Source organism: Streptomyces sp. NPDC087844 (genome assembly GCF_044742785.1).
Classification (GTDB): Bacteria; Actinomycetota; Actinomycetes; order Streptomycetales; family Streptomycetaceae; genus Streptomyces.
In genome coordinates, this window is record NZ_JBIUVD010000009.1 from 229,082 (window position 1) to 284,813 (window position 55,732).

The 55,732-nt window shown below is 69.9% G+C and carries 54 protein-coding genes, 2 pseudogenes and 1 riboswitch (2 of these 57 cut by a window edge); of the genes and pseudogenes, 12 read left to right on the forward strand and 44 right to left on the reverse strand.

Annotated elements, in window-relative coordinates; all coding sequences use genetic code 11:
- From ilvC to ACIOKD_RS20035, 5 genes are all read right to left on the reverse strand, one after another.
- Positions 1-20: the 5' portion of a ketol-acid reductoisomerase gene (gene ilvC, locus ACIOKD_RS20015; RefSeq protein ID WP_402085492.1), read on the reverse strand. 979 nt of this gene lie to the left of the window's left edge; only the first 20 of its 999 coding nucleotides appear in the window; its start codon is at positions 18-20; its stop codon lies beyond the left edge, outside the window.
- A 167-nt stretch (positions 21-187) separates the two neighbouring features.
- Complete coding sequence (gene ilvN / locus ACIOKD_RS20020) at positions 188-715, reverse strand: acetolactate synthase small subunit (RefSeq protein ID WP_107021902.1); 528 nt, start codon at positions 713-715, stop codon at positions 188-190.
- A 26-nt stretch (positions 716-741) separates the two neighbouring features.
- Complete coding sequence (locus ACIOKD_RS20025; RefSeq protein WP_402085496.1) at positions 742-2,598, reverse strand: acetolactate synthase large subunit; 1,857 nt, start codon at positions 2,596-2,598, stop codon at positions 742-744.
- 239 nt (positions 2,599-2,837) lie between these two features.
- Positions 2,838-5,738, reverse strand: coding sequence for a putative bifunctional diguanylate cyclase/phosphodiesterase (locus tag ACIOKD_RS20030; protein WP_402085711.1), 2,901 nt, complete (start codon positions 5,736-5,738; stop codon positions 2,838-2,840).
- A 472-nt stretch (positions 5,739-6,210) separates the two neighbouring features.
- Entirely contained in the window at positions 6,211-7,152 is a 942-nt protein-coding gene (locus tag ACIOKD_RS20035) for a 2-hydroxyacid dehydrogenase (RefSeq protein WP_402085498.1), read from the reverse strand.
- Between the two features lie 75 nt (positions 7,153-7,227).
- On the opposite strand from ACIOKD_RS20035, the gene ACIOKD_RS20040 reads away from it, so the two are divergent.
- Both ACIOKD_RS20040 and ACIOKD_RS20045 read left to right on the forward strand, forming a co-directional pair.
- Entirely contained in the window at positions 7,228-8,241 is a 1,014-nt protein-coding gene (locus ACIOKD_RS20040; RefSeq protein WP_402085501.1) for an aldo/keto reductase, read from the forward strand.
- 164 nt (positions 8,242-8,405) lie between these two features.
- Entirely contained in the window at positions 8,406-9,557 is a 1,152-nt protein-coding gene (locus tag ACIOKD_RS20045; RefSeq protein WP_402085503.1) for a PQQ-dependent sugar dehydrogenase, read from the forward strand.
- Positions 9,558-9,597: 40 nt separating this feature from the next.
- Here the strand turns inward: ACIOKD_RS20045 and ACIOKD_RS20050 are convergent, their stop codons facing one another.
- The 15 genes from ACIOKD_RS20050 to ACIOKD_RS20120 all read right to left on the reverse strand — a co-directional run bounded on the left by ACIOKD_RS20050 (position 9,598) and on the right by ACIOKD_RS20120 (position 26,740).
- On the reverse strand, positions 9,598-9,828 hold the full coding sequence (locus ACIOKD_RS20050; protein ID WP_402085506.1) for a DUF6191 domain-containing protein: 231 nt from the start codon (positions 9,826-9,828) through the stop codon (positions 9,598-9,600).
- A 53-nt stretch (positions 9,829-9,881) separates the two neighbouring features.
- Positions 9,882-12,971 carry an AAA family ATPase gene (locus ACIOKD_RS20055; protein ID WP_402085713.1) on the reverse strand — a complete coding sequence of 1,030 codons (3,090 nt, stop codon included), beginning with the start codon at positions 12,969-12,971 and terminating at the stop codon, positions 9,882-9,884.
- Between the two features lie 545 nt (positions 12,972-13,516).
- Positions 13,517-13,711: a hypothetical protein gene (locus ACIOKD_RS20060; protein ID WP_402085509.1), complete on the reverse strand. Its 195-nt coding sequence runs from the start codon at positions 13,709-13,711 to the stop codon at positions 13,517-13,519.
- Positions 13,712-13,915: 204 nt separating this feature from the next.
- Complete coding sequence (locus ACIOKD_RS20065; RefSeq protein WP_402085511.1) at positions 13,916-14,554, reverse strand: hypothetical protein; 639 nt, start codon at positions 14,552-14,554, stop codon at positions 13,916-13,918.
- A gap of 52 nt (positions 14,555-14,606) precedes the next feature.
- On the reverse strand, positions 14,607-15,251 hold the full coding sequence (locus ACIOKD_RS20070; RefSeq protein WP_402085514.1) for a GNAT family N-acetyltransferase: 645 nt from the start codon (positions 15,249-15,251) through the stop codon (positions 14,607-14,609).
- 15 nt (positions 15,252-15,266) lie between these two features.
- Positions 15,267-15,626 (reverse strand): hypothetical protein, encoded by a 360-nt coding sequence (locus ACIOKD_RS20075; protein ID WP_402085730.1) that lies wholly within the window; start codon positions 15,624-15,626, stop codon positions 15,267-15,269.
- A 44-nt stretch (positions 15,627-15,670) separates the two neighbouring features.
- Positions 15,671-17,182 carry an Asp-tRNA(Asn)/Glu-tRNA(Gln) amidotransferase subunit GatB gene (gatB, locus tag ACIOKD_RS20080; protein ID WP_402085515.1) on the reverse strand — a complete coding sequence of 504 codons (1,512 nt, stop codon included), beginning with the start codon at positions 17,180-17,182 and terminating at the stop codon, positions 15,671-15,673.
- 15 nt (positions 17,183-17,197) lie between these two features.
- Positions 17,198-17,431: a hypothetical protein gene (locus ACIOKD_RS20085; protein WP_189776246.1), complete on the reverse strand. Its 234-nt coding sequence runs from the start codon at positions 17,429-17,431 to the stop codon at positions 17,198-17,200.
- A 5-nt stretch (positions 17,432-17,436) separates the two neighbouring features.
- Complete coding sequence (gatA, locus tag ACIOKD_RS20090) at positions 17,437-18,942, reverse strand: Asp-tRNA(Asn)/Glu-tRNA(Gln) amidotransferase subunit GatA (protein WP_402085518.1); 1,506 nt, start codon at positions 18,940-18,942, stop codon at positions 17,437-17,439.
- A 5-nt stretch (positions 18,943-18,947) separates the two neighbouring features.
- Entirely contained in the window at positions 18,948-19,244 is a 297-nt protein-coding gene (gene gatC / locus ACIOKD_RS20095) for an Asp-tRNA(Asn)/Glu-tRNA(Gln) amidotransferase subunit GatC (RefSeq protein ID WP_015036350.1), read from the reverse strand.
- A gap of 196 nt (positions 19,245-19,440) precedes the next feature.
- Positions 19,441-21,735 (reverse strand): putative bifunctional diguanylate cyclase/phosphodiesterase, encoded by a 2,295-nt coding sequence (locus tag ACIOKD_RS20100; RefSeq protein WP_402085521.1) that lies wholly within the window; start codon positions 21,733-21,735, stop codon positions 19,441-19,443.
- A gap of 262 nt (positions 21,736-21,997) precedes the next feature.
- A complete protein-coding gene (gene ligA, locus ACIOKD_RS20105) occupies positions 21,998-24,232 on the reverse strand; it encodes an NAD-dependent DNA ligase LigA (protein ID WP_402085523.1) in 2,235 nt (744 codons plus the stop codon).
- A gap of 15 nt (positions 24,233-24,247) precedes the next feature.
- A complete protein-coding gene (locus ACIOKD_RS20110) occupies positions 24,248-25,267 on the reverse strand; it encodes a methionine synthase (RefSeq protein ID WP_402085526.1) in 1,020 nt (339 codons plus the stop codon).
- A 217-nt stretch (positions 25,268-25,484) separates the two neighbouring features.
- Positions 25,485-26,183 carry an SDR family oxidoreductase gene (locus ACIOKD_RS20115; RefSeq protein WP_402085716.1) on the reverse strand — a complete coding sequence of 233 codons (699 nt, stop codon included), beginning with the start codon at positions 26,181-26,183 and terminating at the stop codon, positions 25,485-25,487.
- 17 nt (positions 26,184-26,200) lie between these two features.
- Positions 26,201-26,740 carry a TIGR00730 family Rossman fold protein gene (locus ACIOKD_RS20120; protein WP_402085528.1) on the reverse strand — a complete coding sequence of 180 codons (540 nt, stop codon included), beginning with the start codon at positions 26,738-26,740 and terminating at the stop codon, positions 26,201-26,203.
- Positions 26,741-26,888: 148 nt separating this feature from the next.
- Here ACIOKD_RS20120 and ACIOKD_RS20125 point away from each other — a divergent pair, with 148 nt between their 5' ends.
- The 3 genes from ACIOKD_RS20125 (at position 26,889) to ACIOKD_RS20135 (ending at position 27,773) form a co-directional block, all read left to right on the forward strand.
- A complete protein-coding gene (locus ACIOKD_RS20125) occupies positions 26,889-27,221 on the forward strand; it encodes a DUF427 domain-containing protein (protein ID WP_402085531.1) in 333 nt (110 codons plus the stop codon).
- 67 nt (positions 27,222-27,288) lie between these two features.
- Positions 27,289-27,480: a toxin-antitoxin system HicB family antitoxin gene (locus ACIOKD_RS20130; protein WP_402085535.1), complete on the forward strand. Its 192-nt coding sequence runs from the start codon at positions 27,289-27,291 to the stop codon at positions 27,478-27,480.
- Entirely contained in the window at positions 27,477-27,773 is a 297-nt protein-coding gene (locus tag ACIOKD_RS20135; protein ID WP_402085537.1) for a type II toxin-antitoxin system PemK/MazF family toxin, read from the forward strand. The genes ACIOKD_RS20130 and ACIOKD_RS20135 overlap by 4 nt, the downstream gene beginning before the upstream one ends.
- An 812-nt stretch (positions 27,774-28,585) precedes the next feature.
- On the opposite strand, the gene ACIOKD_RS20140 is transcribed toward ACIOKD_RS20135, so the two are convergent.
- Both ACIOKD_RS20140 and ACIOKD_RS20145 read right to left on the reverse strand, forming a co-directional pair.
- Positions 28,586-28,723, reverse strand: a complete 138-nt coding sequence (locus ACIOKD_RS20140; RefSeq protein WP_402085540.1) for a hypothetical protein — start codon at positions 28,721-28,723, stop codon at positions 28,586-28,588.
- Positions 28,724-28,861: 138 nt separating this feature from the next.
- Entirely contained in the window at positions 28,862-29,149 is a 288-nt protein-coding gene (locus ACIOKD_RS20145; RefSeq protein ID WP_402085542.1) for a hypothetical protein, read from the reverse strand.
- A gap of 42 nt (positions 29,150-29,191) precedes the next feature.
- Here ACIOKD_RS20145 and ACIOKD_RS20150 point away from each other — a divergent pair, with 42 nt between their 5' ends.
- Positions 29,192-29,524 carry a DUF427 domain-containing protein gene (locus ACIOKD_RS20150; protein ID WP_402085545.1) on the forward strand — a complete coding sequence of 111 codons (333 nt, stop codon included), beginning with the start codon at positions 29,192-29,194 and terminating at the stop codon, positions 29,522-29,524.
- A 71-nt stretch (positions 29,525-29,595) separates the two neighbouring features.
- Here ACIOKD_RS20150 and ACIOKD_RS20155 read toward each other — a convergent pair whose 3' ends face one another.
- The 4 genes and pseudogenes from ACIOKD_RS20155 to ACIOKD_RS20170 all read right to left on the reverse strand — a co-directional run bounded on the left by ACIOKD_RS20155 (position 29,596) and on the right by ACIOKD_RS20170 (position 35,420).
- Positions 29,596-29,862, reverse strand: a complete 267-nt coding sequence (locus ACIOKD_RS20155) for a hypothetical protein (protein ID WP_402085549.1) — start codon at positions 29,860-29,862, stop codon at positions 29,596-29,598.
- A gap of 60 nt (positions 29,863-29,922) precedes the next feature.
- On the reverse strand, positions 29,923-31,380 hold the full coding sequence (locus ACIOKD_RS20160) for an RHS repeat-associated core domain-containing protein (protein ID WP_402085551.1): 1,458 nt from the start codon (positions 31,378-31,380) through the stop codon (positions 29,923-29,925).
- Positions 31,381-31,404: 24 nt separating this feature from the next.
- Positions 31,405-31,623: pseudogene (locus ACIOKD_RS20165) on the reverse strand (RHS repeat domain-containing protein); the annotation flags it as partial.
- Positions 31,545-35,420, reverse strand: coding sequence for a DNRLRE domain-containing protein (locus ACIOKD_RS20170; RefSeq protein WP_402085719.1), 3,876 nt, complete (start codon positions 35,418-35,420; stop codon positions 31,545-31,547). The gene ACIOKD_RS20170 and the pseudogene ACIOKD_RS20165, both read right to left, overlap by 79 nt.
- Positions 35,421-36,263: 843 nt before the next feature.
- Between ACIOKD_RS20170 and ACIOKD_RS20175 the strand changes: the two genes are divergently transcribed.
- Positions 36,264-36,800, forward strand: coding sequence for a hypothetical protein (locus tag ACIOKD_RS20175; protein ID WP_402085553.1), 537 nt, complete (start codon positions 36,264-36,266; stop codon positions 36,798-36,800).
- Between the two features lie 65 nt (positions 36,801-36,865).
- Here the strand turns inward: ACIOKD_RS20175 and ACIOKD_RS20180 are convergent, their stop codons facing one another.
- The 3 genes from ACIOKD_RS20180 to ACIOKD_RS20190 all read right to left on the reverse strand — a co-directional run bounded on the left by ACIOKD_RS20180 (position 36,866) and on the right by ACIOKD_RS20190 (position 37,862).
- Entirely contained in the window at positions 36,866-37,306 is a 441-nt protein-coding gene (locus ACIOKD_RS20180; RefSeq protein ID WP_402085555.1) for a type II toxin-antitoxin system VapC family toxin, read from the reverse strand.
- Positions 37,303-37,581: a hypothetical protein gene (locus tag ACIOKD_RS20185; RefSeq protein ID WP_402085558.1), complete on the reverse strand. Its 279-nt coding sequence runs from the start codon at positions 37,579-37,581 to the stop codon at positions 37,303-37,305. The genes ACIOKD_RS20180 and ACIOKD_RS20185 overlap by 4 nt, the downstream gene beginning before the upstream one ends.
- A 143-nt stretch (positions 37,582-37,724) precedes the next feature.
- Positions 37,725-37,862, reverse strand: a complete 138-nt coding sequence (locus ACIOKD_RS20190) for a hypothetical protein (RefSeq protein WP_402085561.1) — start codon at positions 37,860-37,862, stop codon at positions 37,725-37,727.
- Between the two features lie 84 nt (positions 37,863-37,946).
- Here ACIOKD_RS20190 and ACIOKD_RS20195 point away from each other — a divergent pair, with 84 nt between their 5' ends.
- Positions 37,947-38,534, forward strand: a complete 588-nt coding sequence (locus tag ACIOKD_RS20195; RefSeq protein WP_402085563.1) for a DUF397 domain-containing protein — start codon at positions 37,947-37,949, stop codon at positions 38,532-38,534.
- Between the two features lie 13 nt (positions 38,535-38,547).
- Here ACIOKD_RS20195 and mnmA read toward each other — a convergent pair whose 3' ends face one another.
- Positions 38,548-39,678 carry a tRNA 2-thiouridine(34) synthase MnmA gene (mnmA, locus tag ACIOKD_RS20200; RefSeq protein WP_402085565.1) on the reverse strand — a complete coding sequence of 377 codons (1,131 nt, stop codon included), beginning with the start codon at positions 39,676-39,678 and terminating at the stop codon, positions 38,548-38,550.
- A 60-nt stretch (positions 39,679-39,738) separates the two neighbouring features.
- Here mnmA and ACIOKD_RS20205 point away from each other — a divergent pair, with 60 nt between their 5' ends.
- Positions 39,739-40,455, forward strand: coding sequence for an N-acetylmuramoyl-L-alanine amidase (locus ACIOKD_RS20205; protein ID WP_402085567.1), 717 nt, complete (start codon positions 39,739-39,741; stop codon positions 40,453-40,455).
- Between the two features lie 116 nt (positions 40,456-40,571).
- On the opposite strand, the gene ACIOKD_RS20210 is transcribed toward ACIOKD_RS20205, so the two are convergent.
- From ACIOKD_RS20210 to ACIOKD_RS20220, 3 genes are all read right to left on the reverse strand, one after another.
- Positions 40,572-41,741, reverse strand: a complete 1,170-nt coding sequence (locus ACIOKD_RS20210; protein ID WP_402085571.1) for a cysteine desulfurase family protein — start codon at positions 41,739-41,741, stop codon at positions 40,572-40,574.
- Positions 41,742-41,843: 102 nt separating this feature from the next.
- Positions 41,844-42,113 (reverse strand): DUF4190 domain-containing protein, encoded by a 270-nt coding sequence (locus tag ACIOKD_RS20215; RefSeq protein WP_402085574.1) that lies wholly within the window; start codon positions 42,111-42,113, stop codon positions 41,844-41,846.
- A gap of 82 nt (positions 42,114-42,195) precedes the next feature.
- Positions 42,196-42,360, reverse strand: a complete 165-nt coding sequence (locus tag ACIOKD_RS20220; protein WP_402085577.1) for a hypothetical protein — start codon at positions 42,358-42,360, stop codon at positions 42,196-42,198.
- A gap of 116 nt (positions 42,361-42,476) precedes the next feature.
- Here ACIOKD_RS20220 and ACIOKD_RS20225 point away from each other — a divergent pair, with 116 nt between their 5' ends.
- The gene (locus ACIOKD_RS20225; RefSeq protein WP_402085579.1) at positions 42,477-43,103 is read left to right on the forward strand and encodes a TetR family transcriptional regulator; all 627 of its coding nucleotides are present in this window, start codon (positions 42,477-42,479) and stop codon (positions 43,101-43,103) included.
- A gap of 314 nt (positions 43,104-43,417) precedes the next feature.
- Here ACIOKD_RS20225 and ACIOKD_RS20230 read toward each other — a convergent pair whose 3' ends face one another.
- Positions 43,418-43,627 carry a hypothetical protein gene (locus ACIOKD_RS20230; protein ID WP_402085581.1) on the reverse strand — a complete coding sequence of 70 codons (210 nt, stop codon included), beginning with the start codon at positions 43,625-43,627 and terminating at the stop codon, positions 43,418-43,420.
- 309 nt (positions 43,628-43,936) lie between these two features.
- Between ACIOKD_RS20230 and ACIOKD_RS20235 the strand changes: the two are divergent.
- Positions 43,937-44,056: pseudogene (locus ACIOKD_RS20235) on the forward strand (HTH domain-containing protein); the annotation flags it as partial.
- Positions 44,057-44,068: 12 nt separating this feature from the next.
- On the opposite strand, the gene ACIOKD_RS20240 reads toward ACIOKD_RS20235, so the two are convergent.
- From ACIOKD_RS20240 to ACIOKD_RS20285, 10 genes are all read right to left on the reverse strand, one after another.
- Positions 44,069-44,935: a thioesterase family protein gene (locus ACIOKD_RS20240; protein WP_402085584.1), complete on the reverse strand. Its 867-nt coding sequence runs from the start codon at positions 44,933-44,935 to the stop codon at positions 44,069-44,071.
- 96 nt (positions 44,936-45,031) lie between these two features.
- Complete coding sequence (locus ACIOKD_RS20245) at positions 45,032-45,694, reverse strand: trimeric intracellular cation channel family protein (protein WP_402085587.1); 663 nt, start codon at positions 45,692-45,694, stop codon at positions 45,032-45,034.
- Positions 45,695-45,766: 72 nt separating this feature from the next.
- Positions 45,767-46,999 (reverse strand): ABC transporter ATP-binding protein, encoded by a 1,233-nt coding sequence (locus tag ACIOKD_RS20250; RefSeq protein ID WP_402085590.1) that lies wholly within the window; start codon positions 46,997-46,999, stop codon positions 45,767-45,769.
- Positions 47,000-47,013: 14 nt separating this feature from the next.
- Complete coding sequence (locus tag ACIOKD_RS20255; protein ID WP_402085595.1) at positions 47,014-48,111, reverse strand: ABC transporter ATP-binding protein; 1,098 nt, start codon at positions 48,109-48,111, stop codon at positions 47,014-47,016.
- Positions 48,108-49,106 carry an ABC transporter permease gene (locus ACIOKD_RS20260; RefSeq protein ID WP_402085722.1) on the reverse strand — a complete coding sequence of 333 codons (999 nt, stop codon included), beginning with the start codon at positions 49,104-49,106 and terminating at the stop codon, positions 48,108-48,110. Before ACIOKD_RS20260 ends, ACIOKD_RS20255 begins: the two co-directional genes overlap by 4 nt.
- A 117-nt stretch (positions 49,107-49,223) precedes the next feature.
- Entirely contained in the window at positions 49,224-51,014 is a 1,791-nt protein-coding gene (locus ACIOKD_RS20265; protein WP_402085598.1) for an ABC transporter substrate-binding protein, read from the reverse strand.
- A gap of 62 nt (positions 51,015-51,076) precedes the next feature.
- Positions 51,077-52,090, reverse strand: coding sequence for an ABC transporter permease (locus ACIOKD_RS20270; RefSeq protein WP_402085601.1), 1,014 nt, complete (start codon positions 52,088-52,090; stop codon positions 51,077-51,079).
- Between the two features lie 383 nt (positions 52,091-52,473).
- Positions 52,474-53,265, reverse strand: coding sequence for an enhanced serine sensitivity protein SseB C-terminal domain-containing protein (locus ACIOKD_RS20275; protein WP_402085604.1), 792 nt, complete (start codon positions 53,263-53,265; stop codon positions 52,474-52,476).
- A 237-nt stretch (positions 53,266-53,502) separates the two neighbouring features.
- Positions 53,503-54,288: an enhanced serine sensitivity protein SseB gene (locus ACIOKD_RS20280; RefSeq protein WP_402085606.1), complete on the reverse strand. Its 786-nt coding sequence runs from the start codon at positions 54,286-54,288 to the stop codon at positions 53,503-53,505.
- A gap of 50 nt (positions 54,289-54,338) precedes the next feature.
- Positions 54,339-55,025 (reverse strand): AAA family ATPase, encoded by a 687-nt coding sequence (locus ACIOKD_RS20285; protein ID WP_398292865.1) that lies wholly within the window; start codon positions 55,023-55,025, stop codon positions 54,339-54,341.
- Positions 55,026-55,218: 193 nt separating this feature from the next.
- Positions 55,219-55,334: riboswitch (glycine riboswitch) on the forward strand.
- Positions 55,335-55,497: 163 nt separating this feature from the next.
- Here ACIOKD_RS20285 and gcvT point away from each other — a divergent pair.
- A protein-coding gene (gcvT, locus tag ACIOKD_RS20290) for a glycine cleavage system aminomethyltransferase GcvT (protein WP_402085611.1) crosses the window boundary here: on the forward strand, positions 55,498-55,732 show its beginning. Its footprint extends 893 nt past the window's final position; 235 of the gene's 1,128 nt are visible here — the first part of the coding sequence; the start codon lies at positions 55,498-55,500; its stop codon lies beyond the right edge, outside the window.

A 55,732-nucleotide genomic window follows, 5' to 3' on the forward strand; every position in this document is an offset into this window, starting at 1 on the left:
TCGTAGAACAGCTCGGCCACTTTGGGTTCTCTCCTTGGTGTGCAGGTGTTGCGTCCCACCGTATGCCGGAGGGATGAGGGGACGTTCCGGGGTCTCGGAATGCGGGCGGCCGACGGCCGCCGACCGCCCGTTTCCGGTCGTACTCGAATCTCTTACGGGGCTCCGCGCGGGTGACGGGGCCAGGGGTCTACGCGGACCGCTCCAGGGCCCGCAGCGACCGGTCGGTGATCGAGCGGGAGCCGCGGCCGATGGCGATCGTGCCGGACTGGACCAGCTCCTTGATGCCGAACGGCTCCAGCATCTTGAGCATGGCCTCCAGCTTGTCGGCGCCGCCGGTGGCCTCGATGGTGACGGCCTCCGGGGAGACGTCGACGGTCTTGGCGCGGAACAGCTGGACGATCTCGACGATCTGGGAACGCGTCTCGTTGTCGGCGCGCACCTTCACCAGAACGAGTTCGCGCTGAACGGCCGCGCCGGGTTCCAGCTCGACGATCTTCAGCACGTTGACGAGCTTGTTGAGCTGCTTGGTGACCTGTTCGAGCGGGAGTGCCTCGATCACGTTCACCACGATGGTGATGCGCGAGATGTCTGCGTGCTCGGTGACACCGACCGCCAGCGAGTCGATGTTGAAGCCGCGGCGGGAGAACAGGGCGGTGATCCGGGCGAGGACACCGGGCTTGTTCTCCACCAGGACGGAGAGCGTGTGCTTGGACATGGGTCTGCTTCCTTTACCTACGGCTCTCAGTCGTCTTCGTTGTCGCCGAAGTCGGGGCGGACGTCCCGGGCGGCCAGGATCTCGTCGTTCGAGGTGCCGGCGGCGACCATCGGCCACACCATGGCGTCCTCGTGGACGATGAAGTCGATCACTACGGGACGGTCGTTGATCGAGTTCGCCTCTTCGATGACCTTGTCCAGATCGTCCGCGGACTCGCAGCGGATCGCGTAGCAGCCCATGGCCTCCGACAGCTTCACGAAGTCGGGGACGCGGGTGCCGGCGCTCGGCTGCTTGCCGTCGGCGTCGGGACCGGAGTGCAGCACGGTGTTGGAGTACCGCTGGTTGTAGAAGAGGGTCTGCCACTGGCGGACCATCCCGAGGGCGCCGTTGTTGATGATGGCGACCTTGATCGGGATGTTGTTCAGGGCGCAGGTGGTGAGCTCCTGATTGGTCATCTGGAAGCAGCCGTCACCGTCGATCGCCCAGACCGTACGGTCCGGTGCGCCGGCCTTGGCACCCATCGCGGCCGGAACCGCGTAGCCCATCGTCCCGGCGCCGCCGGAGTTCAGCCAGGTCGCGGGCTGCTCGTACTGGATGTAGTGCGCGGCCCACATCTGATGCTGGCCCACACCCGCGGTGAAGATCGTTCCCTGCGGGGCGAGTTGGCCGACGCGCTCGATGACCTGCTGCGGGGAGAGCGAGCCGTTGTCGGGCTGCTCGTAACCCAGCGGGTACGTCTCGCGCCAGCGGTTGAGGTCCTTCCACCAGGCGGTGTAGTCGCCTGCGTGACCCTCACTGTGTTCCTTCTGCACGGCCTGGACCAGATCCGCGATGACCTCGCGGGCGTCTCCGACGATCGGCACGTCGGCGGCGCGGTTCTTGCCGATCTCGGCCGGGTCGATATCGGCGTGGACGATCTTCGCGTGCGGGGCGAAGCTGTCCAGCTTGCCGGTGACGCGGTCGTCGAAGCGGGCTCCGAGGGCGACGATCAGGTCGGCCTTCTGCAGCGCGGTGACGGCGGTGACCGCACCGTGCATGCCCGGCATTCCCACGTGCAGCGGGTGGCTGTCGGGGAATGCGCCGAGCGCCATCAGGGTGGTGGTGACGGGCGCTTGGGTGAGTTCCGCCAGAACCTTCAGTTCGGCGGTGGCACCGGCCTTGATGACGCCGCCGCCGACGTAGAGGACGGGCCGCTTCGCCTGGGTGATCAGCCGGGCCGCCTCGCGGATCTGCTTGGCGTGCGGCTTGGTCACCGGGCGGTAGCCGGGCAGGTCCATGACCGGCGGCCAGGAGAAGGTGGTCCTGGCCTGGAGGATGTCCTTGGGGATGTCGACCAGGACCGGCCCCGGGCGGCCGCTGGAGGCGATGTGGAACGCCTGCGCGATCGCCTGGGGGATGTCCTCCGCCCTGGTGACCAGGAAACTGTGCTTGGTGATCGGCATGGTGATGCCGACGATGTCCGCCTCCTGGAAGGCGTCCGTACCGATCGCCTTGGACACGACCTGCCCGGTGATCGCGACCAGCGGCACGGAGTCCATGTGGGCGTCCGCGATCGGGGTGACCAGGTTGGTGGCGCCCGGCCCTGACGTCGCCATGCACACCCCGACCTTGCCGGTGGCCTGCGCGTATCCGGTGGCCGCGTGGCCGGCGCCCTGCTCGTGGCGGACCAGCACGTGCCGCACCCGCTTGGAGTCCATCAGCGGGTCGTACGCCGGGAGGATGGTGCCGCCGGGAATGCCGAATACCGTGTCGGCCCCGACCTCCTCAAGAGCACGGACGAGGGACTGCGCTCCCGTCACCTGCTCGGGGGCGGACTGTTGTCCTCCGGAACGGGGCCGCGGCTGCGGGTGGTGGGCCCCGGTGGCCTGCTCGGTCATCGGCATTCTCTTCTCGATGCTGAGGGTTTTTGCGAGTTTTGAGCGATGTGCGATTACTGATCGACAGTCACTGGTGCAACAAAAAACCCCTCGTGCCGTGAGGCAAGCGAGGGGAGCGCGTCGGGTGCGTTAGCGGGGACTTCCGGGTCATCGATCCGGTGCTTCCCAGCTCAGCCGACGCGCTTTCCAAGTACGAGAATTCGGGTGCGCATGGCACAGACCCTCCCCCCGGCACGCTGTGCGTGTCAAGTGGGTGGGACGGGAGTCTCATCATGTGAGCGGAGCGCGATACCGGTTCCATACCCTCCCGAGGCGGCACCCGCCGCGTACGCACTTCTGCCCCCACCTGCGAAGACGCCGCTGCCACCACCTCCTGCGAAGACGGGCTCGACGGGGCCGTGGGGCACGGCGTAGACGCCGCCGGCGAGGGCTCGGCGCATTCGGTACTCGTCCAGCGGTCCGGAGAAGGCCGCGCCCTGTCCATGGGTGCAGCCCATCGAGCGCAGGGCGACGACCTGCTCGGGCAGATCCACGCCGTCGGCCACGGACTGCAGCCCCAGGTCGTTGGCGATGCGCAGCAGTCCGCTGGTGATCTTGTGGAGTCGGGCGGACTCGACGACCCCCTCGACCAGACCGCGGTCCAGCTTCAGTACGTCGACGGGCAGCCGGCGCAGCGCGGTGATCGTGGCGTAGCCGCTGCCGAAGCCCTCCAGGGCGATCCGGACACCGAGCCGCCTGAGCGCCTTCAGGCGGCGCTCCAGCTCGTCCAGGGAGACCTTGGGGTCCGTCTCGGCCAGTTCCACGATCAGGGCACCGGAGGGCAGTCCGTGCCGGGTGAGCAGCGCCTCCACCGAACTCAGCGGCATGGAGCGGTCGAGGAGTCTGCGGGCGGTCATCCGGACGGCGACGGGCACGGCGAGCCCGGTGGCCGCGCGCTCGGCGGCCTGTTCGACCGCCTCCTCCAGCATCCAGCGGCCGAGCTCGGCGGTGCGGTCGCTGTCCTCGGCGACGCGCAGGAACTCGGCGGGCGTGAACAGCACCCCTTGGGCCGAGCGCCAGCGCGCCTGCGCGGCCACCGCGGTGATCCGGCCGGTGTCCAGGCAGACCACGGGCTGGTGCAGCAGGGCGAACTCGCCGTCGTGCAGGGCGGCGCGCAGTCTGGTGGCCAGCTCCGCCTTGCGGACGACGTCCTGCTGCATCTGTGGCACGTACAGCTCGACTCGGCCCTTGCCTGCCGCCTTCGCGCGGTACATCGCCAGGTCGGCGTTGCGCAGCAGTTCACCGGCACCCAGGCCCGGCTCGGAGAAGGACACCCCGATGGAGGCGGCGACCCGGACATCGTTGCCGTCGATGAGGTAGGGCTGCGACAGGGTCGTACGAAGCCGGTCGGCCAGCTCGAAGATGTGGCGCTCGCGCGCGGTGCGGTCGCGGGAGCCGTCGCCGACGATCAGGGCCGCGAACTCGTCGCCGCCGAGCCGGGAGGCCGTGTCCCCCTTGCGGACCGAGTCCTGGAGCCTGCGGGCGGCCTGTACGAGGAGCTCGTCACCGGCCTGGTGGCCGATGGTGTCGTTGACCGCCTTGAAGCCGTCGAGGTCGATGAAGAGCACGGCGGTGCCGTGGTCGGAGGAGCGGCGGCCGGAGAGCGCCTGGCCGACGCGCTTGGTGAACAGGGCGCGGTTGGGCAGGTCGGTGAGCGGGTCGTGTTCGGCGTTGTGCTGCAACTGGGCCTGCAGGCGGACCCGTTCGGTCACGTCACGGCTGTTGAAGATGAGGCCGCCGTGGTGGCGGTTGACGGTCGACTCCACGTTGAGCCAGCCACCGCCACCGGACCTGAAGCGGCACTCGATGCGGGTGGTGGGTTCCTCCGCGGGGCTGGCGGCGAGGAAGCGGCGCACCTCGTGCACCACACAGCCCAGGTCCTCCGGGTGGATCAGCGTGGCGAGTTCGGAACCGACCAGTTCCTCTGCGGGCCGTCCGTAGACCCCGGCCGCGGCCGGGCTGACGTACCGGAGGATGCCGTTCGGTGCGGCGATCATGATGACGTCGCTTGAGCCCTGCACCAGGGAGCGGAAGTGGTTCTCCTTCTGGGCCAGTTCGTGTGTGAGGGTGATGTTGTCGACGAGCATGATGCCCTGGCGCACGACGAGCGCGAGCACGACCGTGCCCCCGGTGACGAGCACCACGCGGTCGACGCTGCGGCCGTTGAGCACGTTGTAGAGAATCCCCAGCGTGCAGACGGCGGCGGCCAGGTAGGGAGTGAGCGCCGCCAGTGAACTGCTGATGGGCCGGCTGAGGGGATACCGGCCGCGACCTCCTTCCTGGAGGGGTACGTGTGCCGGTTGTCCCTGCCGGGGCCCGGGCACGTAGCCGTACACCACGCGCGTGTGCCCTTCTTCTTCCGTGTGTCCGTGCCCCTGCCCCACCCAGGGGGCGTAGGCGAGCAGCAGTGAGCCGGCGAACCAGCCGGCGTCGAGCAGCTGCCCGGAGCGGTAGTCGTTGTGCAGCAGTGGCGAGGTGAACAGGGCGTCGCACATCACCGTCAGGGCCAGCGCCCCGATCGCGGTGTTCACCGCGGAGCGGTTCACCGCCGACCGCCTGAAGTGCAGTGCGAGCACCATGCTCACGAGAGCGATGTCGAGCAGCGGATACGCGAGCGACAGCGCGGTGTGGGGAACGCTCGGCTCCTCCGCCTTGGCCGCCTGGGCGAGCGCGAGACTCCAGGAGAGCGTGAGCAGCGAGCCGCCGATCAGCCAGGCGTCGAGTCCCAGGCAGACCCAGCCGGCCTTGCTCACCGGCCGTTTGGCGAGGACGAGCAGTCCCACGATGGCCGGTGGGGCGAAGCACAGGAAGAACAGGTCGGCGTAGCTCGGGCTGGGCACCTGGCTCCGCAGGACCACCTCGTACCAGCCCCAGACGAAGTTGCCCATCGCCGCCATCGTGGAGGAGAGCGAGAAGAGCAGCCATGCCGGTCGAAAGCGGCTGCGCCGGGTGCGGGCGCAGAGGAAGCAGGAGACGGCCGCGGTGGCGGCCGCCGCGCTCAGCCCGAAGTCGCCCATGATCAGGGCGAGTCGTGGTGAGCCCCAGCCGAGCGCGGAACCGACGGCGTATCCCGCGCACATCAGGGCGAGCACGAGTTGCGGGACCATGCGCGACCCGCCCCCGGCGACCTGGCCGCGGGCGAGCACCGCCCCCGGGGAGCTCACTGCGTCTCTCCCGGCCGAGCCGCCCCCGAGTCCCTCTGTTCCCGGTGCGCCGTGTGTATGTGACGCCTGCGACCGCTCGGCCGGTGGTGGTGGTGGTGGTGGTGGCCGCTGTGGCCGCATCTGCGCGCGGGTGGACACCAGGATCGCCGTCGGCGACCCCGTCGCGTCGGATCGTTGGTCCATAGGCCGTACATCGCCCGTCGCCCCCCTCGCTGTTGCTGTCTCTCAGTCCCCGGCGCCGGATGGTGCGCGGCGCAGCCCCTGTCGGGACGATACACCAGTCTCGTCACTCAGGGACATAGTCCCTCTACGCTCCGTAACGGCCGATGGGGGATTGGACACGGCGTGCGTTCGATGGAATGCGGAGGGTACCCATGAGTGCCCTTCGCACACGCCCGGACGGGAGCGAGGAGGACTACGAGCCCGTCGTAAGGACCACGTTCCGCAGTGGCTCCCGGTTCACGAAACGGTGCAACTGGTCCAGGAGGAGCCGCTGGGCCCGTGGGAGGAACGCGGAGGTGGGGCCGCCCACATGGGGACTGATGAGCACGTTCGGGGCGTGCCACAGGGGGTGCCCCGGCGGCAGCGGTTCGGGGTCGGTGACGTCCAGGGCCGCCCGGAGCCGGCCGCTCCCCAGCTCGGCGAGGAGCGCCTCGGTGTCGACGACACCGCCGCGGGCCACGTTCACGAGGAGTGCCCCGTCCTTCATTCGGGCCAGGAAATCGGCTCCGGCCAGGCCTTTCGTCTGCTCGGTGAGCGGCGTGACGAGCACCACCACATCGGCTTCCGGGAGGAGCTCGGGCAGGGCGGAAATCGGATGCACGGGGCCGCGCGCGGTCTCACGTGCGGAGCGCGCGACGCGCGCCACCCGCGCGAGCTCGAACGGTGCGAGCCGGTCCTCGACGGCCGAGCCCACCGCTCCGTAGCCGACGATCAGAACGCTCTTGTCCGCGAGCGCGGGACGGAACCCCGACCGCCATTCCTCGCTGTCCTGTCCGCGGACGAAGTCGGGGATGCCGCGCAGCGAGGCGAGGATCAGGGTGAGGGTGAGTTCGGCGGTACTCGCGTCGTGCACACCGCGCGCGTTGCACAACTGGACGCCCGTGGGCAGCAGTTGCAGGCCCGGCTGGACATGGTCGATGCCGGCCGACAGGGTCTGCACGACCCGCACGGAGGTCATGTCGGCCATGGGCCGCACCGAGATGTCGCCGCCCTTCATGTAGGGCACGACGTAGAAGGCGCAGTCGGCTGGGTCGGCGGGAAAGTCCTCCTCGCCGTTCCAGAAGCGGTAGTCGAGGCCCTCGGGAAGGCCGTCGAGTTCGTCCGGTGAGAACGGGAGCCACACTTCGTACGTCATGGTCAGGAGGCTATGCGAAGCATCCGTGGACGCAGAGGTTAGTTTGGGGTGCCAGTAAAGGGAGGGCACGGCCAGGTGGAGCGCAGGACGATCGGGGCGGCGGCGCTCGAAGTGGGGGCTGTCGGTCTCGGGTGCATGCCGATGAACTGGGCGTATTCGGGTTCGCGGCAGCGGGGTGCCGAATCGCTGCGCACCGTGCACGCGGCCCTCGACCGGGGCAGCACGCTCCTGGACACCGCCGACATGTACGGGCCGTTCACCAATGAGCTGCTGGTGGGACGCGCGCTGAAGGAGCGGCGTTCGGATGCCTTCGTGTCGACCAAGGTCGGTCTGCTGGTGGGTGATCAGCACATCGTGGCCAACGGCCGTCCCGGCTATGTGAAGCGGGCGTGCGACGCGTCGCTGCGCCGGCTGCAGACGGATGTCATAGACCTCTACCAACTGCACCGCGAGGACCCGGAGGTACCGGTCGAGGAGACCTGGGGCGCGATGGCGGAGCTCGTCTCGGCCGGGAAGGTGCGGGCTCTCGGGCTGTGCGCGGTGGGCGCCCGCGCCGGCCGCAGGCCGGGTGCGCGGCTGCACGACGGGACGGTACGGAAGCTGGAGCGGGTGCAGCAGGTCTTCCCGGTGAGCGCGGTGGAGGCCGAGCTGTCGGTGTGGTCGCCGGAGGCGCTGGAGGCCCTGCTGCCGTGGTGCGAGGCGCGCGGGGTCGGCTTCCTCGCCGCGATGCCGCTCGGCAACGGCTTCCTGACCGGCACCCTCACTCCCGGCGAGGGGTTCGAACCCGACGACCTGCGGGCCAGGCATCCCCGGTTCACCGCCGAGATGATGGCCGCGAACCAGCCGATCGTCGTCGGTCTGCGCCGCATCGCCGCCCGCCACTCGGCCGCGACCGGGGGCGCGCCCGTCACCCCCGCGCAGGTGGCTCTCGCCTGGGTGCTCTCGCGCGGGAAACAGGTGGTTCCGGTGCCCGGGACCAAGCGGGAGTGCTGGGCCGCGGAGAACGCGGCGGCGGCCGGGCTGCGGCTGACGGCGGAGGATCTCGCCGAGGTGGCGGAACTGCCTTCGGCGCTGGGGTCCTGGGACTGAGCGGGGATCCCGGGGCCGAGCCGGGGTCCGGGTCCTGAATCGCCCGGTTCGGGCAGGGGTCCGGCGATTCGGTGTCCGTGATCGGGAACCCGGGAGGCCCGGGCGGTGTATGAAAAGGAGAACCTGCCGCGTCGAAGGGATCCCGCATCGTGCAACGTCGAGCTGTGACGGCCGTGTTGGCCGCAGCCACGCTCCTGCTGACGGCCGGATGCTCCTCGGACGGCGGGGGGAGTCCGGACGGTGGCGGGAGCACGCCCTGGGTCTCTCCGAAACCCGGCACCTCGCCCCCGGCCTCCGGGCGGGCGGCCGAGGAGGCACCGCCCGCCAAGGGCTCCGTGCAGGTCGTGCGGACCGTCACCGAGGGCCTCAGGACACCCTGGGGCCTGGCGCCCCTGCCCGAGGGCGGCCTGCTGGTGTCCTCGCGCGACGAGGGGACGATCACGCTGGTCGACGAGAAGACCGGCAAGAAGACCGAGGTGGGCTCGGTACCCGGAGTCGCCCCCGGCGGCGAGGGCGGCCTGATGGGCCTGGCCCTGTCCCCCACGTACGCGTCGGACCACATGGTCTACGCGTACTTCACCTCGGACTCGGACAACCGCGTCGTGCGCATGCAGTACGACGCGAAGAGGCCGGCCGGTGAGCGGCTGGGCGCCCCCGACACGGTGTTCCGGGGCATCCCCAAGGGCACGAACCACAACGGCGGTCGCATCGCCTTCGGCCCGGACAAGATGCTGTACGTGGGCACGGGCGAGACCTATGTCACCGAGCTGGCCCAGGACAAGAAGTCGACGGGCGGCAAGATCCTCCGCCTGACCCCGGAGGGCGAACCGGCACCGGGCAACCCCTTCGACTCACCCGTCTACTCGTACGGCCACCGCAATGTGCAGGGCCTGGCCTGGGACTCCGAGCAGCGGCTGTTCGCCTCGGAGTTCGGCCAGGACACCTGGGACGAGCTGAACCACATCAAGCCGGGCGGCAACTACGGCTGGCCGGACGTGGAGGGCGAGTCGGACGACTCGAAGTACGAGAGTCCGATCGACCAGTGGAGCACCGACGAGGCCTCCCCCAGCGGTATCGCCTACGCGGAGGGTTCCGTCTGGATGGCGGGCCTGCGCGGCAAGCGGCTGTGGCGCGTCCCGCTCAAGGGCACGGCGGAGTCGGCGGAGCCGCAGGCCTTCCTGGAGGGCGACCACGGCCGTCTGCGCACGGTGGTGGCGGCGGGCGGCGACAAGCTGTGGCTGGTCACGAGCGAGACGGACGGAAGGGGCACCCCGGGCGACGGGGACGACCGGATCCTGGAGCTGCGGGTCAAGTGAGGTGGGGTGGGGTGAGGTGGGGCGAGGCTAGGCGAGATGCCTAAGCGGGAGCTTCCGGGTGATCCTGGTCGTCCCGCGGGTCAGCCCGGCCGTCCCGCTCCCCCGTGGGCTGCGTCGGCGGGCGTACGACCACCTTGCCCGAGGTCAGGTCTATGGGGCCCTGCCCGGGGTCGCCGTCGTTCAGATCGACGCGGGTCAGTTCCAGCCGCTTGTTCTCGTCCTCGGTGTGCTTGCGGCCCGGTGCGAAGAGGTTCTCGATCATGTTGAACACAGCGGCTCCCTCGGCCCGGCGTCTCCTACAGCGTAAACCTCACCTCGTGGAACTCATCCGGCTCGTCCGGTCGGGCGGGCGGCGGCCGTCTCCGGCGGGAACAGCCGCATCCGGTGCGCGACGGCCGCCGCCTCGCCCCGGCCGGAGACGCCGAGCTTGGCCAGGATGTTCGAGACGTGGACGCTGGCCGTCTTCGGGGCGATGAAGAGCTCCTCGGCGATCTGTCGGTTGGTGCGGCCGACGGCCACCAGGCGCAGGACGTCACGCTCGCGGCTGGTGAGGCCGAGCGCCTCGGCCGGGTCGGTGGGAGCGAGGGGGCTCCGGCCGGGCGACCGGGCGAGTGTGAGGCGGGCGCGCTGGGCGAGCAGGGCGACGGCGTCGGTGAGCGGCCGTGCGCCGAGGTGGTCGGCGACGGCCCGGGCCAGCCGCAGCAGCTCGGTGGCGCGGCCCCGTTCCTCCTCCGTGCCGCCGGAACTCAAGAGGGCTTCCGCCAGCCGGTAGCGGACGCGGGCCAGGTCGTAGGGACGCTCCAGCGGTTCGAAGGCGGCGACCGCCTCGGACCAGTCGTCCGGGGTGTCCCGGCCCTCGGCACGCAGCAGTTCGACGCGTACCCAGAGCTCGTACGCCTGCCATATGGGCACGTTCGTCGTGAGGGACTTGGCGGTCGTGCGCAGGCGCTCGACCAGTTCGGCGCGGCCCGGTTCGGCGGCGGGCAGGCCGCGGGCGTCGGCCTCCGCGGTCGCCGCGGCGAGCAGCAGGGGCCAGCCGTAGCGCTGGGTGCCCGGCGGGAAGCCGAGGCTCAGCGCCTCGGCCAGCTCCGTGCGGGCGTCGAGGAGGCGGCCCTCGCCCGCGGCGATACCGATCGCGAGGGTGGTCAGGGGCAGCGCGTTCTGGGGCACGGCGTCGTGGGTGCCGAAGTGGCCGCGGGCCTCGGCCAGTTGCGCGCGTGCGGTGGGCAGGTCACCCCTGGCCAGTTCGAGGCGTGCGTGGAGCATGGTGCGAAAGCCCCGGGGTTTGGCGCTCTGGCCGACCCGCTCCGCGTTGTTTCCGGCCTCGGCGGCCTCGGGCCAGCGTCCCAGCGAGAAGAGGGACTCGCCGAGGTTGCCCCAGACCCAGGCCTCGGTGTCCAGCAGTCCGTATCTCCGGGTGAGCCGGACTCCTTCCTCCAGGATGCCGACGGCTTCCTGGGAGCGGCCGACGCCCTCCAGGTGGGAGGGCAGGTTCACATGGGCGCGGCCCAGCACATAGGTGGCGCCGAGCTCCGTGGCCCGTTCCTTGACCTCGTGGACCTCGGCGAGTCCGGCGCCGATGTCGCCGGACTCGACCAGGAGTCCGCCCAGCGTGAGGCGGGCGTTCAGCTCGATGTCACGGGCCCCGACCATGCGGGCGTACTCCACGGCGCGTTCGGCGGCCTGGAGGGCGTCCGGTCCGGGCCGGTGCGCCATCAGCCAGTTGGCGACATGCGCGAGGACGTCGGCGTGCACCTCGGACGGCGGCAGTCCCCGGACGAGGTCCTGCGCGGTGCCGAGTTCCTGCCAGCCGTCACCGAGGCCCTGTCCCTCGATGAGACGGGATCGCTGGATCCAGAACCAGGCGGCGCGCAGCGGGTCCCGTTCGTCCTCCAGGAGGTGCAGGGCCCGCTTGGTTGTCTTCAGCGCGCGCTTGCGTTCCCCGCAGAACCGGCCCGCCACGGCGGCCTCGGCCATGAGGTCGAGGTAGTGCAGCGGGGTGGTGGCCGGGTCGCGGCGGCTGGGGTTCCCGCCGCGCGCTTCGGGCAGTGGGGGCGGATAGGCCTCGCTGTAGTCGGCGGTGCGCAGTGCGGCGCGTACGGCCTCGGGGGCCGTGTCCCACAGCTCCATCGCCCGCTCCAGGAGCCGTACCTGCTCCGAGTAGGCGTGCCGGCGGCGGGCCGCGACGGAGGCGTCGAGGACGGCGGGCAGGGCCTTGGCGGCGTCGTGCGCGTGGTACCAGTGACTGGCCAGCCGGGCGGCGCGCTCGCCGGCCGGGACGAGCGAGGGGTCGGCCTCCAGGACTTCCGCGTAGCGGCGGTTGAGGCGGGAGCGCTCGCCGGGGAGCAGGTCGTCGCCGACGGCCTCGCGCACCAGGGAGTGGCGGAAGCGGTAGCCGTCGCCGTCGGGCGTCGCGAGGAGGATGTTGGCGCCGACGGCGGCCCGCAGTGCCTCGATGAGGTCGTCCTCGGAGAGCCGGGCCACGGCCGCGAGCAGCCGGTACTCCACCGTCGAGCCGCCCTCCGCGACGATCCTGGCGACCCGCTGGGAGCCCTCGGGCAGGCTCTCGACGCGGACGAGGAGCAGATCGCGCAGGGAGTCGGTGAGGCCGGTGGCGCAGCCGTCGTGGGCGGCGACGGCCAGTTCCTCCACGAAGAAGGCGTTCCCGTCGGAGCGGGCGAAGATGTCGTCGACCTGGACCGGGTCGGGCTCGGAGCCGAAGATTCCGGCGATCTGGCGGGCGACTTCGGCGCGGGTGAAGCGGCGCAGCTCGATCCGGCGGACGGTGCGCAGCCGGTCGAGTTCGGCGAGCAGCGGGCGCAGTGGGTGGCGGCGGTGGATGTCGTCGGCGCGGTAGGTGGCGACGACGAGGAGGTGACCGCTGCGCAGGGTCCGGAAGAGGTAGGCGAGGAGGTGGCGGGTGGAGGCGTCCGCCCAGTGCAGGTCCTCCAGGAGGACGACGACTGGGCGGTCGGCGGCGACGCGTTCCAGGAGGCGGACGGTGAGTTCGAAGAGGCGGGCCATGCCGTCCTCGTCGTGCCGCCCTCGGGTGGTCTCCCCCAACTCGGGCAGGAGCCGGGCCAGTTCCTCCTCCTGGCCCGTGGCCGCGGCGGCCAGCGCGTCGGGCAGGTGGCGGCGCAGGGCCCGCAGGGCGGTGGAGAAGGGGGTGAAGGACAGGCCGTCGGCGCCGATCTCGACGCAGCCGCCGACAGCCACGACGGCGCCCTCGCGGCAGGCGCCCGCCGCGAACTCCTCGATGAGCCGGGTCTTTCCCACGCCGGCCTCACCGCCGAGGAGCAGCGCCTGCGGCTCGCCCGCGGCGGCACGGGCGAGCGCGTCGTTCAGTACGTCCAGCTCGTCGGCCCGGCCGACGAAGACCGGACTGACGGACCTGGTCTCCACAGCGCCGAGCATCGCACAGGGGTCGGACACGGCGGCACTGCTTATCGGCCGCCCACCCCCGACCAGGGACGCACTCCCCCGGCACCCGTCCCCGACCACGGACGCACTCCCCCGGGACCCGTCCCCGACCACGGACGCACTCCCCCGGAACCCGCCCCCGACCCCGGACACGCCTCCTCGGGGCCCGTCCACGACCGCTCGGCCGCTCGCCCGGAACCCGCCCCCGACCCCGGACACGCTCGTCCTGGGTCCGCGCACAGCCTCGGGCCCGCCTGCCCGGGGCCCGCCCCCCACCTCGGGCTTACCTGCCTGCAGCGAACCCGCAGCCCCGGGCCTGCTTGCCCTGGGCCCGCTCGCAGCCCCGGGCCCGCTCGTCCAGTGGCCGTCCGCCGTCGCGGGCCCGTCCGCGGTGGTGGACGGGCCCGTGGTCGCCGAGGTGGCGGTCGCCGGAGGCGTGGGCGGCGAGGACGCGGTCGTGACCGGGGAGGCGGTCGCCGTGCCCTCGGTCCGTGCAGGGCGGCCGACCCCCGTGCGGCCGCCCTGCGACGCGCCGGCACTCATGCGGCGCGTGCGAACCGGGGCCTGCGGGAGCGGTGGCCGTTCACCCGCCCTTCGCTGTCGTCGTGACCGGATCGCGCGGCCTCGCGCCGGGCGGCACGGCGGGTGCGGGCGGCCTCACGGGCCATGCGGTAGTTGTCGGCGGCGCGGATCATTTCCGCGGAACGGATCTGCTGGAGCTCGTACTCGAACATCCTGTACCCCTCGGGAAGAGTGAACGGCGGAGGGCGACCGGTGAGAGGTCACTGTCGGCTTCGCTCGTTCGCGATGCCTCAACCTTCGTCTCCAAGGGGGGTGCGGCACATCGGGAGAGTTCCGCATCTTGGACGCACGAGGGGCCTTAGTCCCGCCGTAAGTGGCTCGCGTCGGGACTAAGGCCCCTCAGGACGCGCGGTCGGTCAGCTGCTCGTGGTCGGCATGCCGAGGAGGATGTCGGAGTACTTGAGCGCGGCCAGCAGCAGGCCGATGACGCCGAGCGAGACACCCGCCCAGGCGACGGACTTGACCCACGGGGACTGGGCGGGGATCCGGTCCGGGTTGCCGAACGCCGGCCTCACCAGCACCACGACACCGACGATCAGCGCGGCCAGCGCGAAGAAGCCGGCGACCAGGGCGTTGGCGTTCCAGGAGTCGGCGTACACCTGCTTGATCTGGGTGGCGACGGGCGAGCCCTGCGCGGTCTCCAGCTGGCCGTACAGCGAGTCGCGCGCCTGCGCGATGGTGCCGATCCAGCTGCCGGTCAGCGAGACGATGCCCAGTCCGGCGGAGACGATCGCGGCGGCGCCCATGGCCACACCGGAACCGGCTCCCGCCGCGGCTGCGACCTGCTCGTCCTCGCCGTCGCCCGCACCCTCGAAGTCGTCCTCGTCCAGGCTCTCGGAGTCGGTCCGGCCGTCGGCGGCCTCGACCTCTCCGACCGCGCCGACGGTACCGCCGGTGCCCTTCTCGTCACCCTTGCCGAGCTTCACTGCCTCGTCGTCGCGCTGTGCCTCGGTGCCGGTCTCGATTCCGGCCTCGTTCTCTGTCTTGGTTCCCATGCTTCGCACCGTACGGACGCTGTCTGAGAATTTCTTTAAGATCCCGGAATCCTCACGCGCGGCTCGGCGGATCGCCTTGTTCAGCCGCAGCCGCAGCCGCAGCCGCAGTGGCAGTGGCAGAGGCAGTGGCAGTGGCAGTGGCAGCCGCGCGTGCGGTCCGCCACTCCCCGGCGAGGACCGACCACACCTCCGTGTCCTGTCGCACGCCCCGGTGGGGCCAATTTTCGCGCAGGACGCCCTCACGGCTCATGCCGAGCCGTCGTGCCACGTTCAGGCTGGGCTCGTTGGCGACGGCCGCGTGCCACTCGACGCGGTGGATGCCGCGCTCGTCGACCGCCCAGTCGATGAGGACGCGGATCGCGCGCGTGATCAGGCCGCGGCCCGACGCCGCGGGCTCCAGCCAGCAGCCGACCTCGCAGACCCCGTGCTCGGCGTCGAAGACGCGGAAGAGCACACCGCCGACCAGCTGTCCGTCCAGCCACACCCCGTGCAGACCGCCCGTGTCGGCGGCCTTCTTGTCGGCGAACGACTGGAGCAGTTCGCGCGCGGAGTCGACATCCGTGGCCCGTGAGCCGAAGGAGATGTACTGCTGGACGAACTCGCGTCCGCGGTCGAGATGAGCCAGGAACTCGTCCGCGTGCCACGGCTCCAGAGGCCGCAGTTCGCCGCCGTCGTCACCCAGGGATATCGCGTACATCCTGCTGCCGCTCCTTCACGAGTACCGCCACGGGTACGTCCGCCGGTGCGTCCGCCGGTGCGTCCGCCGGTGCGTCCACTGCACCCGCCGCGCCCACCGCACCCATGAACGCGTCACCGCGCGCCCCGGGATCGTCGCACGACGCCCCGGACCGGCGGTACGGATTTCCGGCGGTTCGACACCGAGCCGCGGCAGGCGCCGGTCGAGCCGGCCGGGCATGGGCGCGAAGTCGGCGACGGTCATCACGTGTCCGGGCAGCACGATTCCCGCGTACGCGGTGCCGACGCCGACCAGCGCCGTAGCGCTGCCTCCGGGCGCGCGGGGAACGGCCCGGGCGGCGGAACGCCGGAGGGGCGCCGCACCACCCAGGTGCAACGCCCCTCCGGACAAGGGAGCAGGACAGCGAGGGAGCCCGAGGGCTAGCCCTCGACACCCAGCTTCGTAAGGATCAGCTCCTTGACCCGCGCCGCGTCGGCCTGCCCACGCGTGGCCTTCATGACGGCACCCACCAGCGCACCGACCGCCGCGACCTTCCCCCCACGGATCTTGTCCGCGACACCGGGGTTCCCAGCGATGGCCTCATCGACCGCGGCCGTCAACGCACCCTCGTCCGAGACGACCTTCAGACCGCGCTTGTCGACGACCTCGTCCGGCGTGCCCTCACCCTTGACGACCCCGTCGATGACCTGACGGGCCAGCTTGTCGTTGAGCGAACCGTCGCTGACCAGCGCGGCCACCCGGGCGACCTGCTCGGGCGTGATGGCCAGCCCGTCCAGGGACACCCCGGACTCGTTGGCCGCGCGCGCCAGCTCCCCCATCCACCACTTGCGGGCGGAGGCCGCGTCGGCGCCCGCCCCGATGGTGGCGACGATGAGGTCGATGGCCCCGGCGTTGAGCATCGACTGCATGTCGTGGGCGTTGACCCCCCACTCCTCGCGCAGCCGGTTGCGGCGGGCCAGCGGCTGCTCGGGCAGACCCGCGCGCAGCTCCTCGACCCACTCACGGGACGGGGCGACCGGCACGAGGTCCGGCTCGGGGAAGTAGCGGTAGTCCTCCGCCTCCTCCTTCACCCGGCCCGAGGTCGTGGAGCCCGTGTCCTCGTGGAAGTGGCGGGTCTCCTGGATGATCGTGCCGCCGTCGTTGAGTACGGCCGCGTGCCGCTGGATCTCGAACCGGGCCGCACGCTCCACGGAACGCAGCGAGTTGACGTTCTTCGTCTCGCTCCGCGTGCCGAACTTCTCCCGGCCGTGCGGGCGCAGCGACAGGTTCACGTCGCAGCGCATCTGGCCCTGCTCCATACGGGCCTCGGAGACACCGAGCGCCTTGATGAGTTCGCGCAGCTCGGCGACGTACGCCTTGGCGACCTCGGGGGCACGCTCGCCGGCGCCCTCGATCGGCTTGGTGACGATCTCGATGAGCGGGATGCCGGCGCGGTTGTAGTCGAGCAGCGAGTGCGAGGCGCCGTGGATACGGCCCGTCGCGCCACCGACGTGCAGCGACTTGCCGGTGTCCTCCTCCATGTGGGCGCGCTCGATCTGCACGCGGAAGACCTCGCCGTCCTCCAGCTGGACGTCGAGGTAGCCGTTGAAGGCGATCGGCTCGTCGTACTGGGAGGTCTGGAAGTTCTTCGGCATGTCCGGATAGAAGTAGTTCTTCCGGGCGAAGCGGCACCACTCGGCGATCTCGCAGTGCAGCGCGAGGCCGATCTTGATCGCGGACTCGACGCCGATCGCGTTGACGACCGGCAGCGCGCCGGGCATGCCCAGACAGGTCGGGCAGGCCTGCGAGTTGGGCTCGGCGCCCAGCTCGGTGGAACAGCCGCAGAACATCTTGGTCTTGGTGCCGAGTTCGACATGGACTTCGAGGCCCATGACGGGGTCGTACGACGCCAGCGCGTCCTCGTACGACACCAGGTCAGTCGTGACAGTCACTGTGAAACTTTCCCCTCAGCCCAGCAGGACGTCTTCGTCGCCCAGGCGCTTGAGCTCCCGGTAGAGGATGGCGAGGCCGGTGACGATGGCGGCGGCGGACACGGTCGCGTCGATCAGCCTCAGCGTGTCCCCGTCACTGCGGGCCAGCTTGATCTGCTTGGCGACGCTGATCGCGCCGAACGCGGTACTGCCGAGCGACACGTACAGACCGGTCTTCGACTTCTTGAAGTTCTTTGCCTTCTTGGCCATGGCGGTCACAGCGACGGAGCCTCCTCGATCAACGGGTGACCCCAGCGTTCCACGAACGCGGCCTCGACGGCGGCTCCCACCTTGTACAGGCGGTCGTCCTTGAGGGCCGGCGCGATGATCTGGAGGCCGACGGGCAGGTTGTCCTCGGGTGCGAGGCCGCAGGGCAGCGACATCGCGGCGTTGCCCGCGAGGTTGGTCGGGATGGTGCACAGGTCCGCGAGGTACATCGCCATCGGGTCGTCGGCGCGCTCGCCGATCGGGAAGGCGGTGGTCGGGGTGGTCGGCGAGACGATCACGTCGACCTGCTCGAACGCCTTCTCGAAGTCCCGCGTGATGAGCGTACGGACCTTCTGGGCACTGCCGTAGTACGCGTCGTAGTAGCCGGAGCTGAGCGCGTACGTGCCGAGCATGATGCGGCGCTTGACCTCGTCGCCGAAGCCCGCCTCGCGGGTGAGGGCGGTGACCTCCTCGGCGGAGTGCGTGCCGTCGTCACCGATGCGCAGGCCGTAGCGCAGACCGTCGAACCGGGCGAGGTTGCTCGAACACTCGGACGGGGCGATGAGGTAGTACGCCGACAGGGCCAGGTCGAAGGACGGGCAGTCCAGCTCGACGATCTCGGCGCCCAGTTCCTTGAGGAGCGCGACCGACTCGTCGAAGCGCTGCACGACACCGGCCTGGTAGCCCTCGCCGCGGAACTGCTTGACGACGCCGACGCGCATGCCGTCCACGCTGCCGTTGCGGGCCGCCTCGACGACGGCCGGGACCGGCTCGTCGATGGAGGTCGAGTCGAGCGGGTCGTGTCCGGCGATGACCTCGTGCAGCAGGGCCGCGTCCAGGACCGTACGGGCGCAGGGCCCGCCCTGGTCGAGGCTGCTGCTGAAGGCCACCATGCCGTACCGCGACACCCCGCCGTACGTCGGCTTCACGCCGACCGTGCCGGTGACGGAGGCGGGCTGGCGGATGGAGCCGCCGGTGTCCGTGCCGATGGCGAGGGGCGCCTGGTAGGAGGCGAGGGCCGCGGACGAACCGCCGCCGGAACCGCCGGGGATGCGCGACAGGTCCCACGGGTTGCCGGTCGGTCCGTACGCGCTGTTCTCGGTGGAGGACCCCATGGCGAACTCGTCCATGTTGGTCTTGCCGAGGATGACGACGTCGGCCGCCTTGAGCCGCGCGGTGACCGTGGCGTCGTAGGGCGGGATCCAGCCCTCCAGCATCTTGGAACCGACGGTGGTCGGGATCCCCTTGGTGGTGAAGATGTCCTTGAGGGCGAGAGGTACGCCTGCCAGCGGGCCGAGCTTCTCGCCCCGCGCCCGCTTCTCGTCGACCGCGCGGGCCTGGGCGAGCGCCCCTTCCCGGTCGACGTGCAGGAAGGCGTGCACCTTCTCGTCGACGGCGCCGATGCGCGCGAGGTGCGCCTCGGTGACCTCGACGGCGGTGAGTTCGCCGGAGGCGATCCGGGAGGCGATCTCCGCGGCGGTGAGCTTGATGATGTCGACGTTGCTGTCCGTCATGGTGATTAGTCCTCCCCCAGGATCTGCGGCACCTTGAAACGCTGCTGCTCCTGGGCCGGGGCGCCGGAGAGCGCCTGCTCGGGGGTGAGCGACGGACGGACCTCGTCCGCGCGCATGACGTTCGTCAGCGGCAGCGGGTGGGAGGTCGGCGGTACGTCTTGGTCGGCGACCTCGCTGACGCGGGCGACCGCGCCGATGATGTCGTCGAGCTGACCGGCGAAGTGGTCGAGCTCTTCGCCCTTCAGCTCCAGACGCGCCAGTCGGGCGAGGTGGGCGACCTCCTCGCGCGTGATGCCAGGCATGCGGCGATCCTCAGGGGTGAGTGCGTGTGGTGTGGCCCAATCCTATGGGGCGCGAGGAGATCCCCGTGCATCGGTTTCCCCGCGAGGAGATTTACGCGCCGGACGACGGACGGGCGGGCGCCGACGGCGGGTGACCCCCCACGGAAAACGCCCACCCGCACCGCCCGTCACGGGCGGTGCGGGTGGGAGAAGATCTTCACTCGTCCCCGGCCGCCGCAGGCAACGCCGCCTTCGGCCGCTGCCACCCCCGGGACCCCCGCGCCAGCAACCACGCCGTGGCCTCCTCCGGAGGCATCGCCGCGGCCACCAGCCATCCCTGAACCGCGTCACACCCGAGATCCCGCAACCGCTCCCACGTCTCGTCGTCCTCGACGCCCTCCGCGACGACGAGCAGCCCGAGCGAGTGCGCGAGATCGACCGTGCAGCGCACGATCTCCGCGTCCTCCGTGTCCACCGCGAGCCGCGCGACGAACGAGCGGTCGATCTTCAGCTCGCTCACCGGCAGCCGCCGCAGATGCACGAGCGACGAGTACCCCGTCCCGAAGTCGTCGAGGGACATCTTCACGCCGTGCGCGGTCAGCGCGGCGAGGGTGTCCGCGGCCCGCTGCGGGTCCTCCAGCAGAACGTGTTCCGTTATCTCCAGCTGCAGCGCCCCCGCGGGGACCCCGTGCCGGGCGAGCCGCGCGGCCACCGATCCCGCGAAGCCGGCGGTGTGCACGTCCCGGGGCGACACGTTCACGGCGACCGGTACCCGGAGCCCCTGGGCACGCCAGCGCGCCACTTGGGCGAGCGCCGCCTCCAGTACGTACTCGGTCAGATACGGCATCAGACCGGACGACTCGGCGATGGCTATGAACTCGTCCGGCGGCACCTTCCCGCGCTCGGGATGCACCCACCGTACGAGCGCCTCAAGGCCGGCGACCTGCCCGTCGAAGCGCACCTTCGGCTGGTAGTGCAGCTCGACGTCCCCCGCGTCGAGTGCCCGCCGCAGATCCCCCAGCAGCCCGAGCCGGTCGGGGGTGTTGGAGTCCCGCTTGGACTCGTAGACCTCCACCCCCGTACGGTCCCGCTTCGCCTGGTACATCGCGACGTCCGCCCGCCGCAGCAGCCCCTCCGCGTCCAGCGCGTGGTCGGGGAAGACGGCGAGTCCGGCGCTGGCCTCAAGGACGAGCGTCAGCCCGTCGAGGTCGAGCGGCGATCCGAGCGCGGTCACGAGGCCGCGGGCGACCCGCGTCGCCGAGGTCGTCGAGTCGGCGACGGGCAGCAGCACGGCGAACTCGTCCCCGCCCAGCCGCGCGGCCTCCGCCCCGCGCGGCAGAGCGACCCGCAGCCGGTCCGCTATCTGCAACAGCAGCCGGTCCCCGGCGAGATGCCCGAGGGTGTCATTGACGGACCTGAAGCGGTCCAGGTCGATCAGCAGCAGAGCGGAACGCGCACCGATTCGTTCGGCGTCGTCCAGCGCCCGCCAGGTCCGTTCGAGCAGCCACTGCCGGTTGGGCAGTCCCGTGAGGGGATCACGCAGTTGCTCCTCGGCCCGCGCCCGCGCTATCCAGAGCGTGGAGTCGAGAGCGATGAGGGGCACGGCGAAGAGCGGCAGGAGCGCGGGGAGGGCGATGGCGACGACACAGATCAGCGGGGCGATACCGAGCAGCGCGACGGCGACCAGCCCTTGTCTGGCCAGGGCCGTGCGGGCGACGGTCGGCAGTCCGGGCGGGCGTGGCGCGTTGAGGTACCAGAGCAGCGCGCGGCTCACGACGAGATACGCCCCGGCCGCCAACACCACCTGAGGCACGGTGAAAACGGTCCAGGTCTCCGGTTTCCAGGGCGCCTCGACGGACGGCACCCGGCCGAACGCGGCCAGCACCAGCGCCCCGGCGCCGAGGCCGAGGATGTCCACCGCGCCGTGCAGGATGCCCTGGCGCCAGCGGTGCCGTCGGGCTATGCCGACGAGCACGACGACGGTGAGGCTGACCATTCCGGCCGGCACCCAGCCGTACAGCAGCAGGACGGCGAGGGTGAGGGCCGCTCCGGAGCCCGTGCCGCCCCACCAGCGGGACCGGCCGAGCGCGACCAGGTGGCCGACGATGACGCCGACCAGGACGGCCAGCGCCCAGCCGGCCGCGCCGGACGGGAAGAGCGCGTGCCGGCCGGTGAAGGCGCGGTAGAAACCCGTGCCCAGCACGAGCCCGGCGGCCACGACGACCGCCGGGGGCAGCGCGGGCCAGGTCGGCTGCCGGTCGGCCTCCTGGCCGGTCGGCTGGGAGTGTGAGCCCGGGGCGGCGGTGAACCGGCCCGAGCCGTGCCCGTCCGTGCCGGCGTGCTGTCCCGTGGCGTACCCCGGCACGCCGGATCGGTCCGTGGGCCTGGTGACACCGAGGCCCGCCCCGAACTCCCGGCTTCGCTCCAGCAAGGGGTGCCCCCATCGCCGCACGCCGGTCATCCAGCGTGGGCGCAGCCGTGAGTCCGGGGCGGCGCTCTCGGTCGGTTCCATTCCCGTCCCTCTCACGGCCGGCGGTTCCCACGCCACGCGGCCCGACGCACGATCAGTCCCTCAACGGCTCCGCGTCTGAAAAACCCTTCCCCCGACTCCTGAGGAGCAAGGGGGTGCGCCAACCGCAGCTGGGCACGGCAGGCGCAGACCTCAACAGTAGGCCGCAGAAGGCTCCCAAGGGCAGCGGTCGTCTACGGTTGCCCGAATGCGACACGGCCGCCCCTCTGCATCTGGTATGCGCCGAACGGGTGGTCTTCAACCGCTAGCCCTCGATCGGAAGTGCCGCTTCCGCCGCTGCCTCCGGTCCTTGTTCGAGCAGAACGGCGAAACCGTCCTCGTTCAGGACCGGCACTTTGAGCTGCATGGCCTTGTCGTACTTCGATCCAGGATTGTCACCTACGACAACGAAAGACGTCTTCTTCGAAACAGAACCGGTCACTTTCGCCCCACGGCTCTGTAGCGCCTCTTTCGCTCCGTCGCGTGTGTGACGTTCCAGAGTGCCGGTGACCACGAGGGTCAGTCCCGCGAGGGGGCGGGGTCCCTCGTCCTCGCCGGAGCCCTCCTCTTCCATGCGGACGCCGGCGGCCTTCCACTTGCGGAGGATCTCCTGGTGCCAGTCCACCGTGAACCATTCCTTGAGCGAGGCCGCGACGATGCCTCCGACACCGTCCACCGCCTTCAGCTCCTCCTCCGTGGCCTCCTGGATCCGGTCGATGGACCGGAACTCGCGGGCCAGCGCCTCGGCCGCGACGGGACCCACGTGCCGGATGGACAGGCCGGTGAGGATGCGGGCCAGCGGACGCTCCTTGGCCGCGGCGATGTTCTCCAGCATCGCGAGGGCGTTCTTCCTGGGCGCGCCCTCCTGGTTGGCGAAGACCGTGGCGATCTTCTCCTCGCCGGTCTCCGGGTCCCGCTTGGGCAGTCCGCTGTCCTGGTCCAGGACGTACGCCCTGATGGGCAGCAGTTGCTCGATGGTGAGGTCGAAGAGGTCGCCCTCGTCCCCCAGGGGCGGCTGCGAGGGCTCCAGCGGCTTGGTGAGCGCGGCGGCGGCCACGTAACCGAAGTTCTCGATGTCCAGGGACTTGCGGCCGCCCAGGTAGAAGAGCCGCTCGCGCAGCTGGGCGGGGCAGGTGCGGCCGTTCGGGCAGCGCAGGTCGATGTCCCCCTCCTTGGCCGGTGCCAGCGGTGTGCCGCACTCGGGGCACTCGGCGGGCATCACGAACTCGCGCTCGCTGCCGTCGCGCAGGTCGACGACCGGTCCGAGGATCTCCGGGATGACGTCACCGGCCTTGCGCAGCACCACCGTGTCGCCGATGAGGACGCCCTTGGCCTTGACCACGTCCTGGTTGTGCAGGGTCGCGAACTCGACCTCGGAACCGGCCACCGTGACGGGCTCCACCTGCGCGTACGGGGTGACGCGACCGGTACGGCCCACGCCGACCCGGATGTTGACCAGCTTGGTGTTGACCTCCTCCGGCGCGTACTTCCACGCGATCGCCCAGCGCGGGGCGCGGGAGGTCGAGCCGAGGCGGCCCTGGAGGGGGATCTCGTCGAGCTTGACGACGACACCGTCGATCTCGTGCTCCACGGAGTGGCGGTTCTCTCCGTAGAAGGCGATGAACTCCCGGACGCCGTCGAGGTCTTCGACGACCTTGCCGTAGCGGGTCGTCGGCAGGCCCCACTCGCGCAGCAGCTCGTACGCGTGCGAGAGGCAGTCGATGTCGAAGCCCTCGCGCGCGCCGATGCCGTGCACCACCATGTGCAGCGGGCGGGTGGCCGTGACGCGGGGGTCCTTCTGGCGCAGTGAACCCGCCGCCGCGTTGCGCGGGTTGGCGAAGGGCTTGTCGCCGGCCTCCACCAGGCGGGCGTTGAGCTCCTCGAACTTCTCCATCGGGAAGTAGACCTCGCCGCGGATCTCCACGAGGTCGGGGATGCGCTCGCCCCGGAGGCGGTCGGGGATCTCCGCGATCGTACGGACGTTGGGCGTGATGTCCTCGCCCGTACGGCCGTCGCCGCGGGTCGCCGCGCGCGTGAGCCGCCCGTGCTCGTACGTGAGGTTGACCGCGAGGCCGTCGACCTTCAGCTCGCACAGGAAGTGGTACGCGGACGTGCCGACCTCCTTGGCGACGCGGTCCGCCCAGGCGGCCAGCTCCTCGTCGTCGAAGGCGTTGTCCAGGGAGAGCATGCGCTCGGCGTGCTGGACGGCCGTGAACTCCGTCGCGTACGCCCCCGCGACCTTCTGGGTCGGCGAGTCCGGGGTGCGCAGCTCGGGATACTCGTCCTCCAGGGCCTCCAGGGAGCGCAGGAGCTTGTCGAAGTCCGCGTCGCTGACGACCGGCGCGTCCTTCACGTAGTACCGGAAGCGGTGCTCCTCGATCTGCTCGGCGAGCTGCGCGTGCTTCTCCCGTGCCTCGCTGGGCGCGGGCCCCGCAGCCGCGGCCCCGACCCTGGCTTCGGCCTCGGTCGAGGCGGTCTGTGCGTCCTTGTCGCCGGCCACCGTGTCGTCCTCCCGTTACTCTGGGTTGTCCGCGAGGGATCTCGCCGCCCGGACGCAGTGGGCGAGGGCCTCGCGCGCGTACTCGGGGGAGGCGCCCGCGAGTCCGCACGACGGGGTGAGCGTGACCGCGTCCGTGAGAAGCCCCGGACTCAGCCCCAGCCTGCGCCACAGCGTCCTGACACCCATGACGCTACCGGCAGGGTCTGACAACGGACCGTCCGTGCCCGCCACGACACCGGCGAAGAGCCGGGTCCCCGCTTCCACCGCTTCCCCGATGACGTCGTCGTCACGCTCGGTGAGGAGCGCGAAGTCGAAGGAGACGCCGGTCGCTCCGGCCCGTCGCAGCAGCGCGAACGGCACGTCGGGGGCGCACGAGTGCACGACGGAGGGGCCGCCGTCCTGCACGCCGATCACGTCCCGCAGTGTCGCCTCGACGAGCTGCCGGTCGACGGCCCGGTGGGTGCGGTAGCCGCTCGCGGACCGCACGTGGCCGCGCAGTACGTTGATGAGCGAGGGCTCGTCGAGCTGCAGGACGATCTCGGCGCCGGGGATACGGCGGCGTACGTCGGCGAGGTGCTCGCGCAGGCCCTCTGCGAGCGATCCGGCGAGGTCCCGGCAGGCTCCGGGGTCGGAGAGCGCGACCTCGCCGTTGTGCAGCTCCAGGGCCGCCGCGAGCGTCCAGGGGCCGACGGCCTGCACCTTCAACGGCCCTTCGTAGCCCTGCGTGAACTCCTCCAGGGCGTCGAGGTCCTCGCCGAGCCAGGACCTGGCCCGCTTGGTGTCGCGGCCCGGCCGGTCCCCCAGCCGCCAGCCGCTGGGCTCCACGCGCGCGTAGAGCTCGGAAAGCATTCCGGCGGTGCGGCCGATCATGTCCGCGCCGGGGCCGCGGGCGGGCAGTTCCGCCAGGTACGGCATGCCCGTCTCCGGGCCCTCGAAGGTCCCGGCCACGCTCTTGGCGGTCTCCCGGGCGTCCCCGCCCGGCATCGACCCGATGCCGGTGGCGGGGCCGGGCCTGAACTCGCTGTTTTCGCTCACTCGGGCAGCCTACGGAACCGGCGGGGGCGCGGGGCCCACGGGAGGGGGCGTGCGGGTCCGGGGCCCGGGCTCGGGCTCGGGTCCGGGTCCGGGTCCGGGTCCGGGTCCGGGTCCGGGTCCGGGTCCGGGTCCGGGTCCGGGTCCGGGTCCGGGTCCGGGTCCGGGGTTCGCGGAAGCGAGCGCGCGGTCTCGGCCTCGGCTTCGGCCTCGGCCTCGGTCAGCGTCCCGGTCGTACCGTCAGGTCGTTGACCTCGGCGTCCTTCGGCAGGTCGAGTGCCATGACGATGGTCGTCGCGACGGACTCGGGGTCGATCCACTTCGAGGGGTCGTACTCCTTGCCCTCCTGCTGGTGGACCTTGGCCTGCATGGCGCTGGCGGTGCGCCCCGGATAGACGGAGGTGACCCTGACCCCGTTGCCGTGCTCCTCGTGCCGCAGCGAGTCGGCGAGGGCCTTCAGCCCGTGCTTGGAGGCGGCGTACGCGGACCAGTCGGCGTACGCGTTGAGCCCGGAACCGGAGTTGACGAAGACGACATGCCCGTGCGCGAGCCGCAGTTGGGGCAGGAAGTGGCGGGTCAGCTCGGCGGGCGAGATGAGGTTGACGTCGAGCTGATGGCGCCAGGTCTTCGGGGTGAGGTCGCCGACCCTGCCGAGGTCGATGACGCCCGCGATGTGCAGGAGCGAGTCCACCCGGTCGGGCAGCGTCTGGTGGGAGAACGCCCAGGACAGCCGGTCCGGGTCCGCGAGGTCGCCGACGAGGGTCCGGGCGCCGGGGAACTCGGCCGCCAGCTCCTTCGCGCGGCCCGCGTCGCGCGCGTGCAGCACGAGGTCGTCCCCGCGCGCGTGGAGGCGGCGGGCGACGGCCGCGCCGATGCCGGAGCCGGCTCCGGTGATCACATGAGTAGCCATGCCCGCCATGCTCGCAGCACGCGTGCTCACCGCGTGCCGCGGCTCTCCTCCAGGTAGGCGAGCGCTCCCACGGCCTCCTCCGCGAAGAACACCAGATCGGTGAGCGGCACGGGCAGGAAGCCCTCGGCCTCCATGCGCAGGAACTGCTCCTTCAGCCCGTCGTAGAAGCCGGCGGTGTTGAGCAGGACGACCGGTTTGTCGGTGTGCCCGTGCTTCTTCAGTTCCAGGATCTCGGTGGCCTCGTCGAGGGTGCCCGTACCGCCGACCATGATGACGACGGCGTCGGCATGCTTCAGGAGCAGGGCCTTCCGCTCCGCGAGGTCCCGCGCGACGATCATCTCGTCGGCGCCCGGCCGCGCCCTCGCCGACAGGAACTCCACGGAGACACCCACGAGCCGCCCGCCCGCCTCCTGCACACCGTCGGCGACAACCTTCATGAGTCCGACGTCGGAACCGCCCCACACGAGCGTGTGCCCGCCCTTGCCGAGCAGTTCGGCGAACTCGCGGGCGGGCCGGGTGTAGCGCTCGTCGAGCTCGGCGGCGGAGAGGAAGACACAGATGTTCATGCGCTCAATTTACGGGGCGGCCTCGGCGTGCCGGGAGGGAAGAACGCGGCGGCGCCGGACGCTGTACTCATCGAGAACGTGGCCGAACGCAGCCGAACACGGCCATACGTCCGCCACCTCCGCGCGACCTCTACCGAGGAGTCGAACCGTGACCAAGGGCCATCGCATCACCGTCGAGCAGGGCACCGAGCGCGTCCGGGCGGTCCACGACGGCAAGGTACTCGCCGACAGCACACGCCCGCTGGTACTGCGCGAGACGGGCCTCCCGCCCCGCTACTACCTCCCGCCGGAGGACGTCCACGTGGACCTGCTGACCCCGTCGGACACCTCCACCCACTGCCCGTTCAAGGGAGACGCGTCCTACTGGTCGCTCCCGGACGCCCCGGACCTGGTCTGGGCATACCCGGACCCGAAGCCGGAGGTCGCGGAGATCAGGGACCACTTCTGCTTCTACGAGGTGGAGACCGTCTCCGCGGGATGACCTCGCTCGTCGACACCGGAGTGTGACACCAGAACATGCCACCACGTCACGATGCTAACGTGGTGGCATGTCCGTTATGACGCTCCGTATCCCGGATGAGCTCGACCCTTCAATAAAAGCCGCAGCCGGCGCCGCGGGACTCTCGCTCAACGCGTACATCGTGCGGGCGGTCCGACGGCAGTCGGTCATCGACGCCGCTCAGCAGCTCGCGGCGCTCGGATTCGGCGACGACCTGTGCGGCGACGGGGACGTCCTGTGAAACGCGGAGAGATCTGGACGCTCGATGATGGGCGTAGCGTGCTGGTCATCTCGCTCGACGGGCTGGAAGGGGCGTACGGCGCGGTACTCGTGATCGTGCTGCATCCCGCTGGCCGGTTCCCGGACACCGCGATGTCCGTGGCGATCGAGGAACCGTTGCCCTGCACCGCGGTGGCGGTCAACATCCAGCAGTTGAGAACCACCCGCTTCGAGGAGGCGAAGCTGCACGGCGTCGTCGATCCGGCGACCTTGGACCGAGTGAGCCAGGCCCTTCGAGCGGTTCTCGACCTGTAGTCACGTCCCACTCAGTCCAACCGGACTGCTCGGCAGGGTGCCGTTACGAGTTCGTCTGATCCTTGCGCTTCTGGATGCTCCCCGTAATGCTGCACCGCGAATTGGAGCCCAATGTCCAGGTCATAACTCTTGTCATTCGCCGCGAAGAGACCGCACGTCACTCCGGACATATAGAGCAACAGCGTGAAAGATATGCAGCGCGAATGCAGCCTTTCCTGTTCCCGTGGAAGGCATGCCCTCTACGTTCTTACCAATTCGCCCATTGTCGCGCTTCAGGACACTGGCTCCTCTTTATTTCGTACGACATGCAGTCAAGCGGGGAAGAGTTCTTTCCCCGCTTGACTGCATCGAGTCCTGATGACTGCAGGTCAGCTCTCAGGAAGCGGCCGTTCGTGGGCTCACAGAGACGGACGCCCACGACTGGGATCTTACTTCAAGCCTCACTCCCGCTGACCGAGTCTCCCGTATCGCCGAAAATGAAGATACGCCAGAACTATTGCTATCACCTCTAGGGCGGGAGGGATGTAGAGAATTTTCCGACCCACAGCCTCCTGCCCCGAGGAGAGCAGCATCCAAGCAATTCCGACGATCAAGAGGCACACGCCAGCCGTCCCGAAGAGCAGGGACCATTTCCCGAGGGTCGACGGGTAAAGAGACCTGAACAGCGACCGACGAACCCGCTCTCCTTGCGGAGGTTTATTGATGCCAGGCATACGCCGGTATCCCTGCAACGTAATACTTCACGATTTTCGTACCTCTCTTTGGATACCAACTGAGCCCGGATCCACCGGCTGATGCCTGTGGATCCGGGCTCAGCTGTCCTGCGGGTCATCGGTCTCCCGACGTTCGCATCGCCAGTAGTGCTTGTGTGCCAACGCGAGGGACAGGAAGAGAAGGAGGGTGCCCGCGTCCAGTTCCCTTCCGCCGTTCTCCTGGAATTCGCGCAGCATAGGAAATGCCTGATACAGGCCCCAGAACAAGAGGGCTGCGCCTACCAGCAGGCAGACGAGAGCCAGCCTGCCTGACCGCGAAGCAAGGATGGGTCTTCTCCGCATGTTCACTCCGTGGGTTTTTTGAGGGCGCGCATCCTATTGGTGCCAGGCATAGACGGGCCCGATGTGTGGTTTGACGATCTTCGTGCCTGGCCTGGGGTAGTGCTTCAGCAGGTAGCCGAGGTACGAGGTAATGAAGTCCGACACAGCGAAGGTGGCTGCCGCGATAAGGACGGCTGTGCCCCAGCCGACACCGGGGAAGAGCCCCGCGATGGCGCTGGCCACCATCGCGGCCTTGCCCGCGAGGGTCACGATGTCGATGAACCAGTCGGTCTTCTTCCTGGAAGAACGCGACGGCGCCCGGCGCTGTACGGACAGGGCCATACGTCCGCCCCCGCCGCGCGACCTCTACCGAGGAGTCGAACCGTGACCAAGGGCCATCGCATCACCGTCGAGCAGGGCACCGAGCACGTCCGGGCGGTCCACAACGGGCAGGTGCTCGCCGACAGCGCACGCCCGCTGGTACTGCGCGAGACGGGCCTCCCGCCGCGCTACTACCTCCCCCCGGAGGACGTCCACGTGGACCTGCTGACCGCGTCGGACACCTCCACCCACTGCCCCTTCAAGGGAGACGCGTCCTACTGGTCACTGCCGGACACCCCGGACCTGGTCTGGGCATACCCGGACCCGAAGCCGGAGGTGGCCGAGATCAAGGACCACTTCTGCTTCTACGAGGTGGAGACGGTCGCCGCGGAGTAGCCCGCTCCTCGGCAGGAAGGCGCGTTCGGCATGGTGGCCCGGCCGGAGCCGGGCCACCATGCCGAACGCCGCTACGAATCCCTTTGGTCCTTCCGCTTCGGGACGCTTCTGTGATGCTGCACCGCGAAGTAGAAGCCGATCGCTCCCACGAGTGCGCCGGCCCGTCGCAGCCCGGTGGCCAGGTCGAGATCCTGCTCGTTGTCCGTGACGAGCGACCACACCACTCCGGAAAGGAAGAGCAGCAGCGCGAAGGACATGAGCGCGAACGCGACCTTTCCTGTCGCGGTGGAAAGAACTTTCTTTACATCCCTGGCGATTCGGCCGCTGTCCCGCTTCAAAGCAATGACTCCTCTGTGTGCCGTTCTTTGGGACCTTGAGGTGCTGCGGTGCCGCCGCGGCTACTGGTGCCAGGCGTAGGGAGGCACCCCGAAGTAGGGCTTGACGACCTTCGTTCCCCTCCTCGGATATCTCTTCAGCAACTGAGCCAGATACCATTGGTAGAAGTCGCCTGCCGCAACCACTATCGCAACGATGGCGACGACTGCGGCGGCACCGACATTGGCGATCCAAGCGCCGATGGCAGCGGCGATGGTGGCGACTTTCTTTCCGCCTTCGATCAGGTCGATGAGGTCATTGGTGCGCTTCCTGCTGAGCTTCAGCGTGCAACTCGTGTAGCCGCAGGAGAAGCGGTTCTTGTTGTACTTCTTGATGACCTTTCGGCCGTCCAGGTCGTACTTGTTGACGGGGTCGGCCGGATACACGTAGGGGTTGTCGTTCCCGCCGTACACCGGGTCGGTGCTGAGAAAGCGACCCGTCGTGGCCTCGTAGAGCCGGACGCCCATGAGGGTCAGGCCACTGAGTGTGCCGCTGAACCTCTGGTGACTGCCGAGCGCGCCGTAGGCGGTGGCGGCGGTCGTGTCGGTCGCGTTGCCGTATTCGTCGTAGTGCTGGACCGTGACGGCCACGGTGGTGTCGACAGGACGCTGGACGACGATGTCGCCATGGATGTTGGCGAGTTGCAGGACGATGCCACTGCCGGCCGTGGTGACGGTCAGGGACCCGGTGAGATCGGTGACGTTGCGGCTGATGGTGTCACCGGTCCTGGTCCAGGCGGGGCTGTCCGAGGCGTTGCCGTAGTGGTTGGTCGTAGTGGTGTCGGTGTTCCAGATGCCGTCGGTCTGGGTCTGGGCACTGCGGACGGCGAGGCGCCCTGCGGCATCGAGGGTCCAGGTGTTGCGGCTGGTGCCCACGGCCTCCGAGGCGACCAGGTCGTTGGTGTAGTAGGCCAGGGCGGTGTTGCCGCTGACCGTGGTGCGGCCGAACGCGTCGTACGCGTAGCCGGTGTTCACCAGCCGATCGGCACTGTCGTAGGCGTAGGACGTGGTGGCTGCGGTCGTGTCGTCGGTGCTGGTGTCACAGTCGTCCGAACTGGTCTTGAGCGTCGCGCGGTTGCTGCTGGCGTCGAAGGTGTAGGCACGGGTGGCGCAGCCCCCGGTGGTGGTGTCGGCGGCCTGGGTGAGGCGGCCGGCTTGGTCGTAGGTGTAGTCGGACCGGGTGGTGGAGCCGTCCGTCTGGGTGTGTCCGGCCTGCTGGTTGTGCACTGTGTATCCGGCGGTGTCGGCAAGCACGGTGGTGCCGTCCGAAGCGGCGTACTCGCGGCTGGTCTCCCGGCCGGTGGTGTCGGTTGTGCGGGTCAGGGTGTAGCCACCGGGCAGGGTTTCGGCGGTCAGGTTGCCGTCGGTGTCGTAGGTTCCGGTGACTGTGCCCGCGACCGAGTCCGTCAGGGTCTTGACGTTGCCCGCCGTGCCGTAGATGTAGGTCTTGGTGGAGGGCGCCGAGTCGGTGGCCTTCACCACGCGGTCCAGGTTGTCGTACGCGGTGAGGGTGGTATTGCCCGCGCCGTCGTCGTAACGGGTCGGACGGCCCAGTGCGTCGTAGGCGTACGTGATCGTTTGGCCGTTCGAGGTCTGGGTGGCGGTCTGTCCGTTGGCCTCGTCGTAGGCGATCGTGGTGGCGGGAGTTACCGCGCCGGTGCCGCCGGTGACGGCGGTTTTGATGATGCGGCCCTGGCGAGGGTGATCTCGTGGAGGGGCCCGTATTCGTCGGTGAGGTGCCGGCCGTCGGCCGAGTAGGTGGAGACCCTGGCGAGCTGCCGGGCGCGATCAGCCGTGGACAGGTCACTCAAGCCGAGAGCGGACAGTCTGTCCGCCGCGCCCGAGGATGTGCCGAGCGCCAGCGCGCGATTGCCCGCGCCGAGTTCGGCGGTGAGGTTGCCGTACTCGTCGTACTCGGTGGTCGTGATCGAACCGCCGGGGGTTGCCGTGTTGGTCTCTTCCCCGTTGGCGTCGACATAGGTCACCGTGGCGCGGTCGTAGGCGGCAGCCGTGAGGTCGCCGCCGTCACTGGAGGCGGGAGCGCTGTCTGCCGGGAGGATGGCGGTGGCGTCCGTGGGTGCCTCCTCCTGCGCCCACGTGGCAACGGTGGCGGTGTCCATCTGCTGGGGGGCGGTGGTACCGGACAGCGGGACGTCATAGACGACCGTGGTGGCGGCAGTGCCCGAGGTGGTGTCGGCGGAGCCTTCGGCCAGCACCGGCCGGGTCGCTTTCAGCAGCATGCCCGCGCCGGCGGTCAACGCCGAGCCGGCTTTGCCGTAGGTGAGGGTCCAGGGCAGTTCACCGGGCTTGGTGAGGGTGGCGACCCGGCCGTCGGCGTCGTAGGTGTACTCCGTCCTGAGGGCGGGGCTGATCCTCGGATCCCATACCTGGCGCAGGTTGCCGGAGGCTCCGTACGCATAGGAGACGACGGCTTCGGCGGTGGACCTGGCAGCGCCGGGATCGGTGGCCCACAGTCTGATCGAGGCGACCTGGTCCTTGTACGTGCCGAGTGCGCTGCTGGTGGCGGTGGTGGAGTCCGCGTAGACGAACTCCATGACCCGACAGCCCTTCGTGGACGGATCGGCCTGGCAGGCGGTCGCCGTGACCGCGCCGGTCGGAGAGATCACGTATCTGGGGCGCGCGAGGATCTTGCCGTCGACCGTGACGGTCTCCGAGACGGTGGTCAGCGTGGAGTCGTTCACGGCGGTGGCCGAGGAGGACACCGTCCACGTCGTCGCGGCGTCGGCAGCCTTGGTGAACACCGTGGATGTGGCATCGGTGTCGGCCAGGGTGAACTTCGCCCCGTCGGCCGTACCGGTCAAAATCAAGGACTCGGCCCCGGTCTCGGGCGCCCAGCTGCCGTCGGTGTTGAGAGTGAAAGCGACCGAACTGCCGTCACCGCTGAGCAGTTCCACCGAAGTACCGGAGGTCTTGCGGATCTGTGTGTAGTCGCTCGCCTCACCGGTCACGGCGGAGATCCAGCCGGGCCCGAAGATCGCTGCCTGGCCCTCGTCGTCGGTGTCGTTGGCACGCGACGAGTAGGTGCGCTCCAAGGACGCGTCGAACGCGGAGGCGTCGGTCGCGGACAGTTCGTAGTCGCCGGTGAGCTGATTCACCGTGCCGGGGCCGACCGCCGCCGCCGGCGCCGAGCCCGCGTCCCGGTCCAGGGTGGTCCCGACCGTCTGGGAGTGGCCGGTGGTGGTGCCGTCGGTGAATGCGGCCCGCAGTTCGATCACGCCGTCCTCGGCGAGCGTGGAGACGGTGTTCCACACCAGCTTGCTGGCAATGCCGTCGGTGACCTGCACCGGCCAGGAAGAGACCGCGGCGCCTGAAGCGGTCACGTCACCCACCGGAACGTTGTGCCATCCATCGGTCTCGCCGCGCCGGTACTGCCAGGTCACCCCCGTGTACGAGGTGAGTCCCCGGGCCGCGAGGGTGAGGCGGCGGGCGGTGTCGGCCCCGTCGGCGGGAGAAGTGATGGCCGCACCGTCCGCACCGACTCCGAAGGAGTAGGCGGTGGTGGCGGTCGACAGGTTGCCGCCGGAGTCGATGGTGCGTGCGTACAGGGTGTGCCAGCCGTTGGCAGGGTCGATCGAGACGGTCAGCGCGTCACCGCCGGTGCCGTTGGTGGTGTCCAGCTTCTTGGCGGGCACCGCCTTGTCGTCCAGACCCCACCAGTAACCCGCGCCGTCGGTGGAGGAAGTGTCCAGGGTGCAGGAGACCGCCGCACCGGCCTTGGCCGTCCAGCCGTTCTGCGCGTAGGTGTCGCAGCTGACGGTGGGGGCAGCGGGCAGCCCGGTGTTCAGCACGAACGTGGTGTAGCCGGTCCACGTCCCGTAGTCGGTGCCGTCATAGGCGCGCGCCCGGTAGCGCAGATGGGTGCCTGCCGGGAACGCGGACGCGGAGGGTATGGCCAGCGCGGCCGTGGCACCGGAGGCCACCGACGCGGAGGAGGCCGTGTACGCGTACGTGGTGTCCGCGTAGGCGGGATCCGGCGTGATCTCGAACTGGGCCTTGGTCTTCGACCCGTCCGCGTCGGTGACCTTCGCCGACAGACTCGGGGTCAGCGACGTCACGTACCGCTTGCCGCTGTAGGCGTTCACCTGGGACGGCGCGATCGCGCCCGAGGCCGGAACCGCCGGATACGAGTTGTAGGTGACCGTCAGGTGGGGCTCGGTGGAGCCGTCCCCTGACACGTAGTTGGCTGAACGCCACCGGCGCCAGGTCAGCGAGTCGGTCTCGTCCGCGCCTGCCACCCGCAGACCGTAGTTGGCGGAACCGTCCGCCCATGCCTGCACGATGGCGTCGATGTCGAAGTTGACCGTGCCCGCCGCACACGCGTCGGAGTATCCCAGCGCGGCGGTGCTGGTGACCGCGCCGGTCGCGGTGGTCGCGGGCTGGGCCGCCCAGGTGATGTCGGATGACGACCAGGTGCCTGTGACCCGCCGGACCTGCGTGCCCGCGCCCGACGTGGAGCACGTCGAGGAGTAGTACGAGTACAGCGCCAGGTTGGTGTCGGTGATGTGCTTGCCCTTGAAGGCCGCCACATCGAACTTCAGGTACGAGTGGGCGACCGTGGTCCCCCCGTCGTACGTGCCCGACTTCAGCTCGGCCGAGGAGACTTGCGAGTCTGGGTAGTTGGTCGCGACCCAGGTGTCGGTGGTCACTGCGAGAGTCGACGTCGGGTCGACGGTGACCGGGTAGCTCAGATCCTGCTCGAAGTAGTCCGCGCCGGGCGTGAGGACCAGGGTCTGGGAGCCGTCGCCGGCCGTCTCGACCTTCGTGTCCACTGCCGCCTGGTGCTTCGACTCACCCGAGACCGCGTGTGTCGAGGAATCCCACATCATCGGCGCCGGAGCCTCGGCCACCAGGTCGCCGTCGCCGTCCTTGAGAAGCAGGTGCCCGGAAGGGGATTCGGAGAGCTTCAGCCCGTCCAGGCTCAACGGCAGCCGGTAGGAGGTGCCGTTGATGGGCGCCTTCTCCAGCAGCAGGTTCTGTGAAAAGCCCTGCGCCAGCGCGGTGACCGTCAGAGTCTGTCCGTCGCCGAGCGCGTAGGAGGCGGTGTCGTTCTTCACCGTCGGTGCGGGCAGCTTCGACTCCCAGCCGAGCCCGAACGACTTCTCTCCCTCGGCCACGCTTGCCAGTGCCGTGTCCCCACCGTCGGACACGGCGATGTCGGCGGCGGCCACCTCGGGTTCGAAGGAGGAGCCGGTGTCCGACAGCGTGGTGTCGATGTCATGCCAGGCGCCGTCCACCTTCTGCCGGATCGGCCCCGCGTAGACCGCCGTCTGCAGCTCCCCCGAGGGCAGTGCGTATGTCGTCGAATCGCTGGTCCGCTCGGACAGCGCCTCGATCTTCCGGTCCTGCAGGCGTGCCATCAGCAACGCCGCCGACACCGAGTCCGCCGACGAAGCGGCCGACTTGCCGGTGTCCGACGCGGCCGTCGCCCCAGCGATTCCGGAGCCGACGGCGAACGCCGCCCCTGACCCCAGTGATATCAGCGCCGCCTCGGCGGCCAGCATTGCGGCCACGCCGAGCGCTGTCCGTCTCAGAGTCAGGGACGAGGGTCTCGTCCCTGTCGGGCGGAAGGTTCCGCCCCTGGTCTTCCTCATTGCAACTCCTGCGACCACACAGCGACGCGCCGTGCGCCGCTGCGGCGGATTAGATAACAAGATCTTGTGCGTGGATCTTCGTGCGACGTTCACCGTGACCACACGTCGGCCCGAACCAGCTTGACAAGCCAGGGCGGAACCGTCGTCGAGCGGGCCATTGCTGAGGGCGCGTCAGCGGACCGCAGTGACCTTGCCGACCAAAAACGGGTGGAAACCGGCCGAACCCCAGGTCAAGACGGCTGCGTACGATCGGCAACCGCAAGAACGTCACCCTGCGGATTGTGATGAACTCGTAAAGTGCACACGTGAGGTGACGGCACGTCCGGTGATCAGAAACTGCCGCGCCGGGCTGCCCACCGATCAGCGTCTCGGCCGTGAAGGTGGCCACGAACAGGCCGCCGAGGCTCGGGGTGCCCTGTCCGACCTGGGCGGGGATCACGGCCCCGGGCAGGTCGACCCAGCTGCCCTTCGTGGTGAGTCATAGCGATCCGAGTTCCAGATCACCGCCCCCCGCGGCAGCTGACCGAAGGCGTGGATGGGGTCTTTCAGCGCATCACTCATGGCCGTCCCTTCCGTCGAGGGAAGTGCACTGATACGCGTAACGTAGGGCGGCGGTTTCATGAGCTGAGGGACGGAATTCGCCATCACACGCCCGTGCGTCAGAGCGTGCGGGCGGCCACACTCCTGAGCACCTGGACATGAGGCCCGAGATATAAGGAGCGCTCCAGCGGAACCGCTGGCATGCTCCACCGCGTGACCCCACCCCACGCCCTTGCCGCATTCGGTTCGACCGGAGCCGTCGGCCCGCTGCGTTGCCACGTGTCCCTCAATGACATCGCGGCGAAGCTGGGGCCGCCCTGGGACATCGGCCGCGTCAGCAAACGACGCCGCTGGCCGCATCTGTTCTCGTACGGCGACGTCGAACTCTGCGTCTGCCGCTGCCGCCTCGTCACCTCGATCTGCGTCCAGACCTGGCGCGACACGATCGGTCTCCCGCACCCCCGATCGGGAGCGATCGACTCCCATCCGGGTCCCCTGACCCACCGGCAGATGACCTCGGCGCTCGAAGCGGCCGGGTGCCGTTGGCGACCGGTCACCCTCAATCAACCTCCGGGCCAGACAACCTTGAGGACCGATCCGATCGGAGTCACCTTCACTTTCCACACCGAGGGCACGCCTGAACCACTCCTGGAGTCAGCCGGCATCTGGACCAGCGCACACGAGTGCATACCTCCGGCGCCCGCCGCCCCGGACGATGGCTTCGGAGCGGCCACCGAGGGCAGCACCTGACGCACGCGGCGATACGGCCACTGGCCAGTTGGTCCGTCCCCACCGAACAGATCAGGACTGCACGCCTACGGCCGTACGTCGAGTGGTGGCTCGCTCGACCGTCGTGGAGCGATGACCCTGTAGTGGTTGTCGAAGGACAGGACCATCGGATGCTGGAGCCGCCAGGCCAGACACGCGTTGACCGCGTCGGTCAGGCCGATCGCCTGTCCCAGGTACTGGCGCTGAATCTTCTCCGCTTCGCCGAGGAGTTGCGCATCCACTACGGGGATCCGCGCGTATCCCGTGGCGGCGAGGGCCCGTAGGCGTGAGATCGCCTCTACCGCCTCCTTCTCCGAAGCCTGCTGATGAAGGAGGTAGTCGAGTTCGGCAAGGACGAGCGGAGACAGGACGAGAATCCTCGCCAAGCCGAGCGCGTCAACTCCGTCCCGGTGCCGGTCGTCGCGGCGGTTGAAGGCGGCGAGCAGAACGCTGGTGTCGGCCACCGCGAGGGTGACGGGTCCTGTCACGCGGCGCTTCCGCCCCGCAGATATTGGTGCACGTGACTCGCGAGATCGGTTGGTCCGTCGAAGAGCCCCCAGTCATCGACGGCCTCACCGACGGTTCCCTCGGGAATCACCAGTTTTCCCGCCGCCCATTCGATCGCCAGTGCCTCGGGGGTGCGCCCGTCGAGAGCGGCGAGATCACGGAGAATGCCGGCCATCGTGCCCGAGACCGTGACATGGGCCTGGATGGGCTGCGGTTCTTCGGGCGGCAGTGCCGCGCCATCTCCTGCCGAGATCACCGGATTCTCCTTTGCTTTCAGGCTGTTAAGACTCTATATGTCAGCGTCGGCAGTGGAGGGTAGACCTGATCGGGCACCCCGCGCGGGAAGGGCGTCCGGAGCCGGGGCCGGGGGCAACTCGCGCTCCGGAGCGCCCCGACGCGTCAGGCCGCCAGCGCCGGTGCGGGGGTGTCGTTCGGCGGTGGTGGTGTGGGCAGGTTCAGTTCGAACCAGAGGGTTTTGCCGCCCGGGCCCATCGGTACGTCCCCTATGGCGCAGCCGCCCCACCTGTCGGCGACCATACCCAGGATCAGCAGGCCCCGGCCGCCGTCCGCGTGGGCCCCGGGTGACGCGGACAGCGCACCCAGCGCGACGCACTCGCTTCCATGCTCGGGCCGCGGCGCCCCACCCATTGGTGGGACCAGTACCGGGGCCAGATCCCCGAAGGCCATCTGGAGGTATCAGAGGTAGAACACTTCGCCACGCACATCCGCACAGCACAGACCGTGCATCTACCGGGCCTGCTCCAGACCGCGGATCATGCCCGCCCGATCTTCGAGCTGACGGTTCCCAAGCTCTCACGGCTGGAAGTGGAGTTGCGTGTCGCTCACCGGCTCGGACGGCAGCAAGTCCTCACACGGAACAATGCCATTCCCTACGTCGGGATCATCCACGACACCGCCCTACGCCTGGAGTTCGGCGGCCGAGACGCCGTCCGCACTCAGCTTGAGTACCTGGCCGAGGCCTCTGAGCGGGACAACGTCACCCTCCTGATCGACGTGATCGAGAGCAAGTGGCAGCGTTCCTCGTTCTCCGGCGGAGGAGGCAACAACTGCATCGAGGTCGCCACGACCACGAATCAGGTTGCACTCCGCGAGAGCGACAGCCCGGCCGATGTGCTGATACTCAGCCGGGGCGCGCTCAGGTCGCTCATACGCCGAGTGCAGAGCGGACCCCCAACTGACAACCGCTGACAACCACAGGCGGTCAGACCGTCGCCGTCGCCGCCCGCCTCGTCGTAGCGATCGTCGCCGACCCCACCACCCGCGTGTCGTCGTACAGGACGATCGCCTGGCCGGGGGCCACCCCGCGGACCGGCTCCGTGAAGGCGACCTCCAGGGTGCCGTCCACCAGTTCCGCGCGGACCTCCGTCTCGCCGCCGTGGGCGCGGAGCTGGGCCGTGTACGTGCCGGGGGCGGTCGGGGCCGCGCCGCACCAGCGGGGCTTGATCGCTGTGAGGGCGGAGACGTCCAGGGCGGCCACCGGGCCGACCGTCACCGTGTTGTTCACCGGGGAGATGTCGAGGACGTAGCGGGGCTTGCCGTCGGGGGCCGGGGTGCCGATGCGCAGGCCCTTGCGCTGGCCGATCGTGAAGCCGTACGCGCCCTCGTGGCTGCCGACGACCTCGCCGGACTCGTCGACGATGTCGCCCTCCGCCTTGCCGAGATGCTTCGACAGGAAGCCCTGGGTGTCGCCGTCCGCGATGAAGCAGATGTCGTGCGAGTCCGGCTTCTTGGCGACCGCCAGGCCCCGCCGCTCGGCCTCCGCGCGGATCTCGTCCTTCGTCGTGAGCGTGTCGCCGAGCGGGAACATCGCGTGGGCGAGCTGGCGGTCGTCCAGGACCCCGAGCACGTACGACTGGTCCTTCGCCATGTCGGAGGCGCGGTGCAGCTCGCGCGTGCCGTCCTCGTTCACCAGCACCTTCGCGTAGTGGCCCGTGCAGACCGCGTCGAAGCCGAGAGCGAGGGCCTTGTCCAGCAGGGCCGCGAACTTGATCTTCTCGTTGCAGCGCAGGCACGGGTTCGGGGTGCGCCCGGCCTCGTACTCGGCCACGAAGTCGTCCACCACGTCCTCGCGGAAACGCTCGGCGAGGTCCCACACGTAGAACGGGATGCCGATGACGTCGGCGGCCCGGCGGGCGTCGCGCGAATCCTCGATCGTGCAACAGCCCCGCGCGCCCGTGCGGAACGATTGCGGGTTCGCCGAGAGGGCGAGATGCACACCGGTCACGTCGTGCCCGGCTTGCGCTGCACGGGCGGCGGCGACGGCGGAATCCACGCCACCGGACATGGCGGCCAGTACGCGGAGGGGGCGGGGGCGCTGCGAGGTCTCAGTCATAACCCCTCAAGGGTACGGGTCCCCGGGAACCGGAGCCCGCGAGTATCCGTTGAAGATCGCATGGGGGAGACCACGAACGACTCGGACCGGCGTATCGGGCGCCGCGCGCTGCTCATCGGCGGGGCCGCGGCCGCCCTGGGCACCGCCGTGCTGGCCAGGGACGAGCTGGGGCGGCTGTGGTGGCGTACACCGGGCGTGGAGAAGCCGCGCAAGGAAGGCGAGGTCGACTTCGGCGGCGCGCGCTGGGTAGCGGCGTCCTCGGCGAACTGGCGGCGGGCGGACCGGCCCGACGACTTCGGCGTGGACCGGGTGATCATCCATGTCACGCAGGGCAGCTTCACGAGCGCCGTGAAGGTTTTCCAGGATCCCGGCCACGGTGCCGCCGCGCACTACATAGTCGGTAAGGACGGCCGCATCACCCAGATGATCCGCGAGCTGGACGTGGCCTTCCACGCGGGCAACCGCGAGTTCAACGAACGGAGCGTCGGCATCGAGCACGAAGGCTTCGTCGACCGGCCGGAGGACTTCACGGACGCCATGTACGAGGCGTCGGCCCGGCTCACCGCTCGGATATGCGCCCGTTACGACATCTCCGTCGACCGCGAGCACATCATCGGGCACGTGGAGGTGCCGGGCACCGACCACACCGATCCGGGGCCGCACTGGGACTGGGACCGGTACATACCCCTGGTGCGTGCGGCCGCGAAGCGCGACGCCGAGCGGACCGCCTCCCCCGAGGCCACCCCCTCTGACGGGCCGTCCGCGGGCGGCGCGTGACCGGGGCGTCGGCTGCCGAATCGCAGTAGCGGCGCGTCGTCACGAGCGTGCCCGGCGGCGTCGTCCTCGTCTCGATGCGCCAGCCGGACGCTCCGGGCGGAGGCACGGGCCAGGCCCTAGCTCAGTCCCGCCGTCCGCGCCCTCTCCACCGCCGGGCCGATCGCCTTTCCCACCGCCTCCACGTCCGCCTCCGTCGACGTGTGGCCGAGGGAGAAGCGCAGGGTGCCGCGGGCCAGGTCCGGGTCCGTTCCGGTGGCGAGGAGGACGTGGCTGGGCTGGGCCACTCCCGCCGTGCACGCGGAGCCCGTGGAGCACTCGATGCCCTGGGCGTCGAGCAGCAGGAGCAGGGAGTCGCCCTCGCAGCCCGGGAACGTGAAGTGGGCGTTCGCCGGCAGGCGGCCCCCGTCCGCCGGGTCGCCGCCGAGGATCGCGTCCGGCACGGCCGCGCGTACCGCGTCGACCAGGGCGTCGCGCAGCGAGCCGATCTCGCGGTCGAACCACTCCCGCTGTTCGGCGGCCGTGCGGCCCGCCACGGCGAACGCGGCGACGGCCGGTACGTCCAGGGTGCCGGAGCGCACATGCCGCTCCTGGCCGCCGCCGTGCATGACGGGCACGGGGGTGTACTCGCGGCCGAGCAGCAGCGCCCCGATGCCGTACGGGCCACCGATCTTGTGTCCCGAGACGGTCATCGCGGCGAGTCCCGAGGACCCGAAGTCGACGGGGACCTGACCGAAGGCCTGGACGGCGTCCGCGTGCAGCGGGATCTCGAACTCCCCCGCCACGTCGGCGAGTTCACGAACCGGCATGATCGTGCCGATCTCGTTGTTCGCCCACATGACGGTCGCGAGGGCGACGTCGTCGGGGTTGCGGGCGACGGCCTCGCGCAGGGCCTCGGGGTGGACCCGGCCGTACCGGTCGACGGGGAGGTACTCGACCGTGGCGCCCTCGTGCTCGCCGAGCCAGTTGACGGCGTCGAGGACGGCGTGGTGTTCGACGGGGCTGGCCAGGATCCGGGTGCGGGCCGGGTCGGCGTCGCGGCGGGACCAGTACAGGCCCTTGACCGCGAGGTTGTCCGCCTCGGTACCGCCGGAGGTGAGGACCACCTCGCTGGGGCGGGCGCCCAGGGATTCCGCCAGGGTCTCCCGGGACTCCTCGACCGTGCGGCGGGCGCGGCGGCCGGCCGCGTGCAGGGAGGAGGCGTTGCCCGTGACGGCGAACTGGGCGGTCATTGCCAGGGCCGCCTCCGGAAGCATGGGGGTGGTCGCGGCGTGGTCGAGGTATGCCATGGTGAGCCCGATTCTAGGGCCCGCTCTCGACCGACCTGGTCAGGTGGGGCCGTTTGCGTCCGGCCTGCGGCCCGCGCCGGGCCCAGCGGGGACCGGCCGGACTCAGAAACTCCAGGACAAGGTGTTGTCCGCCGACATGAAGGCGACCAGCACCACGAGGTCGGCGACACCGAGGCCGAGGCCCAGGAAGGCTCGCCCGGGGCGGGTGGTGCCCCGCAAAAGGGCCGTCGCGGCCAGGATGATCGAGACGGGGCCGAGGACGACGTTCAGAGCGAGCAGGCCGACCAGACCCAGGATGAAGGACGCGACGGCCATACCGTCGGCGTCACGGGCGGCGCTCCGGCGCCGCGGGGCGGCGGTGGTGAGTTCCATGTGTCTGCTCCCAGCAGGCGGTCGTACGTGGATGGGTGGCATGTACCTGGAGAGGTACGTGGGTAGGGACGGAGAGGTCGGTTCAGCCCGAGGTCTCGCGGCGTCGGCCCTGGCGCTCGCGGACCGCGAACACCGCCAGCCAGACGCCGATGACCACGGCGGCCACCACGGTGAAGGAGAGCGGTGCGTGGGCCACGGTGCCCAGCACGACGCCCAGCAGCAGGAGGGCTGCGACGAGGAACAGCATGAGTCGCCTCTCGCTGAGATTCGGTGAACGATTGTGGTGACAGTTGTCCACTGACTCCTCAGTCTAGCTCGCCGGACGACTTTCCCCTTACGAAGAACAGTTGTTTACTGCATGGCATGAGTCACAGTCCTGGTGTCCGGCAGGCCCAGAAACAGAAGACCCGACAGGCGTTCCTGGACGCCGCGTTGGGCCTGCTGGAGGAGCAGAGCCTCAGCAGCCTGGGCCTGCGCGAGGTCACCCGGGCCGTCGGTGTCGCCCCGACCGCCTTCTACCGGCACTTCCACTCGACCGCGGACCTCGGTGTCGCCCTGGTCGAGGAGGCGCTGGGCAGCCTGCACCCGATGATCGCCGGTACGGTGTCCGCGTCCGGCGACAGCGACGAACGCATAGACCGGGCCGTCGCCCTGATCGCCCGTCATGTGCGCGAGCACCCCGCGCACATCCGGTTCATCGCCCGTGAGCGCAACGGCGGTGTGCAGAAGGTCCGGGCCGCGATCGCGGAGCAGATGGACCGGTTCGCCGACGAGGTGCGGGCCGAACTGGCCGAGCAGGCCGAGTCGGACGGCTGGAGCGACGACGACCTGCTGATGCTCGCCGGGCTGTACGTCGACCAGATGCTGATGACCGCCAGCGCCTTTCTGGAGGCGGACCCGGACGACCCGGGCGAGGAGGACCGGGTGGCCCGGGTGGCGAGACGCCGGATGCGGCTGATCAGCATCGGCCGCCGCCACTGGCTGGGCTGACACCCGGCCCCGCGAAGCCCGCGGGGCGCGTACGGCAATCCCGTACGCGCCCCACCTGTTACGTGCCGGCCGGTTACGTGCCCCGCCTGTTACGTGCCCCGCCCGTTACGTGCCCCGCGTATGGCCCGCTCCTAGCCCTGCGCCTGCTGACTCTGCTGCCCCTGGCCCTGGGGGCCGCCGCCACCGCCACCCGGGCCGCAGCCGCCGCCCTGCCCGCCCGGGCCACCACTCGGCATACCCGACGGCATCCCGGAGGGCGCGCCCGACGGAGCCTTCCCCGTGGCCGCGCCGGACGGTGCTCCCGAAGGCGTTCCCTAGGGCGCTCCGGACGGCATCCCCGACGGGGCCCCGCTCGGCCGCCCCGAAGCACCTGAGCCCGGCCCACCCGACCGCGGCTGACAACTCGACTGCGTCGCCGTGCCGTTACCGCTGTCCGACGAGGAGTCGCCCGAGCCGCAGGCCGTCAGCAGGAGTGGCGCGAGGGCCAGCAGGGCGACGGCGGGGACGTGACGTACACGCTTCATGAGAGCAACTCCGTTGTATGAAATCAGTCTGAGAAACGCATGCAACCAACCGTCCATAGGCCCCGCTTGGGCCCGCGCTGTGCCCCGCCTGTGGTTAGGGCAAAGGACGACTCAACTCCCCCGCCGCACAGGAACAGGTCGAAGCGGTCGCACCGCACCCGCACGGCCCCGTCGATCCGCCGGGCCGCTCCTCGACCTCGCACCGCAACGCCTCTCAGGCGTCGACCAGGACGCGGTGTTCGCCGACCCCGGGCTGCGGCTGAGCCACCGTCACGGCGGCGACACCGGGCCCCGCAGACCCGTGGCCGGGTGCCCGCGCCCGAACTCGCCGAGCGGCTCGACGTGTCGGTGCGGATCCTCTACCGGGACGTCGGGGCGCTGTCCGCCACCGGCGTCCCGGTCCACGCCGAGCGTGGCCGCCACGGCGGGCGCGTACGAAGGTCAGCCGAGCCGCACCCGGGCCAGCTGGCGCGACTGCGCGACGAGCCGGTCCTCGCTGTCCCAGACCTCGGCGTCCTCCTCCAGGAAGCCGCCCGCGAGATTGCTGGTGGTGATGGCGATCCGCAGGGGCCCCGGCGCCGGACGGCTGCGCACGTGCACGGTCAGCTCGACGGTGGGCACCCAGCCGGTCAGGCCGAGTTCGAAGGCGGTGGGCGGCAGCGCGTCCACCGCGAGGAGCAGCGAGAGGGGGTCGGCGTCGCGGCCGTCGGCGAGGCCGAACCAGGCGCGCATCTCGCCCCGGCCGGACGGCGCTCCGAGGGCCCAGCCGAGCGTGCTCGGGTCGAGCTTGAGCATCAGCCGGTCGGCGATGGCGGAGCTGCCCGGGACGGGGGCACCGTCGGGGCTGTCCGCCGCGCCGAAGCACTGGTCGATCGGCGGGATCGCGGGCGGCCTCGCGGTCGTACGCACGTCGTCGGGCAGGCTGTCGAGGTCTCCGTACGAGGCGAGTACGCGGATCCGCTCGACCTCGTGGCCCTCGTCGTCGTACTGGAAGAGGGACGCCTGGCCGGTGGAGAGGGTGCGACCGGCGCGTACGACGTCGGTGCGCACGACCGCGGGGCCCGGGCGGGACGCCGTCAGGTAGTGCGCGGAGATCGTGAACGGGTCGGAGTGCGGCAGGGCGTCGGCGAGCGCGCGGCCCAGCACGGCGAGGAGGTAGCCGCCGTTGACGGCGCTGATGATCGTCCACCCGGCGGACAGGTCGATGTCGTAGACGCCGGGTTCCCGTCGGGTGAGCGCGGTGTCGCGGTCGAACTCGCTGTCGCCGATCCTGGCCCGCAGCGCGTGCGCGGAAGGTGCTTCTGGCATGCATGAACGGTACAACAGGTAATTACTAAGCGGTAGCTTTTCCTGTTTCGCTCGCATGAATCCACGGGCTCACCACGCGACCGCAACCGCGACCGTTCATTCCGGGACCTCCGCCGCCGTCGAGCGCCGGTGCCACGCCCGGGGCGCGCGCCAGTGGTAACGCATCGCGAGCAGCCGCAGCGCGAAGGCGGTGACGACCGCGAGCCCCGAGGTGAAGGGGCTCAGCACGTCGTAGCGGATGCAGAGAACGACCATCGTGGCGCCGACGATGGCGGGCACGGCGTACAGGTCGCGGTCCCAGCGCAGCAGCGACGGCACCTCGTTGGCCAGCACGTCCCGCAGCACACCGCCGCCGACGGCCGTGGCGAGGCCGAGGGTCGCGGAGGCGGTGAGGCCGAGCCCGTACTCGTACGCCTTCGTCGTGCCGGAGACGCAGAAGAGGCCGAGGCCGGCCGCGTCGAAGACGTTCACCCCCAGCTGGATCCGTTCCACCACGGGGTGGAGGAAGAACACGAGCAGGGTGGCGAGGAGCGGGGTGAGGAAGTAGGCGAGGTCGGTGAAGGCCGCGGGCGGCACGGCCCCGATGATCAGGTCCCGGAACAGGCCGCCGCCCAGCGCGGTGACCTCCGCGAGGACGGCGATGCCGAAGACGTCGAAGTTCTTGCGCACGGCCAGCAGCGCGCCGGAGATCGCGAAGAAGAAGATGCCGACGACTTCGAGCGTGTGCTGGACGGAGGGAGTGAAGAGTTGCTGGAGCACCTCTGTATTCTCACCCAGCACACAGCCCCCGCCTTACATTGCAAGGCGGGGGCTCGGTGTTACTTGCCTTACTTACTTCTCCTTGGCGGGAGCGTCGTCCTCGGGCGCGGTCACGGCCGACGTTTCGGCCGGCGTCACGGCCGGCGTGGCCGCGACCTCCGCCGCCACCGCGGCCGACGTCGCCGCGGACTCCGCGAGGACCTCGTCGGCCACCAGTTCCGCCGCCTGCTTCGCGACGGTCAGCAACACGGTGTCCTGCGGGGCCTGGTCCTCGAAGTTCTCCGGGTGGTGGCAGGCGACCTGCTGACCGGGCTTCAGCTCCAGGAGCGGCGGCTCGGTGGTCGTGCAGATCTGCGTGGCCTTCCAGCACCGCGTGTGGAAGCGGCAGCCGCTCGGCGGCGAGATCGGCGAGGGCACGTCTCCCTGGAGCAGGATGCGCTCGCTCTTGGCCGACTTGCGCCGCGGGTCCGGGATCGGCACGGCCGACATGAGCGCCTTGGTGTACGGGTGCATCGGCGCCTTGTACAGCGAGTCGCGGTCGGCCAGCTCGACGATCTTGCCTAGGTACATCACGGCGATACGGTCCGAGACATGGCGTACGACGGACAGGTCGTGCGCGATGATCACGTACGTGAGGCCGAGCTCCTGCTGGAGGTCGTCCAGCAGGTTCACCACCTGCGCCTGGATCGACACGTCGAGCGCGGAGACCGGCTCGTCCGCGACGACCATCTTCGGGTTGAGCGCGAGCGCGCGGGCGATGCCGATGCGCTGGCGCTGGCCGCCGGAGAACTCGTGCGGGTAGCGGTTGTAGTGCTCGGGGTTGAGCCCGACCACCGACAGCAACCGCTGGACCTCCTTCTTGATGCCGCCCTCGGGCGTGACGCCCTGGAGCTTGAAGGGGGCGCTGACGATCGTGCCGATGGTGTGGCGCGGGTTCAGCGACGAGTACGGGTCCTGGAAGATCATCTGGACGTCACGGCGCATCGGGCGCATCGCGCTCACCCCGAGGTGCGTGATGTCCCTGCCCTCGAACTCCACGGTGCCCGCGGTCGGTTCGAGCAGCCGCGTGATGAGCCGGCCCATCGTCGACTTGCCGCAGCCGGACTCGCCCACGACGCCCAGGGTCTCACCGGACTTGACCTCGAAGTCGATGCCGTCGACCGCCCGCACCGCGCCGACCTGCCGCTGGAGCAGGCCCTTGCGGATCGGGAAGTGCTTCTGCAGCCCGGTCACCTTGAGGAGCGTCTCGCCGGGAGCGGCGTCCCTGGAAAGGGTCGCGCCGCCACTCTGCGCGGAAGGGGTCACTGCTTTGTCCTCGCTCACAGCTTGGGCGCAATCTCTTCGGTCCAGATCCGCTGCCGCTGCTCCTGCGTCATGTGGCAGGCGGCCCAGTGCTGGCTGCCGACCTCGGACAGCTCGGGGCGGACCGTGCGGGTGACGTTGTCCTTGGGGACGTCCGCGTACGAGCAGCGCGGGTTGAAGGCGCAGCCCGACGGCAGGTTGATCAGCGAGGGCGGGGAACCCTTGACCGGGATCAGCCGTTCGGTCTGCTCACGGTCGAGCCGCGGCATGGAACCCAGCAGACCCCAGGTGTAGGGGTGCTTGGGCTCGTAGAAGACCTTCTCGGCCGGGCCCCGCTCGATGCAGCGGCCGCCGTACATCACCAGGATGTCGTCGGAGAGTTCGGCGACGACACCCAGGTCGTGGGTGATGACGATGACCGCGGAGCCGAACTCCTTCTGCAGGTCCCGGATGAGGTCGAGGATCTGCGCCTGGACGGTCACGTCCAGGGCGGTCGTCGGCTCGTCCGCGATCAGCAGCTCGGGGTTGTTGACCAGCGACATCGCGATCATCGCGCGCTGGCGCATACCGCCGGAGAACTCGTGCGGGTAGCTGTCCACCCGCTTGTCCGGCTGCGGGATGCCGACCCGGTCGAGCATCTCGACGGCCCGCTTGCGGGCCACCTTCTTGGCGACCTTGTGGTGGATCTGGTACGCCTCCACGATCTGCTGGCCGATCGTGTAGTACGGGTGCAGCGCCGACAGCGGGTCCTGGAAGATCATCGCCATCTCGCGGCCACGCAGCTTGCGCACGTAGTCCGGGTCGGCGGAGAGCAGTTCCGTGCCGTCCAGCCAGATCTCGCCGGAGATCTGCGCCTTGCGCTTGCCGTACTGGCCGGCGGTGTGCAGGCCCATGATGCCGAGCGAGGTCACGGACTTGCCCGAGCCCGACTCGCCCACGATGCCGAGGGTCTTGCCCTTCTCCAGCGTGAAGCTGAGCCCGTCGACGGACTTGACCAGGCCGTCGTCGGTCGGGAAGTGCACCTTGAGGTCGCGGACTTCGAGGAAGGCGGAGGGGGTGGCCGAGTCCTTGACGGGCTCGCCGACCGCGGCTCCACTCTTGCTGAGTTCGGTCATGAGAGCCTCACTCGGGGGTCGATCACGGCGTAGAGGATGTCCACAAGCAGGTTCGCGAGAATCACCGCGAGCGAGGTGATCAGCGTGACACCCAGGATGACGGGCAGGTCCTGGTTGCGGATTCCCTGGAGCACCGCCTGGCCGAGGCCGGGAAGACTGAACGCGGTCTCGGTGAGGATCGCGCCGCCGATGAGGGCGCCGAAGTCCATTCCGAACATGGTGAGGATCGGGGTCAGCGTGGAGCGCATGGCGTGCTTGCCGATGACGACGGGCTCGCGCAGACCCTTGGCGCGGGCGGTGCGGATGTAGTCCTCGCCCAGCACCTCAAGCATGGTGGCTCTGGTGATCCGGGCGTACATCGCCGCGTAGAGGAAGGCGAGGGTGACCCAGGGCAGGAGCATGCCGCCGAACCAGCCGGTGAAGCTCTCCGCCAGGGGAACGTACTGGCCGTCCATCCACCCCAGGCCGTAGACGAAGGCCGAGAGCGACAGCATGGCGGTGAAGTAGATGGGGAGCGAGACGCCGCTGAGAGCGACGATCATCGCTCCGCGGTCCCACAGGCTGCCGCGCTTGAGCGCGGAGAGCACACCCGCCCCGACACCGACGATGAGCCACAGTACGGCGGCACCGAGCGCGAGAGCCAGGGTCACTGGGAAGCGGTCGGTGAGCACCGGCCAGATGGCCTGCTCGCTGCGGAAGGAGTAGCCGAAGCAGGGCGCCGAGCACTGGGTGACGTCACCGCCGGCCGCGTAGGTGCGGCCCGCGAAGATGCCTTTGAAGAACTCCCAGACCTGGGCGAAGATCGGATCAGCCAGACCGAGCTTCTGCCGCACGGCCTCGATGGCCGCGGGGTCGGCCTGCTTGCCCACGAAGGCCGCGGCCGGGTCGACCCCCGCCCACTTGGGGACGAGGAAGAAGATGCCGAAGACCACCAGAATGATGACCACCAGCATCACTGCGGCGGCGAAGAGCCGCCTGATGAGGTATGCGAGCACTGCTCTCGGCCCGGCGGCGGTGCCGCGGGCCACCGGAGGTCTTCCGGTGGCCCGCGGGTCACGCCGCGCCGGCCTTCACCTGCCTTTCGTGCCGTATGGCGGGTGCGCCGGTCGGTGTTACTTCTTCAGGCCGAGGTTGACGAAGTCGTACTGACCGCTGTAGCCGTCGGTCGTGTAGACGTTCGCCAGACGGCTGGAGCGCCAGTTGATGAACTTCTCGAAGACGAAGGGCAGGTAGTAACCGCCCTCCATGACCTTGTGGTTGATCTCCGTGGAGATCGCGGCCTTCTTCGTGTCGTCGAGCTCCTTCGTGTAGCTGTCGAAGAGGCCGTCGATCGTCTTGTCCTTGATCAGGGCGAAGTTGTTGTTGCCGCTCTCAAGGATGTAGTTGCTGCTCCACAGGGGCAGACCGTAGCCCTGGACGGACGGGAAGTCCGGGCCCCAGCCCATGATGATGATGCCGTAGCCCTTCTTCTTCACGTTCGCGGGGCTACCGATGATGCCGGTGGTCTGGGCACCGTCGAACTGCTCGATGTCGACGGTGATGCCGACCTTCTTCAGCGACGCCTGGAGGGACTCGGCGGTGGCCACCTCGACCGGCTTGTTGTTACGCACCGCGATGGTGGTCTTGAAGCCGTTCGGCTTGCCGCAGGCCTTGAGCTCTTCCTTGGCCTTGGCGACGTTGCCGTTCTTGTTCGTCGTCGCCGACTCGTACGGGTCGTACTTCTGACCCTCGGAGCCCGGGACCGACGGCGGCAGCATGTTGGTACCGATGTCACCACCGGCCTGCGGGCCGCCACGAGCGGTCTGCAGCGACTCGTGGTCGGCACCGTAGATCACGGCCTTGCGGCAGTGCTCGTTGTCGAACGGCTTGACGCTCTGCGGGAAGACCGCGTAGCGGACGTAGCCGGAGACCGGGTTGTCCAGGTTCTCCTTGTGCTGCTTCAGGGCGGTGGCGCGGCCCTGCGGGGACAGACCGGTCTGGGCGAGGTCCAGGTCGTAGTCGCCCTTGATCAGGCGCTGGTCCATGTCGTTGGCGTTGGTGAAGAAGTCGACCGTGATCTTGTCCGGGTACGCCTTGCGGACCGGGTCCGAGTCCTGCTTCCACTCGGTGTTGCGGACCAGCTCGATGCCCTTGCCCGGCGTGTACGACTGGAACTTGTACGGGCCGGACGAGAACGGCTTCAGGCCGTACTTGGACTTGGTGTCCTTGTCCTGGCGGACCGGGGACGCGGAGGTCAGCGCGAGCATCTCCTCGAAGTCCGAGTTCGCCGCGGGCAGCTTGAAGACGATCGTCTTGTCGTCCGGCGTCTGGATCGCCTTCAGACCGAGCTTGTCCGCGGACTTGTCCTTGTACGGGCCCTCGTACTCCTTCTTCGGGTCGAGGACCTGCTGAAGGTAGATCGGGCCGCCGGAGAGCACGTCCTGCGCCCACGCCCGCTCGATGCCGTACTTGACGTCCTTGGAGGTGATGGCCTTGCCATCCTCCCAGGTGATCCCGTCACGCAGCGTGTACGTGTAGGTCTTGCCGTCGTCCGAGATCTTCGCCGTGTTCTCGGCGAGGTCCGGCGTGACCTCGGCGCCCGTGGCACCGGCCGCGGCCTTGTTCGTCACCAGCTGGCGGCTGTAGTACCGGCTGAAGTTCCACATCATGCCGTAGTAACCACGCGTGGTGTCCCACGAGTCGGCGTCCTGGGCGCTCGCGAACTTCAGCGTGCCGCCCTTCTTGGCGAGGGAGGCCTGGGCGACCTTGTTGTTCGCGGCGTCGAAGCCGGCCGCGCCGCTCTTCGAACCGCCCCCGTCGTCGTCGTTGCCGCCGCCGCACGCCGCCGTGGACAGCAGTGCAGCGACCACGGCTGCGGCGGCCACGGCCTGCTTGCGCCGCCCTGTGGTGCGTTGGGTACTCACTCGGATCCTCCGATATGTAGCGGCCCGTCGACAGATGACGGGTCCCTTGGGGGTACGGCAGTTCAGCGGGAGCCCTTCGGGTCGAGCGCGTCACGCACGCCGTCGCCGAAGAGATTGAAGGAGAGCACGGTGATGAAGATCGCTACACCCGGGATCACCATGTACATGGGGTCCGACTCGTAGTAGTCGATCGCGGAGGAGAGCATCTGTCCCCACGAGGCGGTGGGCGGCTTGACGCCGACGCCCAGGAAGCTGAGCGCCGCCTCGGTGAGGATGTTGGTCGGGATCATCATCGTCGTGTAGACGATGATCGGAGCGACCAGGTTGGGCAGCAGCTCCTTGAACAGGATGTAGAACCGCCCGGCTCCGAGGCTGCGCGCGGCTTCCACGTACTCGCGTTCGCGCAGGGAGAGCGTCTGGCCGCGGACCACGCGGCCGACGTAGGGCCAGCCGAAGAAGCCGATCACCAGGATCATCACGAACAGGCGTACGCCCGTGCCGGTCAGGCCCAGCATCTCGTTCGGCATGACCGAGACCAGCGCGATGATGAAGAGCAGCTGCGGGAAGGCCAGCAGGCCGTCCATGACCCGGCTGACCGCCGCGTCGATCCAGCCGCCGAAGAAGCCGGCGAGTACGCCGAGGATCGTGCCGAGCACCACTGCGACCAGGGCCGACAGGAAGCCGACCAGCAGGGAGATCCGGGCTCCGTAGACGATGCGGGCGAAGATGTCGCGGCCGCTGACGGGTTCGACACCCAGGAGGTGGTCCCCGCTGATACCGCCGAAGGATCCGGTCGGGGTCGAGAAGAGCGGGTCGATCAGGTCCTCGTGGTGTGCCTCGGGGTCCTGGCCGACCAAGTTGGTGATCAGGGGCGCGAGCAGCGCGATCAGGATCAGCACGAGCACGACCATGCCGCCCGCCAGGGCCAGCTTGTCGCGCTTCAGGCGCTCCCAGGCGATGCGGCCGAGGGAACGTCCTTGTACCGCCTTCGCCTCGGCGGAGCCGGCAACGAGCGCCGCCTCTTCGGCCGCGCTCGGTGCGGCTTCGGCCGTCGGCTCGTGCAATGGTGCCGTCATCGTGGCAGGGACCCCTCTCAACCGGCGGTAGCCGGCCCACGCTTGCCGCTGTAGCGGCGTGATCAGTCCGTCGTACACATCAGGAGGTTTAAACCCCCTGGACCGGGAGTCTTCAACGCCGCAGTGATCTGAAGCCAGACTTGAAGGCGAATGGATGCGCAACCGTGATGCCGTCAGGAGGGTTCCGTTATCCGAACGCCGGGTAACGGGGGTCGGACACATGACACTTGGGGCGAAAGGTGCCTCGCATCCCATTTACCCGCGTAGATCGGGACATTCCGCCCAGCGGGGGTACGGGTGCGAGGGCAGATGCTCCACTGGGTGGACTCCGCCTGACGGATCACGCCCACCCGGCTGGATGGAGCGCGTTCGTCCAGATCATCTCAGTAAGCGCCGGGGAACCCGTAACCGCCCGCCGCCGGCGCCTGGACGGGAGCCGCGTGCGCCTCCCGGTCGTAGAACGGCCGCGCGTTGGCGCGCAGCCACAGAGCCACCGGGTCGTACGCGTCGGACATCGCGACGGTCGACACCGGCAGCCCGTCCGGCACCGCGCCGATCGACTGCTGCATCATCGCCCGCACCGAGTCCACGGCCGGCGGGCTGGTGTCGTACACATCGAGCCCGATGGCGAGGTACGGGGCTCCGAGCGCGGGCTGCACCCAGGCGCGGCGCAGCGAGCGGACGGCGGCCGTCCGGTGCGCGTTCTGGGTGAGCAGGGCGTAGAACTGCGGGATCTCGATGCCCGGTTCGGACAGCCGCAGCGGGCCCGAGGGCTGCCGCTCAAGGCCGGTGGCGATACGCCGCAGATCGAGCCAGGGGATGCCGACGCCGCCGCCCGGCGCGTGCGGGTTCAGCCAGAGGCCGTAGTGGTCGGGGTAGAGGGTGCGGGCGACGTCGAGTCCGTCGACCACCTCGTACGAACGGTTCCAGCCGCTGGCCGAGAGCTCCTGGGCGGAGGTCACACAGGGCGCGTAGCCGAAGCCGTCGACCTCCATGTTCCCGTACTGGGCGTCGGGCGAGCCCGACTGGCCGTGCCAGAGCAGCATCCACACCTGACCGGACGGCGGGGTCGCGAGTGCGCGCAGGAGCGCCTCGTAGGCGTCGTAACGCCCGGGCGTCACTTGGCGCAGCATGTGCTCGACCTGCCCGGCCGCGGCCGTGCCCGACGCGCTCACCTTCTACCGCCCCTTCGCGACATCACTGACATACCGGCCCCATTCGACGAAGTGCCCCGTTCGCTTGAACATCGCACCACTCCGACCGAGCCATGAAACCAGCTTAAGTGGCGATCCCGACAGCGCCGTTGCGCTCCGCCGCGTTTGGTGTTCTGAGCACGGGACCGTGTGTGATGCCTCGGGTGCGGGTTGTGTGCGGCGGGGCGCGCCCCGCGGGCGGCCCCGAATCAGCCCCGCCTAGAAAGCCCGGGTGTAGAAGGGCCGGACCTGGTCCCTGAGCCAGTCGCCCACCGGGTCCCGGGCCACGTCCAGGAAGACCAGGTTCACGGGGTGGGGCAGGGGGACCCGGCCGAGGGCGCGGCCCAGGGCGTCCAGGGGGAGGGTGCGGGCGTTCTCGTCCCAGTGGGCCACCTCCACGCCGACGAACATCACCGTGTCGCCGCCCTCGATGCTCGCCAGACACCGCCGGGCGCTCACCACCGGGCCGGTCGCGTCGAACTCCGCCGAGGCCGCGGCCAGGAAGTCCACCGGGTCGTCCTGCCAGTCGGGCTGGAACAGCCGGACCCGGCCGCCGCTCGCGGACCCGTCCAGTTCGGTCCGGCCGGCCCGGCACAGCTCGGCGACGGCGGGCGGGGGCAGCGGTATCCCGACCGTGCCGTCCGGGTTCAGCACGATGCCGGCCTGGGGCGGCAGACCTCGCGCGAACTCCACGGCGGGCGCCACGGTGTACGCCATGTGGTCGCCGACGACCTGGCGGAACTGCTGCTCCGAGGTGAAGACCGGCACGTACACCTGCCCGGCCAGCTCGATCGTGGGCAGGTCGAGCGGCCCGCTGTGCGGGCCGCCCCCCTCGGGCAGCGGCACCCAGATGAAGCTGCGCCCGAGGGTCTCCACGATCCGGGCCCCCGCCGAGGGCGACGGAGGGAGCCCCAGGGAGGCGGCGAGCACCTCCTCCAACTCGTTGCCGGGCCAGCCCGTGTGAGGGTGCGCGTGTCCCGGAATGTCCTGTGCCTGGAAGTCCATCTCCACCGCCTGCTCCAACCGCCGTGTGCGGTTGACGAGGTTAGTCGTCCTCAGTCGCCGAAATCGATGCGGCGCAGTACGTCCGCGGCGGCACGGTCGACGAGCACCGCGGAACCGCAGCCCTCCGGGAGGTCGCCCTTCTCCACCGAGCGCAGCAGCCGGGCGACCGCGCCGCGGTGGCGCGCGAACGCGTACCGCGAGACGCCCCGGCCGCGCTCGCGCTGGCCGTCGAGGGCCGTGCCGGGATCGACGTCGAGGAGCAGCAGGTGCAGGGTGCCGCCGCGGCGCCGGGCGTCCCGGGCGAGCCAGTCGCGCACCCAGGCCTGCGTACCGCAGTCGTGCACGACGACGCCCTCTCCGGAGCGCAGGGCCCGGCGCAGTCCCGCGTAGTGCGCGGCGCGCACGAGGGGCCGGTAGACCGCGTACGGCAGGAAACGGGCCAGGCGCTCGTCCCAGCGGTCGCGGGTGTCCTGGGAGTCGATGCGGCGGCCGGTCACCGCCCGGCGCATCAGGGTCGATTTGCCGCTGCCCGGCAGACCCGTGACCACCACCAGATCGGCCGCGCCGAAGCGCAGGCCGTGCGGGCTGTGCCCCGAGCGCGCCCGGAGATCGCGGACGACTGGCGTCACCAACGGGTCGCACGCCTCCCTGGCCGGAGCGGGTGGCTGCTTGGGCAGCGCGATGCCCGTGCCGGTCGCGTACGCCGTGGTCCTGTTCACCCTGATCGTCCTCCCCATGGGGTCGGCGGACCCATCTCCATCGAGTGTAAAGAAAAGGTAATGCGCTGGTCCCCCCGTTTCTGTTCTTGTCCTGCCACAGCCCCGTCACAGATCACTGTGAACTCCCTGGCCACCCGTCCGGACACCGTGCGGCCCCCTGCCGGAGCCGGGGCCGTGCAATGATGTGCCCGCCAACTGCATACCGGCCGCTTGAATCCGCGCGGGAGAGTTCCGGGAACATGTACACGCAGGTGTACGAGTGCCCGGGCGCCGAAGGAGCAAGTCCCTCCCTTGAATCTCTCAGGCCCCCGTTACCGCGTGGACGAGGCACATCTGAAAAGCGGGCCGCCCCCTGACCGTCAGGGCGTCGGCCCCACCCAAGGTGCAAGTCAGTGCCCCCCGCCTTCGGCGGTGGTCACGGCGAACCTCTCAGGTTCCGATGACAGATGGGGAGGAACGACCTCGCCGTCATGCCTTGGGAGCCCCGCCGATGAGCAGCAACACCCCTGTTGAACCGCGCCGCACGGCGCTCGACGCCCTGCATCGCTCGCTGGGCGCCACGATGACCGACTTCGCGGGCTGGGACATGCCCCTGCGGTACGGCTCCGAGCGCGACGAGCACGTCGCCGTCCGGACCCGGGCCGGTCTCTTCGACCTCTCGCACATGGGCGAGATCACGGTGAGCGGGCCGCGGGCCGCCGCGCTGCTCGACTACGCGCTGGTCG

What these genes read in the sequence shown, in the direction of transcription:
- ACIOKD_RS20285 (WP_398292865.1), bottom strand. Translation starts at nt 55,025, where the DNA reads ATGGGGAGGACGATCAGGGTGAACAGGACCACGGCGTACGCGACCGGC.
- ACIOKD_RS20065 (WP_402085511.1), bottom strand. Translation starts at nt 14,554, where the DNA reads ATGGGAACCAAGACAGAGAACGAGGCCGGAATCGAGACCGGCACCGAG.
- gatC (WP_015036350.1), bottom strand. Translation starts at nt 19,244, where the DNA reads ATGCCTGGCATCACGCGCGAGGAGGTCGCCCACCTCGCCCGACTGGCG.
- ACIOKD_RS20115 (WP_402085716.1), bottom strand. Translation starts at nt 26,183, where the DNA reads ATGGCGGGCATGGCTACTCATGTGATCACCGGAGCCGGCTCCGGCATC.
- mnmA (WP_402085565.1), bottom strand. Translation starts at nt 39,678, where the DNA reads ATGACTGAGACCTCGCAGCGCCCCCGCCCCCTCCGCGTACTGGCCGCC.
- ACIOKD_RS20220 (WP_402085577.1), bottom strand. Translation starts at nt 42,360, where the DNA reads ATGCTGTTCCTCGTCGCAGCCCTCCTGCTGCTGGGCGTCGTGCTGGGC.
- ACIOKD_RS20170 (WP_402085719.1), bottom strand. Translation starts at nt 35,420, where the DNA reads ATGCTGGCCGCCGAGGCGGCGCTGATATCACTGGGGTCAGGGGCGGCG.
- ACIOKD_RS20085 (WP_189776246.1), bottom strand. Translation starts at nt 17,431, where the DNA reads ATGGCCAAGAAGGCAAAGAACTTCAAGAAGTCGAAGACCGGTCTGTAC.
- ACIOKD_RS20240 (WP_402085584.1), bottom strand. Translation starts at nt 44,935, where the DNA reads ATGCCAGAAGCACCTTCCGCGCACGCGCTGCGGGCCAGGATCGGCGAC.
- ACIOKD_RS20205 (WP_402085567.1), top strand. Translation starts at nt 39,739, where the DNA reads ATGGGGGAGACCACGAACGACTCGGACCGGCGTATCGGGCGCCGCGCG.
- ilvN (WP_107021902.1), bottom strand. Translation starts at nt 715, where the DNA reads ATGTCCAAGCACACGCTCTCCGTCCTGGTGGAGAACAAGCCCGGTGTC.
- ACIOKD_RS20225 (WP_402085579.1), top strand. Translation starts at nt 42,477, where the DNA reads ATGAGTCACAGTCCTGGTGTCCGGCAGGCCCAGAAACAGAAGACCCGA.
- gatA (WP_402085518.1), bottom strand. Translation starts at nt 18,942, where the DNA reads ATGACGGACAGCAACGTCGACATCATCAAGCTCACCGCCGCGGAGATC.
- ACIOKD_RS20070 (WP_402085514.1), bottom strand. Translation starts at nt 15,251, where the DNA reads ATGTACGCGATATCCCTGGGTGACGACGGCGGCGAACTGCGGCCTCTG.
- ACIOKD_RS20215 (WP_402085574.1), bottom strand. Translation starts at nt 42,113, where the DNA reads ATGGAACTCACCACCGCCGCCCCGCGGCGCCGGAGCGCCGCCCGTGAC.
- ACIOKD_RS20030 (WP_402085711.1), bottom strand. Translation starts at nt 5,738, where the DNA reads ATGGTCCCGCAACTCGTGCTCGCCCTGATGTGCGCGGGATACGCCGTC.
- ACIOKD_RS20230 (WP_402085581.1), bottom strand. Translation starts at nt 43,627, where the DNA reads ATGAAGCGTGTACGTCACGTCCCCGCCGTCGCCCTGCTGGCCCTCGCG.
- ACIOKD_RS20035 (WP_402085498.1), bottom strand. Translation starts at nt 7,152, where the DNA reads ATGACGTACGAAGTGTGGCTCCCGTTCTCACCGGACGAACTCGACGGC.
- ACIOKD_RS20055 (WP_402085713.1), bottom strand. Translation starts at nt 12,971, where the DNA reads ATGCTCGGCGCTGTGGAGACCAGGTCCGTCAGTCCGGTCTTCGTCGGC.
- ACIOKD_RS20100 (WP_402085521.1), bottom strand. Translation starts at nt 21,735, where the DNA reads ATGGAACCGACCGAGAGCGCCGCCCCGGACTCACGGCTGCGCCCACGC.
- ACIOKD_RS20140 (WP_402085540.1), bottom strand. Translation starts at nt 28,723, where the DNA reads ATGCTGCGCGAATTCCAGGAGAACGGCGGAAGGGAACTGGACGCGGGC.
- ACIOKD_RS20120 (WP_402085528.1), bottom strand. Translation starts at nt 26,740, where the DNA reads ATGAACATCTGTGTCTTCCTCTCCGCCGCCGAGCTCGACGAGCGCTAC.
- ACIOKD_RS20280 (WP_402085606.1), bottom strand. Translation starts at nt 54,288, where the DNA reads ATGGACTTCCAGGCACAGGACATTCCGGGACACGCGCACCCTCACACG.
- ACIOKD_RS20060 (WP_402085509.1), bottom strand. Translation starts at nt 13,711, where the DNA reads ATGTTCGAGTACGAGCTCCAGCAGATCCGTTCCGCGGAAATGATCCGC.
- ACIOKD_RS20270 (WP_402085601.1), bottom strand. Translation starts at nt 52,090, where the DNA reads ATGACGGCACCATTGCACGAGCCGACGGCCGAAGCCGCACCGAGCGCG.
- ACIOKD_RS20190 (WP_402085561.1), bottom strand. Translation starts at nt 37,862, where the DNA reads ATGGTCGCCGACAGGTGGGGCGGCTGCGCCATAGGGGACGTACCGATG.
- ACIOKD_RS20195 (WP_402085563.1), top strand. Translation starts at nt 37,947, where the DNA reads ATGCTCGGGCCGCGGCGCCCCACCCATTGGTGGGACCAGTACCGGGGC.
- ACIOKD_RS20145 (WP_402085542.1), bottom strand. Translation starts at nt 29,149, where the DNA reads ATGGCCCTGTCCGTACAGCGCCGGGCGCCGTCGCGTTCTTCCAGGAAG.
- ACIOKD_RS20025 (WP_402085496.1), bottom strand. Translation starts at nt 2,598, where the DNA reads ATGCCGATGACCGAGCAGGCCACCGGGGCCCACCACCCGCAGCCGCGG.
- ACIOKD_RS20210 (WP_402085571.1), bottom strand. Translation starts at nt 41,741, where the DNA reads ATGGCATACCTCGACCACGCCGCGACCACCCCCATGCTTCCGGAGGCG.
- ACIOKD_RS20130 (WP_402085535.1), top strand. Translation starts at nt 27,289, where the DNA reads ATGTCCGTTATGACGCTCCGTATCCCGGATGAGCTCGACCCTTCAATA.
- ACIOKD_RS20255 (WP_402085595.1), bottom strand. Translation starts at nt 48,111, where the DNA reads ATGACCGAACTCAGCAAGAGTGGAGCCGCGGTCGGCGAGCCCGTCAAG.